Origin of the sequence: Shewanella sp. MBTL60-112-B2 (assembly GCF_019655055.1) — a bacterium.
Classification (GTDB): Bacteria; Pseudomonadota; Gammaproteobacteria; order Enterobacterales; family Shewanellaceae; genus Shewanella.
In genome coordinates, this window is record NZ_BPFA01000033.1 from 1 (window position 1) to 56,173 (window position 56,173).

57 protein-coding genes and 1 riboswitch (1 of these 58 cut by a window edge) are annotated in these 56,173 nt (G+C 43.8%); of the genes, 29 read left to right on the plus strand and 28 right to left on the minus strand.

What is annotated here, in order from left to right:
- Nucleotides 1-123: 123 nt before the first annotated feature.
- From K5Q73_RS17525 to K5Q73_RS17555, 7 genes are all read right to left on the minus strand, one after another.
- Nucleotides 124-1,110 carry a glycosyltransferase family A protein gene (locus K5Q73_RS17525; protein WP_220762628.1) on the minus strand — a complete coding sequence of 329 codons (987 nt, stop codon included), beginning with the start codon at nucleotides 1,108-1,110 and terminating at the stop codon, nucleotides 124-126.
- Nucleotides 1,111-1,371: 261 nt separating this feature from the next.
- Nucleotides 1,372-2,337 carry a polysaccharide pyruvyl transferase family protein gene (locus K5Q73_RS17530; RefSeq protein WP_220762636.1) on the minus strand — a complete coding sequence of 322 codons (966 nt, stop codon included), beginning with the start codon at nucleotides 2,335-2,337 and terminating at the stop codon, nucleotides 1,372-1,374.
- Between the two features lie 50 nt (nucleotides 2,338-2,387).
- Nucleotides 2,388-3,155 (minus strand): glycosyltransferase family 2 protein, encoded by a 768-nt coding sequence (locus K5Q73_RS17535; protein ID WP_220762638.1) that lies wholly within the window; start codon nucleotides 3,153-3,155, stop codon nucleotides 2,388-2,390.
- Nucleotides 3,156-3,789: 634 nt separating this feature from the next.
- Nucleotides 3,790-4,770: a WavE lipopolysaccharide synthesis family protein gene (locus tag K5Q73_RS17540; RefSeq protein WP_220762640.1), complete on the minus strand. Its 981-nt coding sequence runs from the start codon at nucleotides 4,768-4,770 to the stop codon at nucleotides 3,790-3,792.
- A 70-nt stretch (nucleotides 4,771-4,840) separates the two neighbouring features.
- Nucleotides 4,841-5,560: a glycosyltransferase family 2 protein gene (locus K5Q73_RS17545; protein WP_220762642.1), complete on the minus strand. Its 720-nt coding sequence runs from the start codon at nucleotides 5,558-5,560 to the stop codon at nucleotides 4,841-4,843.
- The gene (locus tag K5Q73_RS17550) at nucleotides 5,560-7,140 is read right to left on the minus strand and encodes a capsular biosynthesis protein (protein WP_220762644.1); all 1,581 of its coding nucleotides are present in this window, start codon (nucleotides 7,138-7,140) and stop codon (nucleotides 5,560-5,562) included. The genes K5Q73_RS17545 and K5Q73_RS17550 overlap by 1 nt, the downstream gene beginning before the upstream one ends.
- Nucleotides 7,131-7,511, minus strand: a complete 381-nt coding sequence (locus K5Q73_RS17555; RefSeq protein WP_220762646.1) for an HAD-IIIC family phosphatase — start codon at nucleotides 7,509-7,511, stop codon at nucleotides 7,131-7,133. Before K5Q73_RS17555 ends, K5Q73_RS17550 begins: the two co-directional genes overlap by 10 nt.
- 180 nt (nucleotides 7,512-7,691) lie before the next feature.
- Here K5Q73_RS17555 and K5Q73_RS17560 point away from each other — a divergent pair, with 180 nt between their 5' ends.
- Together K5Q73_RS17560 and gltS are read left to right on the plus strand one after the other, a co-directional pair.
- Nucleotides 7,692-7,853, plus strand: a complete 162-nt coding sequence (locus K5Q73_RS17560) for a DUF2986 domain-containing protein (RefSeq protein WP_220762648.1) — start codon at nucleotides 7,692-7,694, stop codon at nucleotides 7,851-7,853.
- A gap of 151 nt (nucleotides 7,854-8,004) precedes the next feature.
- A complete protein-coding gene (gene gltS, locus K5Q73_RS17565) occupies nucleotides 8,005-9,228 on the plus strand; it encodes a sodium/glutamate symporter (RefSeq protein ID WP_220762663.1) in 1,224 nt (407 codons plus the stop codon).
- Nucleotides 9,229-9,299: 71 nt separating this feature from the next.
- Here gltS and folM read toward each other — a convergent pair whose 3' ends face one another.
- Genes folM through folX form a run of 3 tightly spaced genes read right to left on the minus strand, consistent with a single transcriptional unit; the run spans nucleotide 9,300 to nucleotide 11,059 of the window.
- The gene (folM, locus tag K5Q73_RS17570; protein WP_220762665.1) at nucleotides 9,300-10,007 is read right to left on the minus strand and encodes a dihydromonapterin reductase; all 708 of its coding nucleotides are present in this window, start codon (nucleotides 10,005-10,007) and stop codon (nucleotides 9,300-9,302) included.
- Nucleotides 10,008-10,021: 14 nt separating this feature from the next.
- Nucleotides 10,022-10,660, minus strand: coding sequence for a GTP cyclohydrolase I FolE (gene folE / locus K5Q73_RS17575; protein WP_220762774.1), 639 nt, complete (start codon nucleotides 10,658-10,660; stop codon nucleotides 10,022-10,024).
- A gap of 33 nt (nucleotides 10,661-10,693) precedes the next feature.
- Nucleotides 10,694-11,059 (minus strand): dihydroneopterin triphosphate 2'-epimerase, encoded by a 366-nt coding sequence (gene folX, locus K5Q73_RS17580; RefSeq protein ID WP_220762667.1) that lies wholly within the window; start codon nucleotides 11,057-11,059, stop codon nucleotides 10,694-10,696.
- A 153-nt stretch (nucleotides 11,060-11,212) separates the two neighbouring features.
- Between folX and K5Q73_RS17585 the strand changes: the two genes are divergently transcribed.
- From K5Q73_RS17585 to K5Q73_RS17615, 7 genes are all read left to right on the plus strand, one after another.
- Nucleotides 11,213-11,656: a DUF3429 domain-containing protein gene (locus tag K5Q73_RS17585; protein ID WP_220762669.1), complete on the plus strand. Its 444-nt coding sequence runs from the start codon at nucleotides 11,213-11,215 to the stop codon at nucleotides 11,654-11,656.
- 2 nt (nucleotides 11,657-11,658) lie between these two features.
- Complete coding sequence (locus tag K5Q73_RS17590) at nucleotides 11,659-12,045, plus strand: thiol-disulfide oxidoreductase DCC family protein (RefSeq protein ID WP_220762671.1); 387 nt, start codon at nucleotides 11,659-11,661, stop codon at nucleotides 12,043-12,045.
- Between the two features lie 102 nt (nucleotides 12,046-12,147).
- Nucleotides 12,148-12,432: a DUF2282 domain-containing protein gene (locus K5Q73_RS17595; protein WP_220762673.1), complete on the plus strand. Its 285-nt coding sequence runs from the start codon at nucleotides 12,148-12,150 to the stop codon at nucleotides 12,430-12,432.
- The gene (locus tag K5Q73_RS17600; protein WP_220762675.1) at nucleotides 12,432-13,340 is read left to right on the plus strand and encodes a DUF692 domain-containing protein; all 909 of its coding nucleotides are present in this window, start codon (nucleotides 12,432-12,434) and stop codon (nucleotides 13,338-13,340) included. Before K5Q73_RS17595 ends, K5Q73_RS17600 begins: the two co-directional genes overlap by 1 nt.
- Nucleotides 13,331-14,116: a DNA-binding domain-containing protein gene (locus tag K5Q73_RS17605; protein ID WP_220762677.1), complete on the plus strand. Its 786-nt coding sequence runs from the start codon at nucleotides 13,331-13,333 to the stop codon at nucleotides 14,114-14,116. The genes K5Q73_RS17600 and K5Q73_RS17605 overlap by 10 nt, the downstream gene beginning before the upstream one ends.
- A 19-nt stretch (nucleotides 14,117-14,135) precedes the next feature.
- A complete protein-coding gene (locus K5Q73_RS17610; RefSeq protein WP_259650779.1) occupies nucleotides 14,136-14,630 on the plus strand; it encodes an RNA polymerase sigma factor in 495 nt (164 codons plus the stop codon).
- A gap of 2 nt (nucleotides 14,631-14,632) precedes the next feature.
- Nucleotides 14,633-15,418, plus strand: a complete 786-nt coding sequence (locus K5Q73_RS17615; RefSeq protein WP_220762679.1) for a hypothetical protein — start codon at nucleotides 14,633-14,635, stop codon at nucleotides 15,416-15,418.
- Between the two features lie 31 nt (nucleotides 15,419-15,449).
- Here K5Q73_RS17615 and K5Q73_RS21880 read toward each other — a convergent pair whose 3' ends face one another.
- The 3 genes from K5Q73_RS21880 to glp form a co-directional block, all read right to left on the minus strand.
- Entirely contained in the window at nucleotides 15,450-15,911 is a 462-nt protein-coding gene (locus K5Q73_RS21880; protein WP_220762681.1) for a DUF333 domain-containing protein, read from the minus strand.
- Between the two features lie 267 nt (nucleotides 15,912-16,178).
- The gene (moeB, locus tag K5Q73_RS17625; protein ID WP_220766159.1) at nucleotides 16,179-16,949 is read right to left on the minus strand and encodes a molybdopterin-synthase adenylyltransferase MoeB; all 771 of its coding nucleotides are present in this window, start codon (nucleotides 16,947-16,949) and stop codon (nucleotides 16,179-16,181) included.
- Nucleotides 16,950-16,983: 34 nt separating this feature from the next.
- Nucleotides 16,984-18,228 (minus strand): gephyrin-like molybdotransferase Glp, encoded by a 1,245-nt coding sequence (gene glp / locus K5Q73_RS17630; protein WP_220762685.1) that lies wholly within the window; start codon nucleotides 18,226-18,228, stop codon nucleotides 16,984-16,986.
- 350 nt (nucleotides 18,229-18,578) lie between these two features.
- Here glp and ftnA point away from each other — a divergent pair, with 350 nt between their 5' ends.
- A complete protein-coding gene (gene ftnA / locus K5Q73_RS17635) occupies nucleotides 18,579-19,106 on the plus strand; it encodes a non-heme ferritin (protein ID WP_220762687.1) in 528 nt (175 codons plus the stop codon).
- A 206-nt stretch (nucleotides 19,107-19,312) separates the two neighbouring features.
- Here ftnA and K5Q73_RS17640 read toward each other — a convergent pair whose 3' ends face one another.
- Both K5Q73_RS17640 and ribB read right to left on the minus strand, forming a co-directional pair.
- The gene (locus K5Q73_RS17640) at nucleotides 19,313-22,513 is read right to left on the minus strand and encodes an EAL domain-containing protein (RefSeq protein ID WP_259650780.1); all 3,201 of its coding nucleotides are present in this window, start codon (nucleotides 22,511-22,513) and stop codon (nucleotides 19,313-19,315) included.
- Nucleotides 22,514-22,828: 315 nt separating this feature from the next.
- The gene (gene ribB, locus K5Q73_RS17645; RefSeq protein ID WP_220762691.1) at nucleotides 22,829-23,467 is read right to left on the minus strand and encodes a 3,4-dihydroxy-2-butanone-4-phosphate synthase; all 639 of its coding nucleotides are present in this window, start codon (nucleotides 23,465-23,467) and stop codon (nucleotides 22,829-22,831) included.
- A gap of 162 nt (nucleotides 23,468-23,629) precedes the next feature.
- A riboswitch (FMN riboswitch) is annotated at nucleotides 23,630-23,888 on the minus strand.
- 198 nt (nucleotides 23,889-24,086) lie between these two features.
- Here ribB and K5Q73_RS17650 point away from each other — a divergent pair.
- A complete protein-coding gene (locus K5Q73_RS17650) occupies nucleotides 24,087-26,237 on the plus strand; it encodes a S9 family peptidase (RefSeq protein WP_220762693.1) in 2,151 nt (716 codons plus the stop codon).
- Nucleotides 26,237-26,560 carry a GIY-YIG nuclease family protein gene (locus K5Q73_RS17655; protein WP_220762701.1) on the plus strand — a complete coding sequence of 108 codons (324 nt, stop codon included), beginning with the start codon at nucleotides 26,237-26,239 and terminating at the stop codon, nucleotides 26,558-26,560. Before K5Q73_RS17650 ends, K5Q73_RS17655 begins: the two co-directional genes overlap by 1 nt.
- A gap of 76 nt (nucleotides 26,561-26,636) precedes the next feature.
- Here the strand turns inward: K5Q73_RS17655 and lepB are convergent, their stop codons facing one another.
- Complete coding sequence (lepB, locus tag K5Q73_RS17660; RefSeq protein ID WP_220762703.1) at nucleotides 26,637-27,296, minus strand: signal peptidase I; 660 nt, start codon at nucleotides 27,294-27,296, stop codon at nucleotides 26,637-26,639.
- A 154-nt stretch (nucleotides 27,297-27,450) separates the two neighbouring features.
- Entirely contained in the window at nucleotides 27,451-28,206 is a 756-nt protein-coding gene (locus K5Q73_RS17665; protein WP_220762705.1) for a hypothetical protein, read from the minus strand.
- Nucleotides 28,207-28,662: 456 nt separating this feature from the next.
- On the opposite strand from K5Q73_RS17665, the gene K5Q73_RS17670 reads away from it, so the two are divergent.
- The gene (locus K5Q73_RS17670; RefSeq protein WP_220762707.1) at nucleotides 28,663-29,466 is read left to right on the plus strand and encodes a bifunctional 2-polyprenyl-6-hydroxyphenol methylase/3-demethylubiquinol 3-O-methyltransferase UbiG; all 804 of its coding nucleotides are present in this window, start codon (nucleotides 28,663-28,665) and stop codon (nucleotides 29,464-29,466) included.
- A 294-nt stretch (nucleotides 29,467-29,760) separates the two neighbouring features.
- On the opposite strand, the gene K5Q73_RS17675 is transcribed toward K5Q73_RS17670, so the two are convergent.
- The 7 genes from K5Q73_RS17675 to hslR form a co-directional block, all read right to left on the minus strand.
- Entirely contained in the window at nucleotides 29,761-31,596 is a 1,836-nt protein-coding gene (locus tag K5Q73_RS17675) for a M14 family metallopeptidase (RefSeq protein ID WP_220762709.1), read from the minus strand.
- A 215-nt stretch (nucleotides 31,597-31,811) separates the two neighbouring features.
- Nucleotides 31,812-32,534, minus strand: coding sequence for a helix-turn-helix domain-containing protein (locus K5Q73_RS17680; RefSeq protein WP_220762711.1), 723 nt, complete (start codon nucleotides 32,532-32,534; stop codon nucleotides 31,812-31,814).
- Nucleotides 32,535-32,812: 278 nt separating this feature from the next.
- Nucleotides 32,813-33,022, minus strand: coding sequence for a helix-turn-helix transcriptional regulator (locus K5Q73_RS17685; RefSeq protein ID WP_220762713.1), 210 nt, complete (start codon nucleotides 33,020-33,022; stop codon nucleotides 32,813-32,815).
- Nucleotides 33,019-33,441: a hypothetical protein gene (locus tag K5Q73_RS17690; RefSeq protein WP_220762716.1), complete on the minus strand. Its 423-nt coding sequence runs from the start codon at nucleotides 33,439-33,441 to the stop codon at nucleotides 33,019-33,021. The genes K5Q73_RS17685 and K5Q73_RS17690 overlap by 4 nt, the downstream gene beginning before the upstream one ends.
- Before the next feature lie 301 nt (nucleotides 33,442-33,742).
- On the minus strand, nucleotides 33,743-35,284 hold the full coding sequence (locus K5Q73_RS17695) for a phosphoenolpyruvate carboxykinase (RefSeq protein WP_220762717.1): 1,542 nt from the start codon (nucleotides 35,282-35,284) through the stop codon (nucleotides 33,743-33,745).
- A 248-nt stretch (nucleotides 35,285-35,532) separates the two neighbouring features.
- Nucleotides 35,533-36,393 carry an Hsp33 family molecular chaperone HslO gene (gene hslO, locus K5Q73_RS17700; protein ID WP_220762719.1) on the minus strand — a complete coding sequence of 287 codons (861 nt, stop codon included), beginning with the start codon at nucleotides 36,391-36,393 and terminating at the stop codon, nucleotides 35,533-35,535.
- Between the two features lie 18 nt (nucleotides 36,394-36,411).
- Nucleotides 36,412-36,810 carry a ribosome-associated heat shock protein Hsp15 gene (hslR, locus tag K5Q73_RS17705; protein WP_220762721.1) on the minus strand — a complete coding sequence of 133 codons (399 nt, stop codon included), beginning with the start codon at nucleotides 36,808-36,810 and terminating at the stop codon, nucleotides 36,412-36,414.
- Between the two features lie 270 nt (nucleotides 36,811-37,080).
- Between hslR and gspC the strand changes: the two genes are divergently transcribed.
- The 12 genes from gspC to K5Q73_RS17765 all read left to right on the plus strand — a co-directional run bounded on the left by gspC (nucleotide 37,081) and on the right by K5Q73_RS17765 (nucleotide 48,636).
- Nucleotides 37,081-37,998 carry a type II secretion system protein GspC gene (gspC, locus tag K5Q73_RS17710; RefSeq protein ID WP_220762723.1) on the plus strand — a complete coding sequence of 306 codons (918 nt, stop codon included), beginning with the start codon at nucleotides 37,081-37,083 and terminating at the stop codon, nucleotides 37,996-37,998.
- 82 nt (nucleotides 37,999-38,080) lie between these two features.
- Nucleotides 38,081-40,210 (plus strand): type II secretion system secretin GspD, encoded by a 2,130-nt coding sequence (gene gspD, locus K5Q73_RS17715; protein ID WP_220762725.1) that lies wholly within the window; start codon nucleotides 38,081-38,083, stop codon nucleotides 40,208-40,210.
- Complete coding sequence (gspE, locus tag K5Q73_RS17720; protein WP_220762727.1) at nucleotides 40,203-41,774, plus strand: type II secretion system ATPase GspE; 1,572 nt, start codon at nucleotides 40,203-40,205, stop codon at nucleotides 41,772-41,774. Before gspD ends, gspE begins: the two co-directional genes overlap by 8 nt.
- A 3-nt stretch (nucleotides 41,775-41,777) precedes the next feature.
- A complete protein-coding gene (gspF, locus tag K5Q73_RS17725; RefSeq protein WP_220762729.1) occupies nucleotides 41,778-43,001 on the plus strand; it encodes a type II secretion system inner membrane protein GspF in 1,224 nt (407 codons plus the stop codon).
- A gap of 64 nt (nucleotides 43,002-43,065) precedes the next feature.
- Nucleotides 43,066-43,500, plus strand: a complete 435-nt coding sequence (gene gspG / locus K5Q73_RS17730; RefSeq protein ID WP_220762734.1) for a type II secretion system major pseudopilin GspG — start codon at nucleotides 43,066-43,068, stop codon at nucleotides 43,498-43,500.
- A 1-nt stretch (nucleotide 43,501) separates the two neighbouring features.
- Nucleotides 43,502-44,095 (plus strand): type II secretion system minor pseudopilin GspH, encoded by a 594-nt coding sequence (gene gspH, locus K5Q73_RS17735; RefSeq protein ID WP_374706878.1) that lies wholly within the window; start codon nucleotides 43,502-43,504, stop codon nucleotides 44,093-44,095.
- Nucleotides 44,092-44,469 carry a type II secretion system minor pseudopilin GspI gene (gene gspI / locus K5Q73_RS17740; protein WP_220762736.1) on the plus strand — a complete coding sequence of 126 codons (378 nt, stop codon included), beginning with the start codon at nucleotides 44,092-44,094 and terminating at the stop codon, nucleotides 44,467-44,469. The genes gspH and gspI overlap by 4 nt, the downstream gene beginning before the upstream one ends.
- A complete protein-coding gene (gspJ, locus tag K5Q73_RS17745; protein ID WP_220762738.1) occupies nucleotides 44,450-45,169 on the plus strand; it encodes a type II secretion system minor pseudopilin GspJ in 720 nt (239 codons plus the stop codon). The genes gspI and gspJ overlap by 20 nt, the downstream gene beginning before the upstream one ends.
- A 2-nt stretch (nucleotides 45,170-45,171) precedes the next feature.
- Nucleotides 45,172-46,152, plus strand: a complete 981-nt coding sequence (gene gspK / locus K5Q73_RS17750) for a type II secretion system minor pseudopilin GspK (RefSeq protein ID WP_220762740.1) — start codon at nucleotides 45,172-45,174, stop codon at nucleotides 46,150-46,152.
- 44 nt (nucleotides 46,153-46,196) lie between these two features.
- Nucleotides 46,197-47,390 carry a type II secretion system protein GspL gene (gspL, locus tag K5Q73_RS17755; protein ID WP_220762742.1) on the plus strand — a complete coding sequence of 398 codons (1,194 nt, stop codon included), beginning with the start codon at nucleotides 46,197-46,199 and terminating at the stop codon, nucleotides 47,388-47,390.
- 1 nt (nucleotide 47,391) lies between these two features.
- A complete protein-coding gene (locus K5Q73_RS17760; RefSeq protein WP_220762744.1) occupies nucleotides 47,392-47,868 on the plus strand; it encodes a type II secretion system protein M in 477 nt (158 codons plus the stop codon).
- A gap of 9 nt (nucleotides 47,869-47,877) precedes the next feature.
- Nucleotides 47,878-48,636 carry a type II secretion system protein N gene (locus K5Q73_RS17765; RefSeq protein ID WP_220762746.1) on the plus strand — a complete coding sequence of 253 codons (759 nt, stop codon included), beginning with the start codon at nucleotides 47,878-47,880 and terminating at the stop codon, nucleotides 48,634-48,636.
- A 73-nt stretch (nucleotides 48,637-48,709) separates the two neighbouring features.
- Here K5Q73_RS17765 and yrfG read toward each other — a convergent pair whose 3' ends face one another.
- The gene (gene yrfG, locus K5Q73_RS17770; protein WP_220762747.1) at nucleotides 48,710-49,378 is read right to left on the minus strand and encodes a GMP/IMP nucleotidase; all 669 of its coding nucleotides are present in this window, start codon (nucleotides 49,376-49,378) and stop codon (nucleotides 48,710-48,712) included.
- An 87-nt stretch (nucleotides 49,379-49,465) separates the two neighbouring features.
- Here yrfG and nudE point away from each other — a divergent pair, with 87 nt between their 5' ends.
- The 4 genes from nudE to K5Q73_RS17790 are packed head-to-tail and all read left to right on the plus strand — an operon-like array spanning nucleotide 49,466 to nucleotide 52,994.
- Nucleotides 49,466-50,020, plus strand: a complete 555-nt coding sequence (gene nudE / locus K5Q73_RS17775) for an ADP compounds hydrolase NudE (protein ID WP_220762749.1) — start codon at nucleotides 49,466-49,468, stop codon at nucleotides 50,018-50,020.
- Between the two features lie 44 nt (nucleotides 50,021-50,064).
- On the plus strand, nucleotides 50,065-50,874 hold the full coding sequence (gene cysQ, locus K5Q73_RS17780) for a 3'(2'),5'-bisphosphate nucleotidase CysQ (RefSeq protein ID WP_220762750.1): 810 nt from the start codon (nucleotides 50,065-50,067) through the stop codon (nucleotides 50,872-50,874).
- Entirely contained in the window at nucleotides 50,867-51,328 is a 462-nt protein-coding gene (locus tag K5Q73_RS17785) for an N-acetyltransferase (RefSeq protein ID WP_220762752.1), read from the plus strand. Before cysQ ends, K5Q73_RS17785 begins: the two co-directional genes overlap by 8 nt.
- A gap of 4 nt (nucleotides 51,329-51,332) precedes the next feature.
- Nucleotides 51,333-52,994, plus strand: a complete 1,662-nt coding sequence (locus K5Q73_RS17790) for an MFS transporter (protein ID WP_220762754.1) — start codon at nucleotides 51,333-51,335, stop codon at nucleotides 52,992-52,994.
- A gap of 28 nt (nucleotides 52,995-53,022) precedes the next feature.
- On the opposite strand, the gene mnmH is transcribed toward K5Q73_RS17790, so the two are convergent.
- From mnmH to K5Q73_RS17805, 3 genes are all read right to left on the minus strand, one after another.
- Nucleotides 53,023-54,120: a tRNA 2-selenouridine(34) synthase MnmH gene (mnmH, locus tag K5Q73_RS17795; protein ID WP_220762756.1), complete on the minus strand. Its 1,098-nt coding sequence runs from the start codon at nucleotides 54,118-54,120 to the stop codon at nucleotides 53,023-53,025.
- A complete protein-coding gene (selD, locus tag K5Q73_RS17800) occupies nucleotides 54,120-55,160 on the minus strand; it encodes a selenide, water dikinase SelD (RefSeq protein WP_220762758.1) in 1,041 nt (346 codons plus the stop codon). Before selD ends, mnmH begins: the two co-directional genes overlap by 1 nt.
- A gap of 186 nt (nucleotides 55,161-55,346) precedes the next feature.
- A protein-coding gene (locus K5Q73_RS17805; RefSeq protein WP_220762760.1) for a fatty acid desaturase crosses the window boundary here: on the minus strand, nucleotides 55,347-56,173 show its 3' portion. Its footprint extends 280 nt past the window's final position; 827 of the gene's 1,107 nt are visible here — the last part of the coding sequence; its start codon lies off the right edge, out of view; it ends in the stop codon at nucleotides 55,347-55,349.

Consider the following 56,173-nt stretch of genomic DNA (forward strand, 5'->3'; position numbering starts at 1 on the left):
GTTGTGCACAATCCAGTAATTGAGAGCGACTTTTACATCTTTGTGCAGTCGCTCTCAGCTTGAGAATACCTTGATTAAGTTGTGAATGGCAGTTTTTAACACACTTGAGGGCGAGGTAAAATATCAGAAACGCTTGTACTTCAATAAAATTAAATAGCAAACCAACATGCGTCTAATCTCTTGCCATTTTTCTTTAAATAAATCACTGAGATTGAGGTTTATTTGTTCTGTTGCCTCGTTGAGTGTTTTGTTCCATCTCTTTTTATCATTTGGAGATAAAAGGTTTTTCCAACTACTATATTTTTTATAAACAGTTCTAAATGTTCTTAATAAATTTTTAGTAGACTGGTAGTTCAGGTTTTTACAATTGAAGTTATGTGATATGTAGTTATTTAGATATAATGCCACGCGAAGTTTGTCACATAGTTTTACATCAAAACTTCTTGTTAATGAGTTTGGGTTGTCATGATAATAATAAATTCCATCACACATGCAAACATTTTTAGATTTTAGATATATAAATCTTGACACCAACTCATCTGCATAGTTAACTCTTTCACCTTTCAAGTATTTATCAACTTCATTATAAGCTGATAGATAGGTATTTTTTTTGACTAATCCATTGGCAGACCAACCCCAGCCATATATGCAATGTGAGAAAGCGTCGAGACCAGTACTGTTCAATATATAGTTTGAGGCTCTGTCTACTTTTTTAAGTTGCCTATTACCTTTTTTATCATTGTAAACTAAAGAACTTCTAAACGATATAAAGTCAACGTCATTATTAACTTTGCCTAACGCCTCAGCTAAAGCATTACTAGATAAACTATCATCTGCATCCAATCTTATCACATAATCATAACTAGCTAGTTTTAACGCATTTTTTCTAGATAAATAAATTCCGCTATTATCTTGAGAGGTCAGCTTAATAGTAAATTCGTTAGAATGATATCTAATAATATCATTTACAATATCAATGCTTTTGTCTGATGAACCATCATCAACAATAATCCATTCAAAGTTTTTATACGTTTGTTTAATTAAAGAGTTATAGCACTTTTTTATATTTATCTCTTCATTGTACATTGGGGTTATTATTGATATTGACATATCCAAATCTCATATAAAAATTTAAATTTATTTGCATTTTATGCATTTTATGCATTTTATGCATTTTATGCATTCTATGCATTCTATAAAACGTTACATATATTTCAATAGGAATATAAAGCTATAAGCTAATGATCATAAGTTGATAGCTTTAGAATTGTAACTGTTCTTCTTTTACGTATGTATCTAGACCAAAACGTATCATCATTTTCTATCATAAATAACTTTATAAATTCTCAGTGTTAAAAATAGGCAGTTAGATTACTTTGTTGGTTCTCGCTGTTCATTACTCATACTTATAAGCGGGTTGTTTGATAGCCATTGGTTATAGTAGGCGGCATTTTTTCCGTAGGAGTTATCTGCCATCACAACTTGCCTTCCTAGTAATACCGATAAAATAAGACCGTGGAGTCTATCCGTGTGTACGAGTTCATGCGCTAGAAAGTAATTTGAAGATGTAAATAGTAATGCATCCGATTGAACCTTCCACTCCTTTGCTAATTTATACTTTAGAACAGGAATTTTTTGCATTTTTTTGAAATACTTAAGTAGCATATGGTCTGGTAGGGTTAGCATGTTTACCCAATCGAACTCTTTTTTAACAAACTCTGTGCTGCTGCCACTACTTTCGATATCCTTACGCTTTAAATTAAGCACTCTTCTGACTGGAGTATCTTCGCTGACCACCTCTCTAGCATCAATAAGAGGGTGAAGACTGTGTGCCATGTCAGGCATAAAAGACACTTTATCGCTAAATGATTTGGCGATCTCATAGGATCTTTTATCTCTTACCAGCATAGTGACGTCTGAGTGGCTTCTAAAAATATCCGCTGACTTTTCTTGTGCAGCTTTTGACTTGAAGTAAATAGTTTGTGGGAGTAATACTATTTTTTTATCTGAATAACGTTTTACTATCGATTCTCTTAGCTTCTGGTGTTTCAGATATAGGTCACCAAAATTACCACCACCGTGCAGCATGATTACGTCAGCTTGTTTTAACTTACGGTGATTTATATTTTTTTGAAAAGATCGGTGTATGACGTTAATTTGATGATCATCAATAAACTGCTCTGTGCCTAAATATATTAATGTATCGCCCACATTATAATGTAGAGGGATATCGATATAGGCAACTTTTTTGCCTATGAGTAACTTTGCAATTTCAGCATGTTGTTGCTTTAGTTCGTCTAAGTTTTTTTTCCATGATTGCGCATTTGAATCAATCATATTTTACTACCTTAACTTATTAATTATGTTTGGTTTTTGCAGGCTGTCAATTAGCTTCTATCTTGCTCTATCAACCAGAGCCCAACATACTTGTTAAAATTAACCTGTGCATATGTCATTGCCACAATGAAGCCTACACTGCCATCTAAGAAGCCTCTGCGGATAAAGTAGATATGGAAAAAAGTCCACAGTCCACGTAGCAAAGCAAGTGCTAGTCCTTTTGATTTTTTACCTTTACGGGCATATTTTTGCGAGCCAAGCCATGCATATTGTGCTGCCTTATTGAGTCCATGGCCATAGTCTCTGTGAGTGTAATGAAGTAATAGCCCGCCAAGTTTTCCAGTGTCTCCTGCTGCAGGTATCACTGTCTCGTGCACCTCATCAAGGGTATAGCGTGCCCCTTCTCTCTGAAATAGGCGAAGTACGGCACGTGCGCTACGGCCGTGTTTTAGGGTGGTGCCGTATAGTGTGACCCCCCAAGGAAGGCGGAATGAGGTCTCTTTAATTTCATCCTGTGAAAGCAGTTCGATGAGCGCTAATTTCATTTTTTCATCTAATGCTTCATCGGCATCAATAGACAGTACCCAATCACAAGTAGCCTTATCTAAGGCTCGCTGTTTTTGCTTACCAAATCCTGGCCAATCTGTGATGCTAATATTACTGGTGTACTTTTGGCAGATATTGACAGTATCATCTGTTGAGCCACTGTCGAGTACGATAATCTCATCAGCTAAATCCACGACCGATTTTAAACAAGCCTCAACACGATCTGCTTCATTCTTAGTAATTAAAATAACGGATAAACTGTGCTTTTTCATAGAGGCATATAAAACTTAGTAATAGGATAAAAACTTGAAATCTCTTTATGGGTAAAGAGTTCGTATATGGAGAGCCGTTTAAGGAGCGCTATTATAATTAAAAGCTAAATAAAATATAGTTCAAATTGTGTGCAATATGCCGTTTTCGTCTTAGGTAAGTGGTTAACTGGTATTTATCAATTTCTTGCTTGTTTTAACTATGGGTTAACTTGTTTCTTTGGCGGGAGCGACGAACATGTGCTTAATTGATTTTTAAGAAGCGAAAGTCATCCAGTTTACCTAAATCAATCTAATTGGTTAGTGCTGAAAACGTTGCTTTAGTTGGCGTTTTGTTTGCTAATGAATACGGGTTGTGATGCCTGCTTACTTTGTGGTTACATAATTTTAGTCATATTTTTAATAAATAGGCTGTAACTGCTGAGGCTTTGATTGCTTCAAAGTCAGTATTGTCACCGCTATGTTATGTCTAGATTGGTTGCTTTTTCACTATCAGATACACTTGCCGATCTGATAGTCAGTTCCGCAGCTGTTAATACCCACTCAACAGCCTTGATGGCTTTGCCTCATTATCGATTAAAGTCGGTTATCTAATGCCCCCGTTATCTGGCTTAACAGCTAGCGGGGGATAGAGAACTTATGAATGCTTTATTTTGCTTACCAACTGATATTTAAGGTAGCTAAAAGGCAGTTTGAACATTCTTCTCCAACCTATAGTTTTAAATACATCAAGTTGCGAGATAGGGGCATTTTTATCACAGTACTTCTTATAGAGCAGCAACCAGTCTTGGTGGCATATCTCATTTGGGCGCTTACTTTTGGGAATAAAACGCGGTATCAGCCCTAGGCCAATTTGCTCTGGTTCTAACACCACCAAATTAGAGGCCATAAACTGCTCCCAGTAGGCTTGTAGCTCTGGTGTGTTCTGGTGGCGATGCTGAAGGTAGGGCACAGTACTATCAAGGTTTCTTAGCCAAGCATCGCAATAAATCTGTTCTGCGTGAGGCCTAGTTTTAGGGGCTCCGCGATATTGCGGGTAACCGGCTTTGCTTGGATCGAATTCTCTATCGGGAAAAAGCGGAATATCCCATATTTTGAGTAGATCTTCGGTTAAGCCAAAATGAAAGAAGTCGCTGGGAAGCATGACGACTTTTTGTCCATCGGCATAAAGGCGAAAATAACTAGTGTTAGTAACAACTCTCTCTTTAAATAAGCAGTTAGCATCACTGCGCGCTGGGTAAGCCTGTTGCGCCGCGACAAAGTCATTGCTGGTAAGAAAGTTATCAGCACGTATTTTGACTGCGTAAGGCGTATTTACTTGCTTAAGCCCTTCGGCGCTGGAAACGATTTGACGATTAAAGTTTAGTTTTCCTGGTTCGCCTTTTGCGTTATAAGAGAAAATTGTTGGCCCAGGGTCTTTATTTAGTAGTAATAGATCAGGATTTAGGTCGTGGCAGTCCTGCCCCTCCCAGGTCGATAGTATAATCGTCGCACCGGGTAGGTATGTCCTAATGCTTGCTATGCACTTATGTGTAATACCAGGCTCTTGTGAACGTCCTTGGTAGGCTTGAACTGGTCCCTGAATAACTACGCTAATATCTTTAAAATCTATACTCATATGCTTGGCTTAATGATAATGGACTAGGCGACCCAAGCCATTTAATGGCCTGAGTTTCTAAGTGGTTTAACTATGCGTTAATGAAGTCTAAGTATTCTTGAGGAACTCCGCAAAAAATCACTTCATCACGGTCAATTAGATGATAGCGAATATCTTTACCTTCATTAATTAGGTAGTTATATAGTGGAGCGATGTAAAGCTCTTGTTTTTGCCATTCAGATGCCGGTCTAGATGCTTCTAACTTAAATATTCGTTTGAAATCCCCTGCGTGGTTAAAGTGGTAGAGCCCACTACTACATAGATCTGAAATAGGGTTTTTCTCAGCCGTTTCTACAACTCGGTTGCAGCTAGTAGATTTAGGCTTAGCATATGACCAATTATTTCCTTCACCTTTAAAGACTTCAAGATAACCATCACACTCATGAATGACTTCGGGAAAAATAAAGTCAGGTCTGAATGTGTCAATGTTAAAGATAGTTATAGGCTGCTGATCTTCGCAATCTTGAATGCCAAGGTACACAGTTTCTGCTTGGCCGCGGGTTTCGGCGTCTAATGTTACGATGCGGTAGCTTTTTATCCCAAGAGCCTGGCAGCGAGACTCTACAAATTTCGGCGTGTCGTAATCACTACGCACAATGAAAAGGAAATCAGTTGTATCAAAGTATGCTTTAAAGCTCAGAACTGCATGATCAAAAAGGGGGATACCATGGGCTGGAAGCATATATTTTGGCTCTTTATAGCCCGCTTTAAAAAAGCGTGAGCTTAAACCTGCCATTGGGATCACTATCATTAGATACTTCCTGTGTTTAATTGGAGTTTGTCATATAAACGATAAGCGTTGCCGATAAAGCCAAGTTGGCGATCGGGTTTATCACTATGCAGCGGCAACATGGATATAAACAGTTGGATTTGCATGGCATAAAGCTCGTTTTCGGTGATTGCAAACTCTTCATTTATTAGTGTTATAAAGTCTGCAATGATCTGCTCTTGTTGCGGCTCACAAGCAATACTAAAGCTTAATTCTTGAGCCGCTAACTCGCTGTCAAAATAACCGGCAATAATTGAGTCATAAAGGCCAATGACAGAGTGTGCTAGTTTGGCGATGTCATATACCGTGTTGCCATAGATTTCGATATTCTCTTCTGCATCGATCCCTCTTGGATCAATAACCTTGATATTGCAGGTTCTAAAGTCATATAAAATATTGCTAAAGCAAAAGTCGCCATGTAATACGTTCATTTTTCCTGTATCAGTTGGCAAGAAGTTAAGGCTTAACTCGGCTAACTGATTCAGGCTAGGTTGTAATTTACCATTAACGGTTAGCGGACGATCGATATCTAGTTGGGCATTGGCAGCATAGGCTAACAGGCGCTGCTTAGTTTTGTCAGCAAAGAGTGAATCTAGAGTTGGCTTGTCTTGAACGCAATACTCGCTTGCGTGTTGTAGAAATTGGCAACAGCTTTTTAAAATTTTACGCCAGGAAAAAGCTGGTAATTGGCTGAAAACGTATAGCTCATTTAGCGCAGTTAGATGTAAATATTCAATGCTGTAACTAAAACTATCTGCAGTCTCTTTAGTGGATAACAGTTGAGGTGTATAACAGCGCAGCAGACCTGGAATTGATTGATACCAATTTGCCTCTGCTGAGAGTTTATTTTTTTTGTAACTGGTCTTGGTGACGACCTGCCCAGCAATGTGCATCTCATTAAATACCCGCTGGGTCGTCATGCGAGATTTTGATTGGTAGTAAGTGTGACTATGTCCGAAATCATACCAATTTTGATAGATATTTGGCGACATCCCTTTGTCTTGAATGTAGCCATTAATCCCTTCAATAAAGTCCCAGTTTTGCTTAACGATATGGCGAATAAGAGCTTTGGGGGCTGAGAAGCTAAAGAAGCCATTTGAGACTAGCTCACCACTCGGTGATTGTTCTGCTGAAAATGAATTCAACTTGGCTGTGTAGGGATTATATTCAGCCCAATCATAATTATCTTCAACCTGACTTAGGCCTAATTGATCCATTTCAGGCGATAGCCGATCAAAAAGCGTGTCACCGTGGAGGATAAACAGCGGCTCATTATGCGAGAATTCAAGTAAATTTAAGCTGTAGACGATCGACTCTCCAAGGCTAAGATGAGTCGGTAAATATAACAGCTCAACGCCCCGATTAGTTAAAGTATTGAGGTCGTATTGGCTCGGTTCAAACCCTTCGGGTAAGGTCAGTACGACCTTTTCATTGCTAGGAATAAGAGCGAGTTGATGCTGGAACAAGCGTTTATTCCCCACAGGCAAAAAACTGGGAGGGAGTGAGCCAAACTCAGATTGTAATTCAGTAGTGATAAAAGCCGCAGAAGTAATTAAATACATGCTTTGTCTTCAGTTATGAGTTGTTCAATTTCTTCTTGGCTAAGTCTTGCAAACTCTGACGGTCTTATTGCTCTATCATCGATATAAAACCCTTCATGGCCACACCAAGGTTTACCCACTAAAATCTCATCGTAGGGAACATGGTGTTTATCTAACCATGCGGTAATAATAGGCAAGGTGTGGATATTTATTTTGCCAACATTCCCCTCAAAGGTACGCATATTACGTGCCGTTGATATTACGATTTCAAAGCCTTTAGCTTGGTACTCTTTGAGCCTAGCTATCACTTCTTGACGAGGAGATACCTCCTCATAATTACTGGTATCGGCTTGAGTCAGTGTGCCGTCAAGGTCTACGATGAGTCTTTTCATAAAAGTGAATGGCTGATATGTTTTTGATTAGATTACCTTACACTTTTTCCTGGATGAAGTCATATCGATTAGCCTGTGGTGCATTAGCATGTTGGAATCTTGAAACTCTATTTTATGTGCTCAATATTGGTCAAACTGAGTTATAATTTTAAAAATATTGTTTGGCTTAAATAGACGATTATGAATCGCACTAAAAAAATCACCTTAAAACACATGAGCAAGCTTAAAAAAGCCAATGCTAAACTGCAAAATAGCAACAAGCCGAAGTACGTTTCTAAGGCCGAAAGAGCGAGGCTAGAGGCTTTAGATGCTGAGAACTCTGAGCAAATAGACAGCGAGTAGGTTGTTTATTGCGCAAAAAGCCACATTTCATGATCCAGATGCCATAATTCCGACACGGCTAATATTATTTACCCTAATGAATATGACAGAATAGCCGGCTAATTTTGGTTTTGTAGGTTTTTCACTACAAAACCTAACGGATAGGAGTTTCATGAATACTGTTTATTCAATCGGAGAACTAGAATCATTTTTGGTCGCCATCTTGGTACTGTTTATCGGCCACTCAGTTAATCGTCACGTTCCTTTTTTCAAAAAGTATAATATCCCAGAGCCCATTATCGGCGGCCTGGTTGTCGCAGCAGTCATTACTGTTCTTCATTTTCAAAACATTACGCTAGCCTTTTCTTTGCCAATGCAAAATACGCTAATGCTGATGTTTTTCAGCACTGTGGGTCTTGCTGCCAGTTATAAACTGCTCGCCCGGGGTGGAAAAAAAGTCTTTATTTTTCTTGGTATCGCCTCGATTTACATCATTTTGCAAAATGCTGTCGGCGTGAGCTTAGCATCGGCTCTAGGCTTAGAACCATTGATGGGCTTAGTCGCTGGTTCTATCACGCTATCTGGTGGACACGGTACTGGTGCGGCATGGTCGCAGACGTTTGCCGAGCAGTACAATATGAACACCCTTGAATTCGCCATGGCTGCAGCAACATTCGGCCTAGTTATGGGCGGTATCATTGGTGGGCCTGTGGCACAAAGGCTGATTGATAAACACAAGCTTGAATCTTCTTACGGTATCGGTGGTAACCATCATAAGGACCACCCAGATCTAGTTACCTATGATCAGCTAGAAGAGGATAATGTCACTGCTAAGAGCGTATTAGAAACCTTGTTTGTGATTATGCTATGTGTCGCTGGAGCCAAGTGGTTAGGGCATTTAGTCGCAAGTTTTGACATCAGTTGGTTGAAGATGCCGGACTTTGTCTATGCATTATTTCTAGGGGTGGTGATCACTAACTTCACCGAGATGACCCGCGGCTTTAAGATGAATAATGAGTGCGTCGACATCTTAGGAACAGTCGCCTTATCCCTGTTTCTTGCCATGGCGTTAATGAGCCTGAAGCTGTGGGAGATCTTTGACTTAGCGATTCCATTATTGATTATCTTGATGGTACAAACCGTCGTTTTAGCCTGCTTTGCATACTTTGTTACTTTTAAAGTGATGGGTTCTAATTATGATGCGGCAGTGATGGCGGGCGGACACTGTGGGTTTGGTATGGGAGCGACTCCTACAGCAGTGATGAATATGGGAGCTCTGGTTTCACGTAATGGCCCATCACCACAAGCTTTTATGGTGGTACCTATTGTTGGAGCTTTCTTTATCGATATCGTTAACTTAGTTGTACTACAAGGCTATATCAGTTTTATCTTGTAGAGCTCAGACTATCTAGCCCTAAAACTGGTTAACTCATAAGGCACGCACTAGCGTGCCTTTTTTGTCGGGGATTAAACGAGGTGGCGTCCACCATCAACTTTTATAACTTGGCCTGTGACATAATGGCTTTCGAATAAATATTTCACTGCCCTTAGCACTTCTACTTCGCCGCCTTCTTGTTTGATTAATGCTTTTTTTAAAGCCTTCAACTTATAACTCTCATCGTCATCCGAGTTAAACATTAGCATAGCTGGCGCAATACTATTGACCTTGATCTTGGGAGCGAATTTGGCCGCAAAAGAAAGGGTTAAATTGTGTAGTGCAGCTTTACTTGCAGCATATGCAGCATGTTTTTTACTACCTTTATCAACGACATAATCTGTTATGTGAATAATGTCGCTGTGGAGCGCGGCATTATTTTGTAATAACGGCGCTAACGCTAAGTTGATCGCATAAGGCGCAGTGGCATGGATCCGCATCATTTTTTCAATTGTGCTAATGGCATTGCTGTCATCATCAGGCAGCCAGTCTGATGCATTATGAATAATGGCATTAAGACTGGAGTAGGACGTTTTTATATTTGCGACTAGTGCATCGATTTGGTCATTGTCATAGAAATCACAGGGATACAAAACCACACCTTGGGCTTCAAGTTTCTGCAACTCAGGCCTCTGTGTGCGGTAAGTTCCTATCACTTGGTAACCCATTTGTGTGAGGTGATTGGCGAGATATAAGCCTACCCGCTTTCCCACACCTGTTATTAACACTATTGCGGTCATTTAACTCCCGTTTATTACCTCAGAAACTCAATGCGTGTGGCTGGATTTGATTTAAAGCAACCACCAAGAGCTGTTGTTTGTGTTTGTGATTGCGTATCCATAACGCCGCGAGATTTAACACAGTAATGGGTCGCTTCAATGCTTACTGCGACATCTTCAGTTGCCAGTAGTGTCTGTAGCGCCACAAGTACCTGTTTGGTTAGGCGTTCCTGTACTTGGGGCCGTTGGGCAAAAAAGCGAACAAGTCGATTAATCTTAGATAAACCTATGATGGTGTACTTGGGTATGTAGGCGACTTTTGCTAAGCCATCAATAGTGACGAAGTGATGTTCGCATGTACTGACAACACTAATATCACGGACCCTAATCATTTCCTCGGCCCCCATCTTATTCTCTATTTGGATGATTTTAGGAAAGTTACTGTAGTCTAGACCGGAAAAAACTTCATTTACATACATTTTGGCGATGCGGTGTGGTGTTTCACAAAGGCTGTCGTCGCTTAAGTCTAAACCTAAGGCTGAGACTACCTCAGTCATTAAACCCTTAATACGCTCATATTTTTGTTGGTTATTCATATCGGTGGGGATCAGTGGTGTTTCTAGTCCTTGAGCAATTAGGGCTTGTTTTACTTGTTCTGCTTGGGGTTGCTCCATCATTGGTTCCTCCATGGCGCCTATACCTAAATATTATTCGCGGTGATATTCGAGTGTGAGAGATACTGAGTCGGCAAATCGAAGTGCGTGGGGTTTGTCGACACTGACACGGGCAAATTGTACCCATGAGTGCTGACAACTTATTTCAAGTACGTCAGAAACTAGCTTTTCGAGCAATAAGAAGCGGCCCTGTTCGACATGGAGAATGACCGCTTTGGTTATTTTTTTGTAATTAAGGGCTGCCTCAACATCGTCTTCTAAAATGGCATTTTGAGCGGGATATCGGATCTCGATGTTGATAACTACATCCTGCATTTTCTCTCGTTCTTCTAAATTAAAGCCAATAAAGGTCCGTAAGCGTAAATTTGTAATTTTGATGGTGGCCAAACTCTTCGTCATTCCTCGTCCCCTTCCTTCAAATTCTAGAGTTAAATACGCAATATTCGCTTCTATAGATCATTTGCTTGAGCGGGTGTTTTTGAGGAGATCTAAACTCGCTGTTACTGCGTATTGGGCAGTGAGGATTGATTGAACAATTAAGGGAGAGTTGTAATGATAATTAACCAACAAGTTTGGCGCTCACTTGGCTACGCGGGGCTCTTGCCTTTCATTATTGCAGCCATTATGAGCTTGGCTGGTTGGAGTTTGCCTTGGTTCAATCCAGAATTCGCTTTTGTAAGTTATAGCGCCATCATTCTTAGCTTTCTTGCTGGGACTTTGTGGGGGCGAGCGTTATTTTTATACGCAGCCAATCTAGCTAACTTACTTATTTTAAGTAACTTATATGCGCTTTTGGCTTGGTTGGCATTGATGTTACAACAAACTATGGTTGCACTGGTCATTCTCGCTTTTGGGTATTTTAGCTTGCTAGGTGTTGAAAAAAACTTCCAAAACTTGCCTGTGAATGATGAATATCAACAGATGCGTACCGTACTCACTTCAATAGCGTTGTTGACACACTTCTTGATGTTTATAGCGTTAGTGATAGGAGGTTAGCGATGAAATTAAGAATATTTTACGATTCATATTGTCCTTTGTGTGATGCTGAAATGCAGCAAATAAAGCAGCTTGATACTGATAATAATATTGAATTACAAGATTTGAATCAGGTCAATTTTGCAAGTCTATTTCCTCATATTGATGCTGAGTTAGCTAATCGGATTTTACATGCAGAATTGGCAGATGGCACGATAATCAAAGGGTTGGATGTGACTTATCGAGCATGGGAAGCGGTTGGTAAAGGGCGTTGGTTGGCTTTTTTGAGAGCGCCACTTATCAAACCCGTAGCCGACTTAGGTTATCTCTTCTTTGCAAAGCATAGATATCGAATTTCATATTTATTAACGGGTAAGCAGCGCTGTGATAGTAGGACTTGCTCCCGATAGCTCTCTGAGCGACTAGAATTAATTTTGACCTTGATGCAATCAATAACGATTGAGATTCGTTATAGCTATTGAACATCTTATCAATCAAAAGGACATTCAGATATGAAATCGACTAAAACAGCCGTAGGTGCAACCGTCGCGGGTATTCTTGCTGCTAGCCTTTCATTAGGGGCGCAAGCGGTGCCCGATCAACCCAAAGAGTGGGAGAAATGTGCTGGCGTAGCAAAAGCTGGAGCAAATGATTGCGGCGCCTTAGATGGCAGTCATGGCTGTGCAGGCCAAGCTAAAGAAGACAACATGGCTACCGAATGGATTTATGTGCCAGCAGGAACTTGCGACAAGATTGCTGGTGGTGAAGTTAAAGCGGTTAAACCAGCTAAAAGCTAGTGGCTTCATCAGCTATTAGGGGCGCAGGCATAGGTCTGCGTATCCCCCATGTTCAGCAACTACTGGCGGATGATTCCTTCGAACTCCCTTGGCTCGAAGTGCTAGTCGATAATTGGCTGGTTGATGGTGGTTTAAATCAGCATCTGCTCAAGGCTGTCAGTGAGCGCTTTGCATTAGTTTTCCATAGTGTGGGGTTATCACTTGGTGGCCCTAATCCTCTTGATTTGGAATACCTTCGAAGAATAAAAGCGTTAAAAAAGCAATGTGGCGCGCATTGGTATTCTGAGCATGCCAGTTTTTCAGGTAATGACGACTTTAAAGTCGCCGACCTATTGCCGTTGCCGTACACCCAAGAGGCGGTGATGCATATTAGCCAGCGCATTAAGCAGACACAGGACTTTTTGGGTGAAAGGATTTTGCTAGAAAACGTGTCTACCTATATGAGCTGTCGGCATAACGAATTGAGCGAGGGGGAGTTTATTGCAGCCATAGCCAAAGAAGCTGATTGTTACCTGTTACTCGATATCAATAATGCGTTCGTCACTAGCGTTAACCTCAATCAATCTATGCAGTCATTTATGGATTCTATTCCGGTTGAACGAGTTAAGCAGATCCATCTTGCGGGTTTTCACGATAAGGGCGATTACTTGCTTGATGCCCACAATCATCCTGTTGCACCTAGCGTGTGGGAGGCATTTAGAACATACACCCAACAGCATGGTGCGATCCCTAGCATGATTGAATGGGATAGCGAGATACCGACGTTGGAGCGCTTACTACAAGAGCGACAAATAGCAGCCGATATATTAGATGCGGCGCCGACTATAACTGCTCACGATGTTGAATCGAGCAATACGACAATTACTGATGAGCACGCTAATGGAAAGGAAAATGAACGATGCGCTTAGCAGATTGGCAATCGGCCTTTATCTATGCGCTTAAGCCGCAAGGTTGTGCAGATAGTCTTATCCAGCTAGTCAATGAGCGTGAGCAGGATAGGTTAGAGGTGTACCGTAATAATGCTTTTCAAGCGATATTGAGTGCACTGCAATTAGTGTTTCCAGTCTGCCAAACGGTAGTGGGCGAAACCTGTTTTACACAATTGGTAAAAGGCTATGCTCGGCAATGCCCATTAAATGACAGTAACTTGAATCGATATGGACAGAACTTTGCTCACTGGCTAGCGGTAGAGGTTCGTCAGCATCAAGGCTTTAAAGAGCTGCAGTACTTACCTGAACTTGCTCAATTGGAATGGCTATTAAACCAGAGCTATTACGCGATGGATGTAGAAGCGATGATGCAGCCACCCAATAGCAGACTAGAGCAATTAGCCGAGCTAAACGAGGAGGAGCAACAACAGGCGATGTTATTGCTACGACCGGATCTCGCTCTGCTTATCTGTCATTATCCGGTGCAGGAAATTTGGCATCGACATAATCCGAGTTCGCAAAGCAATATTAGTGAGCATATTGATAGTGCAGCCTACTACCTAGTTACCCATAGAATCGGTTTTAAGGCGCAGTGTAGTCTAGTTAAGCAGCCTATGATGCAGTTGCTGCAAGCATTAACGACTGGGCAAACACTTGCGCAAATAACCGGCTCGGCTCTAGATCTTAGTCTATTGACGGAACTAATTGAGCGACAGTGGATCTGTGGCTTTAGGTTCGTTGCCGAAGCTGGCTAGATCTTATGGGTTGGGACTGATGAGTAGGAAGCTGATGGATAGAGAGCTGTTACAGAGTTTGTATAGATACTGTATTTGTCTTACTGGCAATAGCGCTCTAGCCGAGGATTTATTGCAAACGGCCGTAGAAAGTTGGTTAAAGAGCAGTAGTCGACCCGTTCAGTTAAAAGCTTACCTTAGAAAAGTGATCCGTAATCAGTTTATCGATGATTGCCGCAGGCTCAAGCTGGTGGACTTTGAGCCGCTCGATGACAATGCGCCGGTGTTACTCGACGAAACATGTCTAGAAGAGATTGAAATTCAACATAACCTTATTGAGTATCTATTTGAGCAGCTTAATCCTGCTGAAAGAGAGGTGCTATACCTGTGGGCTATTGAAGGTTATAGCGCAGCTGAAATAGCAGCAGATCTGCATCAACCCCGCGGCACTATTTTGTCACGTTTACACCGTATTAAACTGAAAACAGCGGATCTCGCACTCGATGATTCTGCACAAACTATCGGAGGGCAATAAAAATGACTAAGAAAACAGATGCCGCCGATCTGAGCTTTAAAGCCCTGGTTAAACAGCATATTGAATCGCAGACAATGAGCGACGAAGGGCTAGCGAGAATAGAGAGCTTATTGGTTGGGGTTGAGCAGACTGAAGATAAGTCTCTTAAAAAGGCGGAGCAAGATGAGGCTCATCAAGTTAAAGCTGCTCAAGCTAAAAATGCTGGGGCTGAGTCATCAGCTGCGCAGCTGAGTAGTAATGATTTCGCGGCTGGAGAGGAGCGGAACCATAATCGCCCAACGCGATTTAAGAGCATGTTGGCGTTGGTTGCTAGTGTTTTGCTGCTAGTGTTTAGTTTGCATTGGTCGCCAGAGCTCTCTTGGCAAGGAGGAGTGAGTATTAATCAGCAGTCAGGCGTGAGTGATATGAGCATCAAGATTGCTGCGGAAGTGGCTAAAAACCATATAAAGATGAAACCACTCGAAGTGCAAACTGCTGAGCTTTCAACACTAAGGGATTACTTCACCGCGCTTGATTTTACACCGGCGAGCTCTAGTCGTATTGGTGGGGGGAAGCAGATGATAGGCGGCCGATATTGCTCTATTCAAGGGCTGACGGCTGCGCAGATAAGGTTTGCTGATAAGCAGCCTCTGACCTTATACCAAGTTCAATACGATAAGGCATTATATGGTGAGCTTCCCAGTGTAGATTTAGGTCAACAGCCTATAGAGCTGGTGGACAGAGGCGTAGCGGTATCTATATGGGTGGAAAAAGGGTTATTAATGGCGACGGCTCGCTCAATTGAATAACCCAAAATATGATTGGAACAATGGTGGCTGGCTACTCAGTGGCCTTATTATCACGACGATACAATTGCCATTGCTCTATTTGCTCACCACTAGCTAAGGTGCAGATACTAGTGGATAGATCGACACTTCCCCCTTGGGCTATACAATTTTGTGTTGCTGGGTTGGGTTTACCTACCTGAGGTTTAATTAACTCAGATTTTGTATTTGAGTCTGTGTCAGTGCTTGTGTCAGTCGATGGGTGATCGCGACGATATAAGCTCCACTCCTCAATACGTTCTCCGCCGGGTAAAGAGCAATAACCCACTTCTCCGTCGGCTTGCTTTTCAATATCCACGGTACCGCCTAGCGATACGCAATAGGTCGAAGCTGGGTTGGCTAATTGAGTGGCTGGTGGGGTTTTATCTGCAGCTGGGTTACAGGCTGACATTAATAGTACGCTTGTGCAGATTGCGATGAGCTTAAGAGAGGTGATTGGCTTTTTGCGGTTATTCATTAGCGACTCCATTGCAGTCTTTAATAGCGTTGATTAAGTTAATACACGTTATTAACGTCATGGCGGCTAAAAAGGGTTATCCGTAATATAGATTGATTTGTAAGCAATGTATATTTAACACAATATTAGTTGTTTAGGCTTATGAAATTGTCGATACAGGGTAATAATGTATAGCGAGATTAAAAATGAGAGCAATATCTGGGAAATACAGAAAATAAAAGTGGCCACAAGGGCCACTCAGTATATCGGATATATAAGGAGGTAAAGTTAGCCACACACCTTGCACTGCGCCATTTTCGGTAGCTTCATCTCTCTAAACTCCATGGTCATGGCGTCAATCATCAAAATGCGCCCAGCCAATGTTTGTCCCATATTGGCAATTACCTTAATCGCTTCCACAGCCTGTAAGCAGCCAATCATGCCGACTACAGGAGCTAAAATACCCGATTCGACACAGCTAAGCTGTTGCTCACCGAATAGCTTACTAAAGCAATGATAACAAGGGGGGCTTTCTTGGTAATCAAACACTGTCACCATGCCTTCCATACGAATGGCTGCAGCAGAGATAAGCGGTTTCTTGTGCTTGAAACAACTCTGGTTGAGCTGCTCGCGCACGGCAACATTGTCGGTGCAATCCATCACGATAGAGTGTTGCTCAACTAGGGCATCAATTTCATGGTCATCGAGTACCGCATTGATGGTTTCTATCTGAATGTGTGGATTCAGCGCGGTAAGGCTCTGCTTGGCAGAGTCGACTTTAGCTTGGCCTACATTGGCATCTTGGTGTAAGACTTGTCTTTGTAAGTTTGAGATCTCGACGGTATCGAAATCCACTAAGGTCATTGATCCCGCACCAGCCACTGCAAGGTATTGGCTGGCAGCGCAGCCTAAACCTCCTGCACCAATGATCAATACCTTAGCTTGCTTAAGCTTTTCTTGGCCTTCAAAGTCCATCGATTTGATCGATATTTGGCGACTATAACGCAATATTTCTGCATCAGATAAAATTTCATCTGTTGCTGTTTGTTCGGTAGACATCAAATTGATCTCATCAGTTTACGCTGTGCTCTTGTTAGCAAAGCACGCTATTAAAAGGCTCTACAGTCACTTGAGTGCCATTGCTTAAGCCATCGCAATCTTGCGCTAAGATAATAAAGCAATTTGCTAGAGTCATTGAGGTCAGCATGCCAGAACCTTGGCCGCCAGTGACTTCAACTTCGGCTTCACCTTCAGCGTTATAGCTTAAGATGGCGCGCTGGTATTCGACTCGACCCGGGAACTTACGAATTTCCCCTTTTAGCGTCGCCTTTAGGGTGACAGGCTTAACTTGAGGTAAGCCTTGCATCTTATTGAGCAGTGGCCATACAAGCTTGTAGAAAGTCACCATAGATGAAACAGGGTTGCCAGGTAGTCCACAGAAAATGGCATCGCCTAGATGGCCAAAGGCAAAAGGCTTACCCGGTTTAATGGCAAGTTTCCAGAACGTGATTTGACCTTCTTCATCTAAGATCTGCTTAGTGTAATCGGCATCACCTACAGAGACGCCGCCTGAGGTCAGTACCATATCGGCGCATTCCGATGCGGTTTTGAATGCTTGGCGAATCGCTTCTTTATCATCTTCGATGACGCCAAGATCGATCCATTCGATGTTTGCGCGGCTCAACAAACCTTGGATGCTATAACGGTTAGAGTCGTAGATCTGGCCTGGGCCTAATTCACTACCTACTGGACGCAGTTCGTCACCAGTAGAAAAGAATGCCACCTTTACAATGCGCTTAACACGTAGTTGACTCACGCCGATTGTAGCCAGTACGCCCATTTCTGCCGCACCGATTAAGGTACCTGTAGTTAATACTTTGGTACCGCTTGTGAGTTCTTCCCCACGATAGCGAACGTTAGCTCCTAGCTCTTTAGGCGCCTCAATGGTGATCTGCTCACCATCGGCAGTGACCTTTTCTTGCATTTGTACCGTGTCATAACCGTTAGGCACTGGGGCTCCGGTCATGATGCGAATGCAAGCACCCTTGAGGCATTTACCTGTAAATGGATGACCCGCAAAAGATTGGCCGATTAATTTCAGCGGCGTGCCAGCACTTAAGTCGGCAAAGTTGAAGGCATAGCCGTCCATTGCCGAATTATCAAAGGGCGGGAGGTCGACATGAGAGGCGAGATCTTCAGCAAGTACTCGACCTAATGCTTGTGGCAGTGTCACGACTTCAGAGTCTGTGATTGGCTTAACTTGTTCTAGTAATTTAACGATAGCCTGATCGGGATGCATTAGGCTAGGTTGAGAACATGGATCTGCATGAGTCTGCATCTATCTATCCTTGAGAGGTAAATCGGAACGTTAAGTAAAAACGAATATAGTGCATTATGCCACGGTGAGTGTAGATGGCTATGATCTGCGCGGCAGTTTTTAAACAGAGTTAAAATTGAATCGTAATTTATGCCAACAATTTAGCTTGTATCACTTTGGCGCCGAAAAAGGGCCTTAACTCTGATTTTATTCGTTATTTTGTTAAATGTAATCGCAGTCAAGGTAACGTAGATCACTGTAAATGAAAACCATTATTATTTAATTAACAATCACTTAAGTAAATTTTATTGCAATTAATAGCTAGCTTGATAACAATGACCGCCATAAACCGATAGTCCTAAGGAATAGATATGCTAGCCCAGAAGATGATTGACCAGTTAAATGACCAGATCAACATGGAGTTCTTCTCCTCAAACCTGTACCTGCAAATGAGTGCATGGTGTGAGGATAAAGGCTTTGAAGGAGCGGCTCAGTTTATGCGCGCTCATGCAGACGAAGAGATGGGCCACATGCAGCGTTTATTCACTTATGTGAGTGAAACGGGTGGCATGCCATTACTAGGGACTATCGAAGCACCACAGGCTGAGTTTCCTTCATTGTTAGCTCTATTCGAATATACCTATGAGCACGAGCAATTGATCACTAAAAAGATTAATGAGTTGGCTCATGCTGCATTCACTAATCAAGACTACTCAACTTTCAACTTCCTGCAGTGGTATGTGTCTGAGCAGCATGAAGAAGAGAAGCTATTCAAGTCCATCGTCGATAAAATTCGCCTAGTAGGTGAAGATGGTAAAGCTCTATTCTTTGTTGATAAAGATTTAGCGCAGATGGCAGTAGAAGAGTCTGCAAGTGTGATGACTAGCGCTGCAGTATAAGCCCTAGTTTAACTCTGGATTGTCGATAAAATTCGCCTAGTAGGTGAAGATGGTAAAGCTCTATTCTTTGTTGATAAAGATTTAGCGCAGATGGCAGTAGAAGAGTCTGCAAGTGTGATGACTAGCGCTGCGGTATAAGCCTTAGTCTAACTCTGGTGTAAAAGATAAAAGAGCAGCCTCGCTGCTCTTTTTTATGTCTGCTATGTCTATAATGATTCAACGGCGCTGAGTTCAACGGCTCGGTTGAGATATTGAAATGGCTGAGTTTGACGTAAAAATTCAACTAACTGCGCCTTAGGTAAAGGTTTAGACATCAAGAAGCCTTGGGCGTAATCACAGCCTAAGCCGCGTAATAAGTGCCATTGCTCTACAGTTTCAATCCCTTCTGCAACCAGTGGCATCTCTAAACTTTGTGCCATCATCACAATCGCCTTAATTAATTTAGCATCAGATGGATTGTCTAATACATTATCGATAAAGCTCTTATCGATCTTGATGACAGAGATAGGGCATTGAGTTAAATAGCTAAGTGCCGAGTAGCCTGTTCCAAAGTCATCGAGATAGATATCGACGCCTAGTTGCTTAATCGATTCTAAAGTTTGTAAGCATTGCGGCTTATCTTCTATCAACATGCTTTCGGTGATTTCGATATGTAGATTTTCGGCGGCAATGTTGTGCTTAGCCAATGTCTGTTTGAGTATGTCGAAAAAGCTAATGTCTCTGGAGTGAATACACTGGCGTGCCGAAACGTTAATGGCCATCTTGAGGGTTATCCCTTGAGCGTGCCACTCGGCAAGATCAGCTAGTGCCTGATGTAAGATCCATTCGCCTAAAGGTTCAATCAATCCCGTCTCTTCGGCGATAGGGATGAAAGCTTGTGGCGAGATAACACCGTAATCAGGGTCTTGCCAGCGAACAAGCGCCTCAACACTGGTTACCTCGCCGCTCCGCATATCGATAACGGGCTGATACTCAAGGTAGAACTCAGACTGTTTGACCGCTTTGCGTAGCCTCTGTTCAAGGTGCATGCGCTCAAGCATTTCAACGTTCATCTCTGGTGAGAAATATTGATAATGCGCTCGACCATCGCGCTTGGCCTGATACATGGCCGTTTCAGAGTTATGCAGTAAGGTTTCAATATCTTGACCATCTTCTGGATAGAAAGCGATACCGAAGCTAGAGGAAATAATGGTTTCTTTATTGTCGAACAAGTATGGCTTAGCCAGCGCATCACTGAGTTTCTGCGCCAGTTGTTCTGTACCAATATTGCCGGTTTGTGGTGCGATTACGGCAAATTCATCACCGCCTATACGCGCGATAGAATCGTCAGGACCAAGTACGGCTTCGAGTCGTGTCGCCGATTGCTTGAGGATCTTATTACCCGCAGCGTGGCCGTGGAGCTCGTTAATAAACTTAAACCTGTCTAAATCGATGAAGAAAATGGCGACTTGACTATCAGTTTTCTGTGCACAACCAATAGCTTGCTGCAGCCTTGAGGAAAACAGATGGCGATTAGGCAGTTTAGTTAAGGAGTCAAAGTTGGTCTTATACCAGATATCTTGCTCATACTGCTTGTTGTTGCTGATATCTAAGAATAAGCCAATATGCTGAACGGTTTCATTTTTACTGTTCTTTACTGCAGTGATCTTTAGGTATTCAGGGTAGATCTTGCCATCTTTGCGTTTATTCCAAATCTCTCCCTCCCAGCTATTGTTGCTTGATAGAGATTGCCATAGCTGTTGGTAAAAATCCTCTTGGTGATGGCCTGAGCTTAATATGCTGGGGCTCTTACCTTTGACATCTTCGAGGGTATAACCAGTGATTTTAGTAAAGGCTGGGTTAATCAGTTCGATACGATTGTTGGCATCGGTGACGATCACCCCTTCGGCTGAATGCCTGAATACTGTTGAGGCTTGGTGTAACGCGCGTCTTGATTTCATGCGCTCCGAAACCATTTGGTTTACGGCCAGTGCTATCTGTGCCAGCTCATCTTTACCTTTAACTTCTAAATCGAGCACAAGACTTGGGTCTTTTGCCAGTTTTTCCACATCATTAACTATGCCTCTCACCGAGTCGATAAGGTCGTTGGCGATATTTCTACCGACGAGATAGACGATATAGAAGAAGAGTAAGCCTGCAAATAGACTGATATAGAGGTAAGAGAGGATCTGCTGTTTTTCAATCTCGTTTTGGTGGGCTATTTTAGCTGTTAGCTGAGTATTTATCTGGTGAAGGGCGTCAATGCCTGCAGTTGCAGCTTGCCACCATGACTCGCTATCAATTATTGGTGGCTGCTTTTGTAGTTGATAAAGGTTGTCATGTAAGGCGATATCTTGTGCGAGTCGTTTTAATCTTGCCCCTGCAGTAGGTAACTGGGTTAACTCTGCTTGGGCAACATGCTCTTGATAGCTTTCAGCAGTTTGTTTAATGGCCTGAACTAAGTTTTGTTGCTCTGGGCTGAGTGTATGGTTATCAGTTAAATTTGTAAGCGTCGCTTTTAAGGCAAAGTAGTGTTCTTGAAATTTAGTTAGATAAGCTGGGTTTAGTGTACTCAGGTAACCATTAAAATTATAGCTAAGCCCACGGTAACCAATTAGATCATTAATGATTTCTGCCTGCTCTATCAGGCTAACTTGCTGTTCTACCTGTGTACGGTAACGAGAAACAAGTTGCTGCGTCTGGCTATTCATCAACAGGCTAAAGCTAGCTCGATTATCCTGTGTCATGACTGAAATAGCATTGGTGATCGCATTATCGAGTTGAGTTCTAATCTGCGCAATCTGTTTAAAAGAGTCTGGCTCTAATACAGGTGCAGAAAGTAGCTTATTGACTAAGCCACGCTCTTGACCGGATAGCTCCTGGATCTTGAGCATGTTGACTAAGTCGGCCTGCACTAAAACCTGATATGAGTTATCACTCTTAAAGCGTAGATGTGAGACGAAGTTTATGAGCTTTTGAGTGAGTCTGGAGTAAAAACTGAAGTATTCGGGGGTATTTAATTCGATGATTTTTTGGCGGGCGATACTGAGCTGTTGTCGCGCCAAGCTAGCTTTACTGAGTTGTTCTTGCAGGGTATTAAAAAGTTCGGTGTCACTCTTGACGGTTTTGATGGTTTCATCGAGAGCTGAATTGAATACTAACTCTTGAAACATCTTGTCGGTCGTTTGCCATTGCTGCTGTAGTTCTTGTTTAAATAAGCGACCGTCACTACTTAGGTAGCCTGCCGAAAGGCCGCGCTCTTTCTGTAGCTCATAGATGACATTTTCTATGCCTAAAGCGACTTTGGTGGTGAGCACATTTGCTGAGGCGTGTTGGTACTGCTTAATGAGCGTTGATGCACTAAGCACTGCCAGTAATACCAATATAAATATAGGTAAAGATGCAGATAGGAATAATTTTTGTTTCAAGCTCAATCGGCTTAACACGGGTTGCATTCGGCGATGACCCTCCGCAGGAGATAATTTTGTCTTAGTAATGCAATGCAGCAATACGAAGTAAAAAATACCGCTAAATAATAACCATATAAATAAATATGCGCCTTAGCATGTCCGTTAAAGTTCAGTCTAGGTCACGAATTTAGCAAAATACCTCAAACATCTGCTAAATCAAAGATTTTGCTAATCAGTTTTTATATTCAATGGATATAACTAAGCAATAGTACAACCTGAAAATGGCATAAAATAAACAGCCGCATCGACTGCGGCTGTATAGGTTAAGCTTGATTACTGAGTATTACGATAAGCAACAATGTCTTCAATGGTAAGTACCGGCATATCATGCTGCTGACCAAATTCAACAATTTCTGCTAAGCGAGCCATAGTGCCGTCTGGCTGTGTCACTTCGCATAGCACGCCAAAAGGCTTAAGGCCTGCTAGCTTCATTAGGTCAACGGTGCCTTCTGTATGGCCGCGGCGTTCTAATACTCCACCTGGGCGGGCGCGAAGTGGATAAACATGGCCTGGACGAGCTAAATCATCAGGCTTAGCATCATCGGCGATAGCAGCTTTGATAGTCGTCACGCGATCGGCAGCAGAAACACCTGTAGTTACACCTTGTTTCGCTTCAATGCTAACGGTAAAGGCGGTGCCGTATTGGCTGTTGTTGTCACTAACCATTGGGGGAAGTTGTAATTGCTCGATACGTTCATCGGTAAGGCAAAGACAAACAATACCACTGCATTCACGAATGAGGAGGGCCATCTGTTGATTAGTAAGTGTCTCAGCTGCATAGATCAGATCGCCTTCATTTTCACGATCTTCATCATCGACCACTAACACACCTTTGCCTTGGCGTAGCGCAGTTAGTGCAGCATTAACACGTTCAATTGGATTGCCGTAAGGGGCAAGTAAAGACTGATTCATGGATAACATCCTTAAAATACAACATTGGGTTGACCAGAATCAGGGCGTACAGAAAATGGCACATGGCGTCAGCCAAAAACTTTGGCTAATAGTCATATGCATAATAAGAACAACGCAGAGCACCACAAAGCTAACCCTAGCCTGAGGTTTTCTGGTTTATTCTTATATTCTCTTTCATCCGGACTCAGTGTACTGACTAACGTCAGTACCCATTACCGTCGGCTCTGGAGTAGGTGCAACCTTATTTATAACGGGCGTTATTGATAAGGTCTGTTTACCAGATCTGCTGACCCTAGTGAATATTGGCAGCTATTGATATTGAATAGCGTAAACTAGGCGCTCGCGGGCTTTTATACTGTGATTGATATATGCAGCATAATTTACCGCCGGTGGGGAGTTTCACCCCGCCCTGAGAATTATTCTTGGCTGATTATTAATGAATTGATTAACAAACTAGCCAAGTGGCGTTATGTTGCCCCTATTTAAATAAAATGACAAGCTGGGCAGTTAAAATGGCGCGATAGTGCAAAACTGTCTATACCGTCTGTCGATACTGTGATTCGTGATCGCCCCAGTCAATATACGGAACATTTTGACTGAGATAATAAAGGGATGTTAGATGAAACTGTTTGCTCCGCTCATACTCAGCACTGTATTGCTATTTGGATGTAATAATATGACCACCACCCAAGCTGTAAAACCACCTCAAGCCGATAAAATCCCATATAGCATGACGCTGCATGATGTAACTCGTGTCGATGATTATTACTGGATGCGAGATGACGAGCGCAAAGATGACAAAGTGATTGCGCATTTAAACGCAGAGAATGCTTATGCTAAAGCTGAGTTCAAGCCTTTTGATGGTCTAAAACAGCGATTGTTCGATGAGCTAGTAGGGCGTTTAGATAAAGATGAATCAAGCGTACCTTACTTTTGGCACAAGCATTGGTATTACCGTTATTACAAACAAGGTTTTGAGTACCCTGTTGTAGCCCGTAAAACAGAACTCGATAACGATGCAGAGCAAGTCTTATTAGATGTAAACCTAAGAGCCGAGGGAAAGGACTTTTACGGCTTAGGTCAAGTGTCGGTCAGCCCAGATGAAACCAAACTGGTGTTTGGGGAAGATCTTCTGAGTCGCCGGATTTACACCTTGTACTTTAAAGATCTCACAAGCGGTGAGCTAATGAGTGACAAGCTTGAAGGTACAGATGGTAGCGTCGTGTGGTCTAACGATAATCTGCATCTGTTCTATATCGCCAAAGACCCGCAGACATTGCTCGGTTATCAAGTATTTCGCCACAAGCTAGGTACGGCGCAATCAGAAGATGTGCTGGTATATGAAGAACAAGATGACGCCTTCTACATCAGCTTAGGCAAATCCTTGGATGAGTCGGTTATCGTCTTGCATGCAGAAAGTACGGTAACCAGCGAAGTTAGCATGTTGGATGCCAATACATCTTTGGGTAAGTTTGAGCCTGTGTTAGCAAGAGAAGAAGGGCATGAGTACTCGGTGTCTAAGCTAGGCGACACTTATTACATATTGACTAACTGGCAAGCGAGTAACTTCCGCTTAATGAAAGTGGCGATTAGTCAGGCGGCAGATAAGAGTGCTTGGCAAGATGTTATCGGCCATGATCTGAACTCACGCATAGAAGATGTGTTGCTGCTGAGTGACTATATGGTGGTGCAAACTCGTGAGCGAGGCATCAGCCGTATTCGCGTGTATCCGTTTAATGACCAAGCCGAGTTTGAGCTGGCCTTTAATGATCCCGCCTATGTTGTTGGTTTCGATATTAACCCAAGCCAGCAAAGCGACAAGCTCCGCATTTACTACTCAAGCCCTACTACGCCAGAGTCTGTGTATGAATATGCACTGGCGAAGCCAAATGAGCGTGAACTGCTTAAACAAGAGCAAGTGCTGGGCGAGTTCAATAGCGAACATTACCAAGCAGAGCGTTTGTTTATTAAGGCGCGTGATGGCAAAGAGGTGCCGGTAACCTTGGTTTATCGTAAAGATAAGTTCAATAGAGACGGTACTAACCCACTGTATCAGTATGGCTACGGCTCCTATGGCTATACCGTCGAGCCTGACTTTAGTTCTTCAGTGTTAAGCTTACTAGATCGTGGTGTGGTGTATGCCATCGCTCATGTACGAGGTTCAGAAATGCTAGGTCGTGGATGGTATGACGACGGGAGGATGCTGAATAAGCAAAACAGCTTTAACGATTTTGTCGATGTGACTAAAGCACTGACTGAGCAAGGTTACGCTGCAAAAGATAAAGTCGTTGCTGCTGGTGGTAGCGCTGGTGGCCTACTAATGGGCGGGGTGATTAATCAGGCGCCAGAGCGTTACTTTGCCGTGGCAGCGCATGTGCCGTTTGTCGATGTGGTCACCACCATGCTAGATGAGTCGATCCCTCTTACCACCAACGAGTATGACGAGTGGGGCAATCCTAATGAGAAGGTCTATTTTGACTATATGCTAAGCTACGCCCCCTATGACAACGTCAGTGCTCAAGATTACCCACATCTGCTAGTGACTACGGGCTTGCATGACTCGCAAGTGCAGTACTTTGAGCCTGCCAAGTGGGTTGCTAAGCTGCGTGATGTAAAGACGGACACTAATATGCTGTTGTTCGATACTGATATGGAAGCGGGCCACGGTGGCAAGAGTGGTCGCTATCGCCAATATGACGATACTGCTAAAGAGTATGCTTTCTTCTTAGGTTTGCTAGGGTTAGATACTGCTAAGAATACGAGTCGCTAATGCGCAAGTCTGCAGAGGCAGTTATAGAGCCGCTAAAGTCTACCAAGTTACAAGGTCAAGCAAGCGAAACATTGTGGTATCTGTATATGGTGCGCTGTGCAAACGGCCACCTCTATACCGGGATAACAACAGATGTGGCTCGTCGCTTTAATGAGCATCAAAGTGGCAGTGCTAAATCGGCTAAGTTTCTTCGGGGAAAGGGACCATTAACTTTGGCATATTCTGAAACTGTGGGGAGTCACTCTGATGCGCTTAAGCGAGAGATAGCATTAAAGAAGTATTCTAGAGCCAAGAAGCTGGCCTTGATTGCCACGCGAGATTAAGTATTGATGGCGTAACGGTATAACGGCGTAACCATTGACAGAGGTTACGCCATTTACTGACTAGAGTTAACTATGTTTATTCGGCATAAAGGCTAGTGAAAAACCGATCTTGGCGGGGTATGTAGTTGTTTTCATAATCGAGGGAGAATGCGACTCGGGTGGCTTTACCTTTGACTTCGCCCCGAGGAACAAAGCCATACACCCTTGAGTCGGCGCTGTTGCGGCGATTATCGCCCATCACCATATAATGGCCTTCGGGTACGGTTACCATGTCGAAGCTGCTTAACTGATCGCTGGCATTCTTTTCAATACGGATGCTATGGGATAAGCCATTAAGATCTTCCTTAGCAATCAGCTCTTGAGCACTGCTAGATACCACCGAGTAAGCCAATGCCTTGCCATTAATGAATAGAACTTCATTGTTGAGGCTAACCTTGTCGCCAGGCAAGCCAATAACTCGCTTGATTAAGCGTTTATTAGCAGCTTTTGATTCAAAGACTACGATTTCGCCTCGCTCTGGCTCACCTGTTATGGCTAAGGACATTTGCGTGAAGGGTACGCGTAAGTCGTAGGCCATTTTATCTACCACAATACGGTCGCCCTCTTTAATCGTAGGCTGCATTGAGCCTGTAGGTACTGTATACCAGTCGCCGATAGCACTTCTACAAACAGACATTAAAACAATGAATAGCACTAGTTGACGATTATCTTTCCAAAGCTGTTTTACTTTACTCATAAGGCACTCTACTCAATTAGTCGTTATTCAATTAGTTGGGCAAGGCATTACTGCCGATAGCGATCTTTTAGTCAGCACCTGACTGTTAGGAACAATATCGACCGCAAGCCCTGCGCCGGGAAGCCATATACTCAGATAGCCACAGTCAAATCAGTTAGTGCATACTGACTGAACCGTTGATGTTATCTACGCTTAAGTCACCAGAGCCTGATTCGATAATGCTTAAGCCTAAGGTGTTATCGACATTGATATCGCCAGAGCCATCGTCAATCACGACATGACCATTGACGTTTTCCACGCTTAAATCACCTGAGCCATCGTCGATATGAGTATCACCGCCAATGCTTGATAGGCTAATAGATCCTGAACCATCTTCTAAGTTGAGTTTGCCTGTGGTGTTGCTGATTTCTACCGAGCCTGAGCCGTCTTGGATGTTGAGGTCGTTACCGCCTTTGATCCACACATCACCAGAACCATCATCAAGTGTAATGTTTGCCGAGAGACCTTTGATCTCGATATCACCCGAGCCATCGTCGATATCTAGCACCATACTGCTAGGGACTTGAATGGTGAGGTCTATATAAGGGGAGCGCTGAAAATTAATGCTGCTGTCGAACTCTGCAACTAATGTTGCTTTGGAGCCGCTTTGCTTGAGGCTGAGATTACTTTCGATATCACCATAGGTATAAATATCCGCAGTAACCATGATTTGAGAAAGCCCTTCAACGCCTAAGATCTTGAGGTCACCTGCGCCTGTTTCGGCTACCAAGGTATCGATATCGTTGGCATCCATCTGAAGTTGTTTCTTTTGGTGGTTAAGTGGCCCAGTGCTGGCGCCATTAACATTAATGATGCAGCCAGAAAGTGAAATAGTGATAAGGCTGGCGAGCAAGATAGAGTTTGATTTCATCAAGTAACGTCCTTTTATTATTTTTGGTTGGCAGCATTTACAAGCTGCTGTCATTTTAATACCTATCAATAAGCAGAAATTGTGCCAATAGGTTATCTATTTGTTTTAACTATGTTATCTTTGGTTTGCAGCTGGTGGTAATGGCTAATTCACTCAATAACTATCATTAAAGTTTAATTATTAGTGAATTTACTCAAAGACTTGGCTAAAAATACTGAAGAACCTAGAACCTAGAACCTAGAACCTAGAACCTAGAACCTAGAACCTAGAACCTAGAACCTAGAACCTAGAACCTAGAACCTAGAACCTAGAACCTAGAACCTAGAACCAGCTGGTACTCGAGCCTAGAATCTAGAACCAGTTAGTACTCGAGCCTAGAACTTAGAACCAGCTAGTACTCCAGCCTAGTGTCTGCTAGTAGCCGACTCGGTTTTAAAATTATGTAGGGAAACAGAAATGGATTATTTATCGGTTAACCAACAAGGGTGGGATAGGCGGGTACAGACCCATGTCACATCAGAGTTTTATGATGTTGCAGGCTTTCTAAAGGGCAAGAGTTCGCTACAAGAAATTGAGCTAGCAGCGCTAAATGTAATGGGTAAAAGCTTACTTCATCTGCAGTGTCACTTTGGACTCGATACCTTGTCTTGGGCGCGTATGGGAGCCGATGTCACGGGTATCGATCTCTCCCTTGAAGCCATTACTCAGGCAAGGTCTCTCACTGAGCAGGCTGGCTTACAAGCAGACTTTATCTGTAGCGATGTTTATAGTGTACCTGAAACAGTCACGGCTGAATTCGATCTGGTTTTCACTTCTTATGGCGCTATTGTTTGGTTGCCGGATCTCGATAAGTGGGCACAGATCATTGCGAGTAAGCTGGTGGCTGGTGGTCAGTTTTACATGGTGGAGTTTCACCCTGCCCAAGCGGTGTTTGAGGGGTACAGCTATTTTCATCAAGATGCGGCAGATGTTGAAGATGAGGTGACTTATACCGAGAATGCTAATGACGACACCAATACCTTTATGAGCTGGTCGCATTCATTGTCAGATGTGATTAATGCGCTGATAAAAGCCGGATTAGAGATCAACTTTTTTGATGAGTTTCCGTATAGTCCTTACAACTGCTTCGAGGGCTTATCTGAAGAAACTGTAGCGGTTGAGTTACCCCAAGGTGTAGAGCAACGTCAGCGCTATTTTGTCGAGCAGCAGGGCCAACGTTTACCTCTGACCTATGCGATATCAGCGACTAAAAAAGCCTAAAAGGTACAGAGCTAATTGACCAATAACATAAAGTTAAGCCAAACCTGATTTATTGGCAAAACACTAAGACCCCCAACATAAGCTGGGGTCTTAGTTTCAAAGCTATAAACCACGAAGCACTCACTTCGCTCGCTACACAAAGGGCACGAAGAAAATAAAAGCCCTGACTGGTTCTTCTTAGCGCTCTTCGTGGCCTATCTTTCGAACTTATCTCACGCTGTGAGTAATTTCCTTAAGTTAGGGCATCAGTGCCAATTGGCGCTATTTTTGTGATTGAACCTTAGGACCCTTGAATTAGTTGCTTCTTAATACTGGATACTTAAGGTATTGGTTGTCGTAGTAGGGGCTACGCTTGTAAAACCAACGTAGGCGCGCTTTAGGGTCTGCGGCAAATTCTGCATCGCTAAGGGCTTTATTGAATTCGGCCTGTAGTTCAGGGTCTTCCTTGAGCATTTTGGCTGCTAGTGGCTCAACCGCATAATTTTCAATGTATTCGGTACGAGTAAAGATAGGATTGAAAAATCCCCATTGAAACAGTGAGTCTGCTGATTGCGGCTCCAATAGCAACATGGCGAGATCACCTAATGGTTGCTTGGTATCAATTCGCACTGTACCTGCTGGTAATGTCATCTCAACAGGCTGACTTTGCACCGTGGCTTTGACTCGCTGACGCCCTTCGTAATCTTTGGCGGCAAATTGTGGCTCACTGAACTGATACTGCTGCAGCTTAAGTTCTGCTGGCTTAGTCAGTGTCGTCATACGGATACCATGCACACGTAATCGTTCAATCACCTCTTGCCATTGTGATGGTATGTAATAAGCCGCAGGGCGATTCACTGTTACATCAGCTTTGGTTCCACCAATAACCGGTAGGTTAGGGTATAGCTTAGGCTCGCCATTCCAACGAACGATGTCATTACCGCTAATCGCACTTTGCTCTAGTGTGTAACCTATGCCTTTAAAGTCCCAGCCTTGCGCTTGCTGCTCCTGCTGCCAGGAGAGAGTTACTCTAGGCGAGTAACGATACTTATCTTGCTGAATAGCTGACTGTAATTTAGTGCTATCGTTGGCGATGGCCTTAAGACTGGATTCGAGCATCACATAGGTGCCAAGAACTCTTTGTTTAAAGGGCTTTAGACTGTGGTTTTCAATCAAGATAGTCGGTAGATGACGCGCGTCGCCATAGCCATTAGAAAAGCGTGGGCTAGCATTCCAAAGTGACATGCCTTTGGTGATGTCGGTGTTATCAATTGCGAATACTAAAGGCCCGGGTATGTGCCCCTGTTCAGATAATGCTGACTCGATAGTGGGGCGATAGCTGTTCTCCAGCCAATTGTAGATAGAAGGGCTTTGGCCTTGGGCTAAGTTATAGCCAAAAGTTACATCGTATTGATAGTCGATACCGTCTGTAACGTGAACATCGATATAAAGATCCGGCTGCCAAATGTTGATTGCTTGCAACATATGCTGCATCTCAGGCGTGTCAGCCTTGGCATAATCGCGATTGAGATTTAGATTTTGCGCTGTGGTACGCCAGCCCATATTCACAGGACCACGCTGGTTGACGCGGTTATATTCAGTTGAGCGCTCATGGCCATCGACACTGAAAATCGGTACGAATAGCAAGTTGGCGTTATCGAGTAACTCTGCCTTACCGTTAAATACCATGTCACGCAGCAACATCATGCCAGCATCTTTGCCGTCAATTTCTCCCGAGTGGATCCCTGCTTGGACTAACAAAGTTGGCTTACCATTATCAGATAGCGTGGTAGCGTCTTCAGCGCCCTCCTTGGAGGCGACAATCATCCAAATATCACGACCCTGAGGACTCTTGCCTATGCTGACTTTCTTTAGCAAGTCGCTCTGGGAAATTAACTTATCTAACCAGGCAAAAGTTTTATCATAGCTAGGGCTAGTCTTAAGGCCGTTTTGCTCAAAAGGCGTCGCCCACTCTGCATCAGGGGCTACAACAAGAGATTTACTGCCTCCGTGCCAAGCCATGATGGGCGGTAAGATAGCGTCATTAATATAGGTGTTTGCTATTTGAGGTGTTGTCGTATCCGTTGGGGCTGCAGCGAGATTGCTGCTAGCAAGGAGTAAGGTAATAGCCGGTAGGGAAGATAAGCGCATGGTTAGGTACCCATTTTTTGAACTGTTTGAATTATTTTTAGGCGATTATCTTTCCTTAAATAGTCGCTAAGTGCAACAGGGATACTGTGTCTAAATATGCATGACTTATTATGGCATTAGCTGTTTAGCACAATTAGAAGAGGAGGCGTATAGGCTTAATTTAGGCGGGTAAAACCCAGCTGATGAGGCTCACTACAGCTAGGTTTAGTCTAGATTTACTGCAGTTTATATAACCGTCTTTCAAGGGCGAAACCGACAACACCAGTAGTAAAGAAAAGTATCCCAAAGAGTTGCAGCCATGCGTTAACCTGTCTTGATACGGCAATCTCTTTATCTAAAAAGTACAGCCGTTTGCCGCCTTCAACATCGACACTGAAGTTTTGGGATTTATTGTCTGTAGTGAGTAAAAATAAGCTGTCGCTGCGCATCGTCATTTCGATATTTTTCTTTTCTCTGATGGAACGACTATTAGGCGCACTAGAGTCTATGGTACGCCTCCAGGAGGAAAAGATATCTAATGGTTCGCCAGGTAATACCACTCCTAAAGATTGATATTGATACTGTTTCTCTGAGAACAGTTGCTTACTAAAACCGCTATAAAAAGTGGTAATACCTAGGATGATTAATGCCGAGGCTATGTAGAGAAAGCGTCGTAATGACTTTAGATTTAAATGGGCTTGCTGAGATAGAAAGGCTTCTAGATCTGGGATTTGATTCAGTTGTTGTCGGTGTTTGTCGCTATCAATCGCTTCGAGGAATTGGCTGATACTGATAGACAAGGCATTCAGTAGGCTTCTAAATACTTCGTTCGACGGAATGGATTTATCGTTTTCCAACTTAGAGAGGTAAGACTGTTCGATTCCGACCATTTCTGCAAGTTCAGGTTGGCTGAAACCACGTGCCGTTCGGCATTGCTTTATCTGTTGTCCTAATGTCATATATCAATCCTTTGTTATCCTTGCTGATAAAATTAACTATCTAAACAGTGACTACTCTTGGGTATTCACGGATAAATATGAAGATGAATATTAAAGCATAACAAGGAATATTGGGTAGGAGTGCTGAATGGAGCATGAAGAGGGCGGTAGTAGATTTGTTCACACTATAGTTAGACGTTGAATGCGCATTTACTGATTTATTAAGCAAAAGCCGCTAAAAGAGAGCGGCTTGTTGATGAAGAGAATTGATAGCGCTACATGATTCGTAAAAGCTGACTTCAAAAAATTTCCAATTCTGGCTCATCTTCAAAGATGGCTTCAATTGGCATCTCAAATAAACGGGCGACTTTAAAAGCTAGGGGCAGGCTTGGATCGTATTTGCCCTTTTCTATCGCGTTAATGGTTTGCCGTGAAACTTCGAGTTTTTCAGCCAAGTCAGCCTGGGTCCAGTCGCGCTCTGCTCTGAGCACTTTTAGACGGTTTTTCATCGGTAACTGATCCTTCCTTTAATAATGCCAACCATATAGGTTAAAGCGATTAACGCTATGAGGTATGCAGCATTGAGAGGGGGAACAATAGCGCTATTTTGTAAGATTGAATAGCTGGAAAAGCTAATAATGGCCACTCCTACAGACAAAGCTAGTGCGTCGAGTTGAACCTTGCGTTCCATTTCATCGAGTTGTACCAGAAAGTGTCGATAGCTCATCAACATGGCAATACCAATAAACGTGTGAATGCAGAATGCCAAGGTAAGCAATAATCCGCTGCCAAGCAGTTCATTTTCGCTTAGGTAGGTGCTTATCAATAATGTGAGTGCCCATAAAAGTGCAAACAGATTAACTCGATTGGCATTTTTGAGATCGCGCTTAGGCAGACCTTTGGCGCATATGGCTTCGATGATCTTCATGATTACGGTTCCTTGTGTATTTTAGCTATTCTCACTCTAGCGATGTAAAGTGTGCTTGACTTATAACTTAGAGGTCTAAAGATAATAAGTCAAGTAAGCTTTACTTTAAGTTTGTAAGGCTTTACATATGGCAAGGATGAATGCGGGCCTCACTCAGTTTTTGACTCTAGGATTAGGATCGATTGGTATAGGTCTGATTTTCTACGTATTTGGTCATAAAAAATCCCAGCATATAGCTGGGATTTTAATTGGTTCGCAGTATTAACTGATGCGCCCTAAAAAGGTGCTAGAGCAGTCAATATTAAGCGTTGGGACCGGCATCTTTGATTGAATCTGGTACCTGATATTTCTCGAAGTTAGCCTTAAAGCTATCAGCAAGATGTTGAGCAAACTCTGCATATTTAGCTTTATCTTCCCAAGTGTTGATTGGGTTAAGTAACTTGCTGTCTACACCTGGGATAGCTAAAGGTACATGTAGATTTAGCTTTTCTAGGTATTCAGTCTCAACATCTTTAAGCTCACCCGATACGATAGCATCGACAATGGCGCGAGTGGTTGGGATGTCGAAACGCTTACCAATACCGTGAGGACCACCAGTCCAGCCTGTGTTAACTAGGTAAACTTGACTACCGAAAGACTCGATACGTTTCATTAGTAACTCAGCGTACACCCCCGCTGGGCGCGGGAAGAATGGAGCACCGAAGCAAGTTGAGAATGTTGACTGAATCGCGGCAGTAGAGCCCATCTCCGTTGAGCCTACTTTAGCGGTATAACCAGACAGGAAGTGATAAGCCGCTTGCTCTTTGGTTAGCTTAGAAACAGGTGGTAGCACACCAGAAACGTCACAGGTTAAGAACACAACCGCGTGTGGTTCTGCGCCGCAGTTATCTAACTTACGCTGAGCGATATGCTCGAGTGGATATGCTGCACGAGTGTTTTCAGTCAAGCTTGAGTTGGTGTAATCAGGTACACGGTTTTCATCAGTCACAACGTTCTCAAGCACAGTACCGAAGCGAATTGCATCCCAGATCACTGGCTCATTCTTCTGGCTTAGGTCGATACACTTTGCGTAGCAACCGCCTTCGATGTTGAATACGCCGCCCGGTGCCCAACCGTGCTCATCATCACCGATAAGGAAACGCTTAGGATCGGCTGAAAGCGTGGTTTTACCCGTGCCGGATAGACCGAAAAATAGTGTGGTGTCGCCATCAGCGCCTACGTTTGCCGAGCAGTGCATTGGCAGCACGCCTTTAGCAGGTAGTAAGAAGTTTTGGACTGAGAACATCGACTTCTTCATTTCGCCCGCGTATTTAAGGCCTGCAAGTAGCACCTTACGTTCTGCGAAGTTAATAATTACAGTGGCATCAGAATGTGTGCCATCACGCTCAGGAACACACTCAAAACCGGGGGCATTCATGATCTGCCATACAGGCTTGTCACTGGCATTAAATTCTTCAGGCACGATGAATAGGTTGCGAGCAAATAGTTGGTGCCAAGCGTACTGAGTAGTGACTCGAACTGGCTGATAATGCTCTTGGCTTGCACCGACTTCGAGTTCAGATACAAAAGTGTCTTTGTCAGCTAGGTAAGCTTCAACTCGCTCCCACAGAGCGTTAAAAGCATTGGCTTCGAAAGGCTTGTTGACCGGGCCCCATTCGATATCAGCTTCAGAGCCAGGCTCTTTAACGATGAAACGGTCGTTAGGAGAACGGCCTGAGCGTTCACCAGTCTTTGCAACTAAAGCACCATTGGCGGTCAATTCGCCTTCTCCACGTGCAAGCGCAAGCTCGACTAATTGGCCTGTTGAAAGGTTAAGGTACTCGCGGTTTGATCCATCCGCCATAGGTAAGGTCTCCATCTGTGAGGTCATCAATAAGGTGCTGATCTATTGCGCCAGCTTATATTTAGAGCGATTGTAACTTATGCGGATATGAATATGTGTACTAGATCAAAAAAAACAGTGAAAAGAGATGTGGAAACACTTTTTTTGACATTTTCCTCTGTTAATAAGATGCATTTTAATCATAAAAAAGGCGCCACAAGGGCGCCTTTAATCGGTTTAGCCAATTTGTTTGGCTAACTCAATATGACTTATTGAGTTACATCGCTGGTTGGTGCGTTTGCAAAGATAGCTTCAACATCAATAGCGTCGAAGATGTATTTGCTGTTGCAATACTCGCAGCCCATCTCTACTTTGCCTAGCTCGGCTAGGATAGAGTCGATTTCTTCTCTCGACACAGTACGGATAGCCTGTGCACTGCGCTCTTTAGAGCAGGTACACTTAAAGCTAATCGACACAGGGTCAAATAAGCGAACTTCTTCTTCGTGATATAGGCGATGTAGCACTTCTTCAGCGGGTAGCGTGAATAGCTCTTCCTGCTTAACGGTTGAAGTTAATACAGATAGATGCTCAAACTCTTGGTTGTGATTACCATCGGTAGGCAACACTTGTAAGAACATGCCTGCAGCTTGCTTGGTATCAGCAAATAACTTGATCTTAGTCGGTAGCTGCTCAGATTGTGCGAAGTAATCTTCTAGACATTCCGCCAGAGTGTCTTTATCTAGCGCAACCACACCTTGATAACGTTCGCCGTCATCTGGTGTTAGGGTGATCACCATGTAGCCTTTGCCAAACATCTGCGTAAGACTCGCATCGTCGCTAATATCGCCTTCCCAACGTGATACGCCGCGAAGTTGCTGCAGGTTATTACCGTTAATCACTGCTAGTGATACAGGGCCATTACCTTGCAGCTGAATACTGATATCACCGCTGAACTTCAAGGTTGCAGTTAATAAGGCTGTAGAAGCCATTAGCTCACCCAATAGATGTTGAATAGCTAATGGGTATTCATGTGCAGATAGCACCTCTTGGTAGCTATTTTCTAGCTGTACCAGCTCGCCACGTACACTCGCGTTTTCGAATAAATAGCGATATAAATTGTCTTTAGTCATCTCTTTGTTCCAATCTCTCTAGCTTTCTTTAAAGCGCATTATTTGTCGACGTTGTTTCTTATCCGGCTTCTGATCGGGAGCGGGATTATTAAGAATATTTAAACGTCTTTGCTCTGCATAAGTCTCTCGTTTTGCTATGCTTTGCGGTGTTTCTTCATAAAGGGTTTGTGCTATTGACCCTTTTTGTCGATGTTCTGACAATTCTTTGATGACGATCTCTTTTTCATCATAGCCTTGTCTTAATCTTATCGTGGCACCAATTTCGGCATATTTGCTCGATTTTGTACGCTGGCCGTTATAGTGTATTTTACCACCATTAATCATCTCTTTTGAGATGGCACGGGTTTTATAAAAACGTGCAGCCCAGAGCCATTTATCAAGCCTGACTTTAATTGCTTGTTGCTCGTCACTGTTCATGAGCGACTCCAGTGATAGATTAACCTTATATAAAGTAGGGGGAAGTTCACAAGCTCAGCAGGAATATACAAATCTTTACTTTCCCGCTGGTAAAATAGTGGCAGGCTTCACACCCTTTTTAGGCGCGTAAAGTTAGCATATTTGGTTAATTATGGCCAACATTGCTACAGCAATGGGCTTGTTGGCAAAAGTAGTGTAGGTTAGCATGGATCACAATTTGCTAAATTATCATAATCAGAACAGAGACCTGCATTGAGGGTCCACATAAATATGGATTTATTAGATAAGTTTTTAACTAAAGCGGCTGGAGTGCCTCAAAAGCCAGTAAGTACAGCGATATTTAGCATTGGGCTATTAATAGCTCTTTACTTGTTAGCGCAAATTACTTGGAAATTAGTACCTGAAGACTCGGAGACTGCGCGCTGGGTACCTACGCCTGTCGCTAGTAATGCGGCTGGTCAAGTCAACATCCTCAATCTGCAACAACTCTCTCTCTTTGGTAAGCCTGATGCGGCAGGTAATAAACCTAAAGTAGCTCCTGTAGAAGAAATCATTACCGACGCCCCTAAAACCTCGCTATCTATTCAGCTTACAGGGGTGGTGGCATCAACCACAGAACAGAAAGGTTTAGCGGTTATTGCTTCAAGCGGTAGTCAAGACACTTACAGCTTAGGCGATAAGATTAAAGGCACATCGGCTTCGTTAAAAGAGGTCTATGCCGACAGAATTATTATTACTAACAGCGGTCGTTACGAGACCTTAATGCTCGATGGTCTAGAATACAATACTAATGGCGCGGCTAATCAGCAGTTACAAAAAGCTAAGAGTGTTTCTAAGGGTAAGACGATTGATAATCGTAAAAATAGTGCTGTAGCGGCTGAATTAAGCCAGTCTCGCGATGAGATTTTGGCTGACCCGAGTAAAATTACCGATTATTTGTCAATTTCACCGGTTAAGAGCGGTGGAGAGCTTGCTGGTTACCGTCTTAACCCAGGTAAAGACCGTGAACTATTTAAACAGGCTGGTTTCAGGGCTAATGATTTAGCTAAATCAATTAATGGCTATGACCTAACTGATATGGGGCAGGCGTTAGAGGTAATGGCGCAGCTGCCTGAGATGACTGAAGTCGCCTTGATGGTAGAGCGAGAAGGTCAACTAATTGAAATAATGTTTAGTCTGCCGCAATAAATACGTAGCAGAAATAACAATAGAATTTGCAGTAAGACACATTGAGTTTGCCGCAACGAAAGGGTTTAGGGGAAGTATAACAATGAATAATAAGCGGATTAGACGCAGATTAATCGCCGGTATGGTGATGGGGGCTTCACTACTCGCTCCACAACTTGCATGGTCTGAACAATATGCGGCTAACTTTAAAGGCACCGATATCCAAGAGTTTATCAACATTGTTGGTAAAAACTTGAATCGAACTATTATTGTCGACCCAACCGTTCGCGGAAAAATCAATGTTCGTAGTTACGATCTACTTAACGACGAACAGTACTATCAGTTCTTCCTCAACGTATTACAAGTCTATGGCTATGCCGTTGTCGAGATGGACAACAACATCATTAAGGTGATCAAAGATAAAGATGCTAAAACCGCATCAATCCGCGTTGCCGATGATAATGCGCCAGGCCTAGGTGACGAGATGGTTACTCGTATCGTTGCTCTTTATAACACCGAAGCCAAGCAGCTTGCCCCGCTATTACGTCAGTTAAACGATAACGCCGGTGGCGGTAACGTGGTTAACTACGATCCGTCCAATGTATTGATGATTTCTGGCCGTGCCGCAGTGGTTAATAAGCTGGTTGAAATTGTGCGCCGTGTAGATAAGCAAGGTGATACCGCTGTTGAAGTGGTTAAGCTTGAATATGCTTCAGCCGGTGAAATCGTACGTATTATCGATACCCTTTACCGTTCAACTGCAAACCAAGCTCAAATGCCTGGCCAAGCACCAAAAGTTGTTGCCGATGAGCGTACTAACGCCGTGGTGGTAAGTGGTGATGAGAAAAGCCGTGAGCGTGTGGTACAACTGATTAAAAACCTAGATGCAGAGCAAGCAACTACAGGTAACACTAAGGTTCGCTATCTGCGTTATGCCAAGGCTGAAGATCTGGTTGAGGTGTTAACCGGTTTTGCTGAACAACTTGTTGATGATAAAGGCACGCCACAAGGTGGCGGCAGCAAGCGTCGTAACGAAATTAATATTATGGCTCATACCGATACCAATGCTTTGGTGATCAGTGCCGAGCCTGATCAGATGCGCACCATTGAAAGCGTGATTAATCAGTTGGATATTCGCCGTGCACAGGTACTGGTTGAAGCGATTATCGTAGAAGTTGGTGAAGGTGATGATGTAGGTTTTGGTGTGCAGTGGGCAACCGAAGCTGGCGGTGGTACTCAGTTTAATAACCTAGGCCCAACCATTGGTGAAATAGGTGCGGGTGTTTGGCAGGCTCAAGGTGAAGAAGGCTCTACAGTCTGTAACGACGGTACCTGTACCGAAAACCCTGACACTCGTGGTGATATCACCTTACTTGCGCAAGCATTGGGTAAGGTAAATGGTATGGCTTGGGGCGTGGCAATGGGCGATTTCGCCGCCTTGATTCAAGCCGTGTCGAGTGATACCAAATCAAACGTACTTGCTACACCGTCTATTACTACGCTAGATAACCAAGAAGCCTCATTTATCGTCGGTGATGAAGTGCCTATTTTAACGGGTAGCCAAAATTCGAGTAACGGTAATAGCAACCCATTCCAAACGGTTGAGCGTAAAGAAGTGGGCGTAAAGCTTAAAGTGGTGCCTCAAATTAACGAAGGCAGCTCAGTTAAGCTGACAATCGAGCAGGAAGTATCAGGTATTAACGGCAAGACTGGTGTCGATGTAACCTTTGCCACTCGTCGCTTAACCACGACTGTTATGGCGGACTCTGGTCAGATCGTAGTGCTAGGTGGTTTGATTAAAGAAGAAGTACAAGAGTCGGTGCAGAAAGTACCATTCTTAGGTGATATCCCGATTATTGGCCACCTATTTAAGTCTTCTTCTAGCGGTAAGAAAAAAACCAACTTGATGGTATTTATTAAGCCTACGATTATTCGTGATGGTATCACCATGGAAGGCATAGCAGGTCGCAAGTATAACTACTTCCGTGCACTGCAGCTTGAGCAGCAGGAGCGTGGTGTTAACCTTATGCCAAATACTCAAGTTCCTATCTTAGAAGAGTGGAATCAAGCTGACTACCTGCCTCCAGAAGTCAATGAAGTATTGAACCGTTACAAAGAAGGCAAAGGCTTAGACACTAAGATGCGTGAAACGGATCCTGCTCTAAAGTCTATCTCCAATAGCAAAGATGCCGATAAGCAAGGCACTGATACCGTGACAGATGCTGATGAGTGAGAATTCAATTCAAGTCGATGAAGAGCTAGCGCAGGTCTCGAATGAGCTTGGGCTAGTGTCTGAGGGTGAAGCGGACCAGCTTTTTCATTCAAACAGTAAAGAGCGTTTGCCCTTTGCTTTTGCGCATAGATTCAAGGTGGCGCTAGCCACTGACGAAAATAATCAGCTGTCGCTTTATTATACCCAAGGAACACCTTTAGCTTCCTTGCTTGAGGTGCGTCGTTATTGTGGCAAAGAGCTACCTTTAATTAAGCTTGAAGAGACAGCCTTCGAGGCGCGTTTGACCCAAGCTTATCAGGCAAACTCTTCTGAAGCGCAGCAGATGATGGAAGATATCGGTAATGAGATGGACTTGTTCACGCTTGCCGAAGAGCTGCCGCAAACTGAAGATCTGTTAGAGGGCGACGATGATGCGCCGATTATTAAGTTAATCAACGCGCTCTTGTCTGAGGCGATTAAAGAAGAAGCGTCAGATATCCATATTGAAACCTACGAAAAACAGTTAATTGTGCGTTTCCGTGTCGATGGCATTCTTAAAGAAGTCCTCAAGCCGAACCGTAAACTGTCATCTTTGTTGGTGTCGCGTATTAAGGTTATGGCGCGTCTCGATATCGCTGAAAAACGTGTACCACAAGATGGTCGTATTTCACTGCGTATTGCGGGACGAGCGGTTGATGTGCGTGTATCGACGATGCCGTCAAGCCATGGCGAGCGTGTGGTACTGCGTCTACTGGATAAAAACGCCGGTAATTTAGATTTAGAGCAGCTTGGTATGACCGAAGCGGTTCGTCATCAATTTGATGAGCTGATCCGCAGGCCCCACGGTATTATTTTGGTAACAGGCCCTACAGGTTCGGGTAAGAGTACCACCCTCTATGCTGGCCTTACCGAAATTAACTCGAAAGATACTAACATTCTTACCGTAGAAGATCCGATCGAATACGAGTTAGAAGGTATTGGTCAAACTCAAGTTAACACTAAAGTTGATATGACTTTCGCCCGTGGCTTACGTGCAATTCTACGTCAAGATCCCGATGTGGTGATGATTGGTGAAATTCGAGATCTTGAGACCGCTCAAATTGCGGTGCAGGCATCGCTTACTGGTCATATGGTTATCTCAACTCTGCACACCAATACAGCATCAGGGGCAATTACACGTTTGCAAGATATGGGAGTTGAACCTTTCCTCGTGTCTTCGAGTTTGCTTGGTGTACTTGCTCAGCGTCTTATCCGTACCTTGTGCCCAAGCTGTAAAGAAGCACATACTCCGGATAATCGTGAAAGAGAGCTTCTCGGTATTAGTAGCGATGATCCGCGGGTAATTTTCCGAGCTAAGGGTTGTCAGGCTTGTGGTCATAATGGCTATCGTGGCCGAACAGGTATTCATGAGTTACTTATTGTCGATGATCATGTGCGTGAACTTATTCACACCGGGCGCGGCGAGTTAGCGATTGAAAAACATATTCGTCAATCAGTGCCGAGCATTCGACATGACGGAATGAGTAAGGTGCTTGCGGGTAAAACTACCCTAGAAGAAGTGCTGCGTGTCACTCGAGAGGAGTAAACCATGCCGGCATTTGAATACAAAGCATTAGACAAAACGGGTAAGCAAAAAAAAGGTGTTGTCGAAGCGGATACCGCACGGCACGCACGTACTCAGCTAAGAGAGCAGCGCTTAATGCCGCTGGAGATCACTCCAGTGGTAGAAAAAGAGAGCAAAGCGAAAGCCGCAGGTTTTAGCTTTTTAAAGCGTGGTATTTCAACTGCAGAGCTTGCGCTGATTACTCGCCAAATTGCGACCCTTGTAGCAGCTGGATTACCAGTTGAAGAGGCATTAAAGGCTGTTGGTCAACAATGCGAGAAGGACCGTTTAGCCAGTATGGTAATGGCGGTGCGTTCACGTGTGGTAGAAGGTTACAGCCTTGCCGACTCAATGGCTGAGTTCCCACATATTTTCGATGAACTGTATCGCGCTATGGTGGCTTCAGGTGAAAAATCTGGTCACTTAGAAGTGGTGCTGAATCGTCTCGCCGATTACACCGAGCGTCGCCAGCAACTCAAGAGCAAGATGACTCAGGCAATGATATATCCTATCGTGCTGACAGTCGTCGCTATAGGTGTGATTGCTATTCTACTTGCTGCCGTTGTGCCACAAGTGGTGGGGCAATTTGAACATATGGGGCAAGAGTTGCCTTGGACCACTGAGCTGTTGATCGCTTCCTCAGACTTTATCCGTGATTATGGCCTAATTGTTTTGGCTGTCATTATCGGCTTATTCTTTATCGCCAAACGTTTACTGCTATCACCTAAAAATCGCATGAAATACGACAGCATGTTGCTGCGCCTGCCAGTGATCAGCAAGGTGAGTAAAAGCCTTAACACGGCGCGTTTTGCGCGTACATTAAGTATTTTAACGGCCAGTTCTGTACCGCTACTCGATGCAATGCGTATCGCCAGTGATGTACTTATTAACGTTAAAGTAAAAGCTGCAGTCGAAGATGCGACATTAAGGGTGCGTGAGGGCACAAGTTTGGGAACAGCGCTGGCCAACACTAAACTTTTCCCTCCTATGATGCTCTATATGATTACCTCTGGTGAAAAAAGTGGCCAACTTGAGCAGATGCTTGAGCGCGCCGCCGATAACCAAGACCGAGATTTTGAGTCTAATGTGACGATTGCCTTAGGGGTGTTTGAGCCTATGCTAGTTGTTAGCATGGCTGCTGTAGTTCTATTTATTGTTTTAGCGATTCTTCAGCCAATTCTAGCGCTGAATAATATGATTAGTGGTTAATACTCACTGTCAGCTACAAAGATTTTGTAGCTAGCGTGGGTGAATTAGTTTAAGGAAGTTGTTGATGCAAGCACGTAATAAACAGAAAGGTTTTACCCTACTAGAAGTCATGGTAGTGATTGTTATTTTAGGTATTTTAGCCTCTATGGTGGTACCTAACTTAATGGGTAATAAAGATAAAGCCGACCAGCAAAAAGCGGTTTCAGATATCGTAGCATTAGAAAATGCCTTAGACATGTATAAGCTAGATAACAGCGTTTATCCAACGACTGAACAGGGCCTTGAAGCTTTAGTGCAAAAGCCTACTATTTCACCAGAGCCACGTAACTACCGTGCGGACGGTTATGTGAAGCGTTTACCACAAGATCCATGGCGCAATGACTACTTACTTTTGAGCCCAGGTGAGAACGGTAAACTTGATATCTTCAGTACAGGCCCAGATGGCCAAGCTGGTACTGAAGATGATATTGGTAACTGGAACCTACAGAACTTCCAATAATATGAGTTTGCTGCGATTAAACTTAGCGCGCCAAACGGGCTTCACCTTAATGGAGGTGTTGCTCGTTGTTTTGCTTATGGGATTGGCTGCAACTGCCGTCACCCTTGGCATGGGCGGAGCGAGTAAAGAAAAGGCGCTTGAACGTACTGCGCAGCAGTTCATGATGTCTACCGAAATGGTGCTCGATGAAACGGTCTTAAGCGGCCATTTCGTAGGCATAGTCATTGAAGATACTAGCTATAAATACGTTTATTACGAAGAAGGTAAGTGGAAGCCTTTAGAGCAAGATAGATTGCTTGCTGAGCGAGAAATGGAACCCGGTGTCGAAATGGTGCTGGTACTCGATGGCTTACCATTAGTTCAAGATGACGAAGAACAAGATTCTTGGTTTGATGAGCCACTTATTGAAAAGTCCGCCGACGAAAAGAAGAAGTTTCCTGAACCGCAGATCATGTTATTTCCGAGCGGTGAGATGAGTGCTTTTGAACTGTCTTTCGTTAGCGAAGATGAAATGAAGCAAGATATTGAAGTCGTGGTATTCGGTGATGCCTTAGGTCGTCTACGGATGGGTTTCGAAGATGAAGAAGTCTTATGAGCAGGCGATCTAAACAAATAGGCATGACCTTGCTGGAAGTGATTGTTGCCTTAGCGGTATTTTCTATCGCTGCCGTCTCTATCACTAAGAGTTTAGGCGAGCAGATGGCCAACATGCCTATTTTAGAAGAGCGCACTATGGCGCAATGGGTCGCCCATAACCAGATGGTTGATGCGCGTTTAGAGCCTAAGTTTCCAGAAATTGGTCGTAAAGATGGTCAAACGGAGCTCGCCAATCAAGATTGGTATTGGCGTAAAGAGGTTATCAAAACCACCGATGATAATTTTAGAATGATCCGCATAAGTGTCAGTGATGATGAACGCTTTGCTCGGGTCATTGCTGAGGTGAGCAGCTATGTGCTTAAAGCTGACTAAATCTCAGCGTGGCTTCACGCTGCTAGAGATGCTGATCGCTATCGCTATTTTTGCCATGCTAGGTTTAGCGGCAAATACAGTGCTCAGCACGGTAATGAAAAACGATACCGCTACTCGCGACTTTGCCGCTAAGTTAAAAGCGATGCAGCAAGGCTTTGGTGTGATTGAGCGTGACTTAAACCAAATGGTCGCACGTACACCTAGATTATTAGAGGGCGGTAGGGCCACTACGGTTTTTCAGACGGGTAGCAATATGCTCGATTCTGAGTCGGAGTCTTTAGTCTTTTTTCGCCTAGGCTGGTTAAACCCTGACGGACTCTTGCCGAGAGGCAGTTTGCAGTCGGTGGCCTACGTAGTAATGGAAGGCCAGCTTCAGCGTTGGTATTACCCGTATCCTGAACCCGAAATTGGTGCGGAGCCAATTAAAACGGTGATTATGGAAAAGGTACTTTCTGTGGAGTACGCCTTTTTTGCCGATGATAAGTGGGAACGCCAAACGGATGCAACCAAGTTGCCCAAGGCGATTGCGATAGAAATTGAATTTGAAGATATCGGCAAGGTACAGCGTAAGTTTTTAGTACCAAAGGGCGCTCTTGCTGGTGCCAATGACGATAGTAACGATAGCGGTGATGAGCCACCGATCTCTGATGGTAACCGGGATAATGGTAAAGAGCAGGATGGAACAAATCCGGGTGGATAAGCATGGCCAATAAACAACGCGGTGTCGCCTTAATCGTTGTGCTCTTGATTGTGGCTATGGTGGCTATTATAGCGACCAATATTACTTCACGTAATCAGTTGTCAGTTAGACGTACCTTGAATATGGCGCAATACGACCAAGCGTTTTGGTACGCGATTTCGGGAGAAGAAATCGCTAAGAAGGTGCTCAAACAAGATCTAGAAGATTCAGATACCGTACATTTGCAGCAGTATTGGGCGCTTGCCGATGTAATCTTCCCCGCAGAAAAAGGGGAAATCGCTGGTAAAATTAGCGATATGCGAGCCTGTTTTAATGTGAATTCGTTATCAGCACCTGATGAAAAAGTTGAAAATGGGCAGCCTAAACTGCCATTACCTGCGGTGCAATTTAAGGGATTGTTAGTCGCATTGGGAATGGATGAGTTCGCTGCTGAGCGCTTGGCGCAGACAGCTAAAGATTATATCGACGAAGATCAAACGGCAGGTCCCTACGGTGCCGAAGATGCGGAATATGAGTCGCGTAATGTACCGTATCGAGCGGCTAATACATTGATGAGCCATAAGAGTGAGCTGCGGGCTGTGATGGGCTTTACTCAAGATATTTATTTGAAGTTAGCGCCTTATGTGTGTGCGATTCCGGGGAATACAACCCAAGTCTTGAATGTGAATACCGTACGTGTAGAGCAAGCAGCAATTATTGCGGGTATGTTCGACAACAAGATTTCTGTTGGTGAAGCCGAAAGCATCATCAATCAAAGACCGCTAGATGGTTATGATGACATCAATGAATTTTGGGAAAACTCATCAGTGGCATCGCTTGCTGGTGACGCCAAGCTGAAATCGAGTTTTGGAGTATCGAGTAAGTACTTCCTACTCGAGGCCGGAGCTAAGGTCGATACAGCGGTATTTAGATTAGAAAGCGTACTGTACGGCGACAGTAACAAATTAGAAGTGTTATCTCGTCAGTTTGGCGGGCAAAAATAACAACAGTCCTTTAATGAGTTGAAGAGACTTGTGGAGATAAATCAGTGAGTGAAAGACTATTCATCCGCTTAGGTCAGACAGCCGAGCAAGCGTGCTCTTGGCTGGTTTGGTCTGAGCAGGAACAAGAAATTATAGGTTCTGGTGAGCTTAGCGATGCCAGTGCACTATCGACTCTTACTGAAAGAGCGGGTAATCGCGCAGTTGACGTTTTAGTGCCTGCATCAAGTATTACTTTAACTCATGTCGAGCTACCTGAAAAAAGCCAGCGCCAAGCTGTAAAAGCTTTGCCTTTTATGCTGGAAGAGAACCTCGCTCAAAACGTGGATGAATTGCACTTTGTTACTGGTCCCCGCAATGGGGAAAGCCTAAGCATAGCTGTGGTTGCTCATGAGCAGATGCAGGCTTGGATCGAATGGCTTAGCGATGCAGGTTTGAAGGCTAAGTGCATCGTACCTGATTGTTTAGCACTGCCATTGGCAGAGTGTGACTGGGCAGCAATGAATTTTGGTAAAGAGATTTTGCTGCGAACAGGCCAAGGCAGTGGTGTGAGTCTGACGCAGAGCTGGATGGATGTGGTTTTGCCACAACTGTTAGCAACTGCAGACAATAGCAACACTAGCGTTGCGGCATATACCGATCTGCAAATGGCTGGGGCAGAGCTGAAGTCTCAGCCGCTTGATCTGCCAATGCTAGTGCTTGCCAAAGGCATGCTCAATGCGCCAATGAACTTGCTATCAGGTGTTTATAAGCCGAAGAAAGAGTACGGTAAGCATCTTGTTTTATGGCGTAATACGGCTATCGCATTAGGGGTCGTTATCCTGTTAGCCCTTGTGAATAAAGGGCTGAATATTCACCAGATGAACAGCGATGCGGATAGATTACAGGCGCAAAGCGAGCAAATCTATAAGCAGGTTGTGCCTGGGAGTTCACGAGTCGTAAACTTGCGTTCTCAGATGGAAAGCTATGTGCGTACCCTTCAAGGTGGCGGTAGTGGCAGTGAGTTTTTTGTCATGCTTAGTGGCATGCAAGAAGCCTTCGCGCAAGTACCAGCACTTAAGCCAACTACCTTACGTTTTGATAGTAATCGTAGCGAAATCCGTATGCAGGTTACTGCTAAGAATTATGAACAGATTGAAAAGTTTAAAGAGATCATTGCGCGTTCTTACAAGCTCGATGGCGGTGCTATGAATAGTGGTGAGTCTCAAGTTACCAGCACCTTAACCATAAGGAGCAAATAAGATGGAAAACTTTAAAGCTTGGTGGAGCGGATTAGTTCTGCGTGAGCAGCAGATGGTTGCTGCTTGTGGCGTGGTATTAGTGATAGGTATTTTGTATTGGGGTGTTTGGACGCCAATAGCTAATGCGGAAGATGAGGCTCAGCGTAGACTCGATGGGCAACAAAGTACCTTAACCTACGTTAAGCAAACCGCGAATCGTATTGCTGGATTGAAGCAAAGTGGTGGTAGTAACGCTTTTAGAGGTAGTTTGAGTGCAGCCGTTAACCAAACAGCGGGTGCATTTGGGCTAACTATTACGCGTATGCAGCCGCAAGGTAACAAGATCCAGGTGTGGATGGATGAAGTCCCTTTCGATACGTTATTGAGTTATTTAAACGAATTGGTGCAGAACAAAGGCTTGTCATTAGAAAGCTTAGACTTAGCTGAGTCTGATACTCCAGGCTATGTTAATGTTCGTCGTATTCAGTTGTCCAAGTAAGGTGTTGTAGTGAAATTAGCAAAGATGATTGCGTTAGGCTTTTTAGTCTATTTGGTATTTTTAGTGGTGCTATTTCCGGCCAATATCGCAGTTAAGTTGGCGCCTTTGCCAAACAATGTCGCAATTAGTGGTGTGTCTGGCACTATTTGGACTGGCAAGATTGATATGCTTAGCGTACAAAAGCGCCAAGTGGAAATGATAACTTGGGATTTGAATGTTTGGTCTTTATTGACTGGCACAGTTAAGGCTGATGTGGTTATAGGCAACAGAGCCAGTGCGGTAAATGGTAAAGGAACACTCGCTTATTCACTGAGTGGATTAGATGTTTCAGGATTAAGGTTTGAAGCGCCTAGCAGCTTTTTGTTAGGACGCACTAACTTACCTTTTAGAACCAAAGTTAATGGCGATCTCAGTGTGTTAGTTGATAACTTTGAGCAAGGTTTACCTTGGTGTGAGAAGCTATCGGGAAAGTTATTCTTGAACCAAGTGAACGTTACTAACCAGTTTGGTAAGTACCCATTGGGCGATATCGCATTGGGCTTGGCATGTCTTGATGGCAAAGTTGAGCTCACTACAGATGAGAAGCTAAATGGACTTGGTCTCGATGGCACTATTGTTCTAGCCGATAACAAGATGGTACAGGTGAACGCCAAGATCCGTGAAGTGAACACTCAGCCTGATGACTTGAAGAAAGCGTTATCTTTCTTAGGTAAGAAGGATAGCCAAGGTTACTACCCCATTACTTATCAAGGTCGATTGCCAATCTAGTTGTGACTCGCTAGTTTGATAGGTTTAAATAATATAAAGGCGCTAATGTAGCGCCTTTTTTTGTGTCTGTTTTTTACTGTGCTTGAATGAGATCATCTAGGAGATAGTGATAATCTTCAATGGCTGGGAAATCATTGAATATCTTATTGGGTTTTTGGCTATCAGGGTTGGAAATACCTAATTGATACCCTACGCCCGCCAGTCTTGCCGCCTGTAAAATCGCTTCGTTATCATCAATAAATAGGCAACGGCTAGGCTGAAGATTAAAACGTTCAAATAATTGAACCCAAAACTCTGGATGCTCTTTGGGATAACCCGTTTCGTGACTCGAGATCATTTCATCTAGGCCTAAGCCTAAGTCGGTGTGTTCCAGCTTCAACATTAAATTTTTAGGATGAGCGTTGGTGACTAAGATGCGCGACTTGCCAGCATTCTGCAGGGCTTCAAGGAAGGGCATGCTATCTTGACGTAGCTGGATCCGATCCACTAGAGTGCGATGCAGCGACATAATATCCAGTCCCATCTGCTGTTCCCAATAATCGAGACAATACCAATTTAAGGTACCTTCGACATGGGTATAGCACTGCTCAACCCATTCTCCAGCCTCTTTAACCGATATGCCACGTTGTTGACTCAGCTCCTTTGGGATAAGTTGCATCCAAAAGTGATTGTCAAAATGCAGATCCAATAAGGTGCCGTCCATATCGAGTAAAACACTGTCTATTTCATTCCATGGGAACATAGTTGGGCGATCCTAAAAAATTCAGGTTGTAGATTGGAGCGAGAATAGTAAGATTATACTTGAATTGGTAGTTGCACTGGGATGTGTATGACTAAAAAGAATGAGAAACCAGAGATTTTGCACGCTGAAATAGTGGCAACGAGTCGGCTGTTTCAGATTGAACAGGTGCACTTGAGGTTTTCGAATCAAGTTGAGCGTCAGTATGAGCGCATGAAAGGTAATAACCGTGGTGCAGTCATGGTTGTGCCTGTGCTCAATGGCACAGAGCTTCTATTGGGGAGAGAGTATGCCGCTGGTACTCACAGCTATGAGTTAGGCTTCCCTAAAGGCTTGATAGATCCCGGTGAAGAAGCCCATGAGGCGGCTAACCGAGAGTTACAAGAAGAAATAGGTTTTGGTGCCAGAAAGCTAACCCATTTGATGGAGTTGAGCTTAGCACCGGGTTATTTCGCCAGTAAGATGCAAATATATTTAGCCGAAGATCTATACGAGAGTCGGCTAGAAGGCGATGAACCTGAGCCCATCGATATGGTTACCTGGCCGTTGGCAACGTGGCAAGAGTTACTATCAGAGGAAGACTTTTCTGAGTCGCGTAGCGTAAGTGCTTTATTTTTAGCGCAAAAACATCTAAAGCTTAAATAGTTAAAGTTGACACAAGTTATTGGTATTAGGCGGTTGGAGTAGTTATGAAGCCAGAGAATTATGTAGATCAAGTCATTGAAATCGCTACGCTCGCGGGTAAAAAAATTCGTGAAATTTATCAGAAGGGCGATTTTGAGCGTGAGATAAAGTCTGATAATACACCAGTGACTTCTGCCGATCTCGCAGCTCATGAAATCATTACCGAAGCTTTGAAGGCGTTAACGCCAGATATTCCTGTCCTATCTGAAGAAGATGCCGATATCCCATTTGCTGAACGTTGTGATTGGCAGCGGTATTGGTTGGTCGATCCGCTAGACGGAACCGGTGAGTTTATTGCTGGTAGTGGTGATTTTTCAGTGATCATTGCTCTAGTTGAGCATAACCGCCCTATTCTTGGGGTAGTTTATGTACCAATGACCGACGTTTGTTACTACGGAATCGCTGGCCTAGGTTCTTATAAGCGTAAAGATAGCGCGGAAGTGCGTATTAGCAGTAAGCAACTTGCTAAGGATTCTGATTCACTTCGTTTAGCGGTAAGTCGTCGCCAAGATCCGCAATCTGTGATTAAGCTATTTAACCAAAAGAAACACTGTGAATTAGTGGTGCTAGGTGGTGCGGCGCTGAAAAGTTGCCTGATAGCGGAAGGACGCGCCGACTGTTATGTACGTATTGGTCCAACTGGAGAGTGGGATACCGGCGCTGCGCAGATTATTGTTGAAGAAGCAGGAGGCCAGATAATGGATCTTAACTTGCAGCCATTAACCTATAACGAGCGAGAAAGTCTAGAGAACCCCAATTTTATCGTGGTGGGCGCACCTGCGCTGGAGTGGGATCAAATTTTAATTAATGAATGATTTAATTCAGATTTCTCTGGCCGATAGGCAAGCTCTAAACGCGATCGATACATTAGAGCGGAATTGTTTTCCCGGCCACTGCTATCCAGACTTTTTCTTCAGACAGGCATTAGATTGCTGGCCAAATGGTTTTCTGGTGGCTAAAGATGAGGAAAATAATATCTTAGGGTATTTATTGGCCTCGAGTAGTGATGATCCAAGTGTAGTCTGGATCCTATCTATCGCGGTGGCTGATAGCGCCCGCGGCAAAGGGGTAGGAACTAAGCTTATCTCCCAATTTTTAACCACTTTACCGCAGGGAGTTAATCAAGTTAATTTAACCGTAGCACCAGATAACCCGGCTAAAGCTCTGTATTCGCGCATTGGCTTTGTCGAAATCGGTTTTGAGTCTGATTATTTTGGCGATAACGAACCTAGATTATTAATGTCTTACCACAAGTCGAGCGATAGCTAAGCGGATGTTATTTAGCAGACGTTTTTTCCCTTACTTTGTGACCCAATGCCTAGGGGCCTTGAACGACAACGTATTTAAAAACGTTCTGCTGCTGTTGGTGACCTATTCACAAGTTGAGCAGTTGCCGATCGATATTAATCTGTTTGTTAACCTAGCCGCAGGTCTGTTTATTCTGCCTTTCTTGCTGTTTTCAGCTCACGCGGGTCAGTTAGCGGACAGTGTTGATAAAGCACTGCTAATTCGTAGACTAAAGCTGCTCGAACTCATCATCATGTCGGTCGCTATCTTCGCCATTATGAGTAATAGCTATCTGGTTATGTTGCTATTGCTGTTTCTTACTGGGGTACAGTCAGCTTATTTTGGTCCGGTCAAATACTCACTACTACCTAGAGTGTTACACGAAAGCGAGCTCGTTTCGGGTAATGCCTGGGTTGAGATGGGCACCTTCTTAGCCATTCTGATTGGAACAATTTCGGCAGGAATGATCGTTGCCAGTAACATGGCGACATACTGGGCTGCAGCCACGGTATTTATCCTAGCTTTAATTGGTATGGCTGCGAGTTGGTTTATCCCGAGTATTCCAGCCCACAGCGATGTTAAACCTCGATTTTCTATTATCTTAGCCACCATGGATAACCTTAATAAGGCGCGTAACAACAAAGCCATTTGGACTGCTATTTTAGCTATCAGTTGGTTTTGGTTTGTGGGGGCGACTTATCTTACTCAGTTTCCTAATTTTGCTCGAATAACCTTAAATGCTGACCCTACGGTGGTATCACTACTCCTATTACTGTTTTCGGTGGGCATAGGTGCAGGCTCATTTGTTTGTGAGCGGCTGTCTTGTCGGCGAGTAGAGCTTGGGATCATGCCTTTAGGTTTACTGTTACTCGCTTGCTTCGGAATCGATCTCTATTTTGCTCTACCCAATAAATCGATATTGGTAGAACTGTATCAATTACATAGCTTTATTGCAGAGACAGGGCATTATCGTCTGATGTTTGATCTGTTTATGATTGGTGTCGGAGGTGGCTTATTTATTGTGCCGCTTTATACCTATATTCAGGTGCGAGCCAAAGAGGGCGAGTGCGCACAGGCGATTGCGAGTAACAATATCATCAATGCGTTATTTATGGTGAGTTCGGCTATATTTGCTATGCTGGCCTTGAATGTATTGCAATGGCCGATAGAGTTGCTCTTTTTGGTCTTAGCTGTGGTAAATGCCCTGGTGCTAGTGTATTTACTTTGGCGCTGGCCAGAACTCTTACTCAGCTGCGTGAGTTATTTTGTTCGCAGGGTTACGCATAGAACTCAGGTGCTAGATCGGGATTCTTTACATAAGTCGTCTAAATTATTGCTGGTTACCGAGCAAGCATCTTGGCAAGAGCTCGTAGTGATACTTGGCAGCTTTAACCACCCGGTATTATTTGCCGACCTAACTCAGCAGAGCTGGCCTAATCGTTTTATTGGCTGGGCATTCTCTCGGTTGAGTTGGCAGGCACAGCAGCATGAAGTGGATAGCATTATTTGCGTGGATAAAAGCTCGCTCAGCGAGTATAAAACCCGCGCTGAATTTGCAGACTTTAAAGTGGTGTTAGTTAAGTTGGACGCTACTGAGGGAAGAGTGCTGAAGTTAGCAATAGCCCCATTAGCTGCGGATAACAGCTAATGGGGTTAACTTAAATTAAAGTCGCTATTTAATGGTTATCTAGCCACTGATGCATAGCTTGATGGTCACCCCTGAAGAGGATGCGCTCCGACTTTTTGTCGATTTGGTATTGATACATAGGGTCGTAATACTTGACCAGCAACAACTCAATCCAACCTAAATGACCGCGGGTGTCATTTTGACTTGTTTGCATGCTTAAGGCGTCGATTATCATTGCCTGAAGCTCGTCATGCTGCTTTCCACCTAGACGCTTTTTAATGCCAGTGATGCTTTGGGCCAAATATTGTGCAAAAGCTTCGAAGCCAGCTTCTTCCCCTAATCTTTGAATATAGCCACTGTGCATCTTATGCACATATTCGTTAAGCAGGCGTGCCAGCCTTGCATCCATCGACTCTTCTAACACCAATACACTGGCTGTCTGCATGCCAGAATAGAAAGCCTGAGGTAGGGCCGAGCGCCCAATCAGGAAGCTTTCATCCTCGAGTAGCAAGTGCTTTGCATCGCTGTCTTGGTGTTTTAACAGTGCAACAGCGAGGCTATTTTCAAAGTTGATTTGACTCGGTTGCCCTTCGTGATAGCGACCGAAGCTGGAACCTCGGTGGTGCGCTATTCCTTCAAGATCAACCGCTTCTTTACGCTGTAAAAGGAAGTCAGTTTTACCACTGCCAGTAATTCCGCTTAGGATAAGCATCGGCTTTACATTGGGGGCGCTATCTATCGTTTCAATCAGAAACTGGCGCATGGCCTTATAACCGCCTTCAATAAAGGGGATATCTAAGCCCGCTTCTTTAAGCCATTGCTGAGTCAGCTGTGAGCGCAGACCACCGCGAAAACAATAAAGGTAGCCTTGAGGGTTTTCACTGAAGAATTTTAACCAAGCATCAACTCTCTGTTGCTTCACTTCACCATTAACCAGTGAGTGGCCTAGCTCTATGGCAGCAGCTTGGCCGCGCTCTTTATAGCAAGTACCCACTAGCTTGCGCTCTTCATCTTCCATCAATGGATGGTTTTGGCTGGCTGGAAAGGCGCCTTTTTCGAACTCTATGGGTGCACGCGCGTCCATTATCGGATGATCGCTGACGAGAATTCGGCGATATTCGCTTGCGGGCACTTTATTGAGTGGCATTAGATGAGCTCCACGGTCATTGCCGTACTTTTCTCGACTAACTGGCCAATACAGATAGGTTCAATACCATTGTCGGCGAGTAAAGTTTGCAGCGCTGCTTCACCTTCGGCGGCAACAGCAATTAACAGGCCACCACTAGTTTGCGGATCGCAAATAATGGCTTTTTGTTCTTCAGTTAATGTAGGCAAATGCTCACCATAGCTGTCAAAATTTCTATGGGTGCCACCAGGAATGCAACCTAGCTCCAAGTAGTGGCGGGCATTTGGTAGCAAAGGCAGTAAGCTAATATCCAGCTTAGCGCCTAGGTCTGCACCGTGGCACATCTCAAGCAGGTGTCCGGCTAAACCAAAGCCAGTTACATCTGTTAGTGCATTAACTTGCGGGATCTTGGCAATTTTAGGGCCTAGAACATTGAGTTGGCACATGGCTTCAGCTGCGGTGTTAAGATCGGCATCTACCAACTTTTTCTGCTTTTGCGCCGTCGTTAAAATACCAATACCGAGTGGCTTAGTCAGATAAAGCATATCACCCGCTTTAGCGGTATCGTTCTGCTTAAGTTCATCTAAAGGAATTTGGCCGGTGACGGCTAAACCAAATATAGGTTCTGGCGAGTCGATGCTATGACCACCTGCCAGCATAATACCTGCGTCGGCACAGGCTTTGCGGCCACCATCAACCACTTGCTGAGCGACTTCTGCTGGTAATTTATTTACAGGCCAGCCAAGAATCGCAATGGCCATCATAGGAGTGCCACCCATAGCGTAGATATCACTAATGGCGTTAGTGGCAGCGATACGTCCAAAGGTAAATGGATCATCTACAATCGGCATGAAGAAGTCAGTGGTGCTGATAATACCTGTGGTCTCGTTAAGCTTATAGACGGCAGCATCATCGCGAGTCTGGTTACCTACCAGTAGATTAGGGTCATCAAATACAGGCAGCTGAGAGGCAAGTATAGTGCCGAGAACTTTTGGAGAAATTTTGCAGCCGCAACCCGCGCCGTGACTGTACTCGGTAAGTTTGATTTCTGAATTTGACATGAGCTTAAAACGCCCTAATAAATAGTAAGTAGCCGATCATGATAGACCCATAACGAGGGGACTTCAATCGGCCTCGGGTACAAGTTGAGACTTGAGCCTGATTGCTTAGGGCTATTTGGGGCTGAATTGGTAAATCATGACCCGCCGAAACAAAAAAGCCGCTGTGATAGCGGCTTTGTTTTAATCCTAGCTAAAGCTTGCAGTTAAATTGTGCCAGCTTCTTTGTTGCTGTTTAAAGCGGATTTTTAGTTCCTTAACTTGGCTAAGTAGCTGTTTATCTGCAAGCTGTTTACGCTTAGCTTCAATAAGAGCTTTCTTTGCTGCGTAGTATTCAGCTAAGTGTGCTTTTAATGTCTCGTACTCTTCTTGTATTTTCTCAATGAGTTCTTCGCTATTAGGCAAGTGAGCTACCTTATTCTGAGTACGCTTTAATTGCATTTGCAAACGTGCGTGCTCAATTTTCTCCTGCGGTACCACGCGGCGACCATTGGCAAGCCCCATCCAGGCTAATGTATTGATAAGCCACTTGGTAGGATCGTATTGCCACCAGTGAATGCCATTACGATAGTCATTCTCAAAGATATGGTGATAGTTATGGTAGCCCTCACCATAGGTCAATATGGCTAGGAAGCCGTTATCTCGCGCTGTATTTTTATCTGTATAAGGCTGCGAACCCCAGATATGCGCAAGTGAGTTGATAAAGAAAGTACAGTGGTGAACCACAACAAGGCGCAGCAATCCAGCTAACAATAACATGCCCAATATGTCGCCATTCAACCAACCCAGTAGGATCGGCAAACCGAAGTTCATGATTAGCAGGAGCGGTAGGTAATGCTTGTGTTGCCACATAACGATTTTATCGTTTTGAAGATCACGTACATTCTTGTAGTCGTGATAACGCTGAGCCTGGTATTCACGTAGCATCCAGCCAATATGACTGTACCAAAACCCCATCTTTGCAGAGTAGGGGTCTTTGTCATTGTTATCGACATGCTTATGGTGCACTCGATGAT

What these genes read in the sequence shown, in the direction of transcription:
- glp (WP_220762685.1), bottom strand. Translation starts at nt 18,228, where the DNA reads ATGCAGACTCATGCAGATCCATGTTCTCAACCTAGCCTAATGCATCCC.
- K5Q73_RS17605 (WP_220762677.1), top strand. Translation starts at nt 13,331, where the DNA reads ATGCGCTTAGCAGATTGGCAATCGGCCTTTATCTATGCGCTTAAGCCG.
- gspF (WP_220762729.1), top strand. Translation starts at nt 41,778, where the DNA reads ATGCCGGCATTTGAATACAAAGCATTAGACAAAACGGGTAAGCAAAAA.
- K5Q73_RS17670 (WP_220762707.1), top strand. Translation starts at nt 28,663, where the DNA reads ATGGATTATTTATCGGTTAACCAACAAGGGTGGGATAGGCGGGTACAG.
- K5Q73_RS21880 (WP_220762681.1), bottom strand. Translation starts at nt 15,911, where the DNA reads ATGAATAACCGCAAAAAGCCAATCACCTCTCTTAAGCTCATCGCAATC.
- K5Q73_RS17530 (WP_220762636.1), bottom strand. Translation starts at nt 2,337, where the DNA reads ATGATTGATTCAAATGCGCAATCATGGAAAAAAAACTTAGACGAACTA.
- K5Q73_RS17615 (WP_220762679.1), top strand. Translation starts at nt 14,633, where the DNA reads ATGACTAAGAAAACAGATGCCGCCGATCTGAGCTTTAAAGCCCTGGTT.
- yrfG (WP_220762747.1), bottom strand. Translation starts at nt 49,378, where the DNA reads ATGTTCCCATGGAATGAAATAGACAGTGTTTTACTCGATATGGACGGC.
- nudE (WP_220762749.1), top strand. Translation starts at nt 49,466, where the DNA reads ATGACTAAAAAGAATGAGAAACCAGAGATTTTGCACGCTGAAATAGTG.
- K5Q73_RS17590 (WP_220762671.1), top strand. Translation starts at nt 11,659, where the DNA reads ATGAAATTAAGAATATTTTACGATTCATATTGTCCTTTGTGTGATGCT.
- K5Q73_RS17680 (WP_220762711.1), bottom strand. Translation starts at nt 32,534, where the DNA reads ATGACATTAGGACAACAGATAAAGCAATGCCGAACGGCACGTGGTTTC.
- K5Q73_RS17545 (WP_220762642.1), bottom strand. Translation starts at nt 5,560, where the DNA reads ATGATAGTGATCCCAATGGCAGGTTTAAGCTCACGCTTTTTTAAAGCG.
- gspI (WP_220762736.1), top strand. Translation starts at nt 44,092, where the DNA reads ATGAGCAGGCGATCTAAACAAATAGGCATGACCTTGCTGGAAGTGATT.
- gspH (WP_374706878.1), top strand. Translation starts at nt 43,502, where the DNA reads ATGAGTTTGCTGCGATTAAACTTAGCGCGCCAAACGGGCTTCACCTTA.
- K5Q73_RS17675 (WP_220762709.1), bottom strand. Translation starts at nt 31,596, where the DNA reads ATGCGCTTATCTTCCCTACCGGCTATTACCTTACTCCTTGCTAGCAGC.
- folE (WP_220762774.1), bottom strand. Translation starts at nt 10,660, where the DNA reads ATGGAGCAACCCCAAGCAGAACAAGTAAAACAAGCCCTAATTGCTCAA.
- K5Q73_RS17595 (WP_220762673.1), top strand. Translation starts at nt 12,148, where the DNA reads ATGAAATCGACTAAAACAGCCGTAGGTGCAACCGTCGCGGGTATTCTT.
- moeB (WP_220766159.1), bottom strand. Translation starts at nt 16,949, where the DNA reads ATGTCTACCGAACAAACAGCAACAGATGAAATTTTATCTGATGCAGAA.
- lepB (WP_220762703.1), bottom strand. Translation starts at nt 27,296, where the DNA reads ATGAGTAAAGTAAAACAGCTTTGGAAAGATAATCGTCAACTAGTGCTA.
- K5Q73_RS17650 (WP_220762693.1), top strand. Translation starts at nt 24,087, where the DNA reads ATGAAACTGTTTGCTCCGCTCATACTCAGCACTGTATTGCTATTTGGA.
- folX (WP_220762667.1), bottom strand. Translation starts at nt 11,059, where the DNA reads ATGACGAAGAGTTTGGCCACCATCAAAATTACAAATTTACGCTTACGG.
- K5Q73_RS17785 (WP_220762752.1), top strand. Translation starts at nt 50,867, where the DNA reads ATGAATGATTTAATTCAGATTTCTCTGGCCGATAGGCAAGCTCTAAAC.
- K5Q73_RS17690 (WP_220762716.1), bottom strand. Translation starts at nt 33,441, where the DNA reads ATGAAGATCATCGAAGCCATATGCGCCAAAGGTCTGCCTAAGCGCGAT.
- gspJ (WP_220762738.1), top strand. Translation starts at nt 44,450, where the DNA reads ATGTGCTTAAAGCTGACTAAATCTCAGCGTGGCTTCACGCTGCTAGAG.
- K5Q73_RS17655 (WP_220762701.1), top strand. Translation starts at nt 26,237, where the DNA reads ATGCGCAAGTCTGCAGAGGCAGTTATAGAGCCGCTAAAGTCTACCAAG.
- K5Q73_RS17665 (WP_220762705.1), bottom strand. Translation starts at nt 28,206, where the DNA reads ATGAAATCAAACTCTATCTTGCTCGCCAGCCTTATCACTATTTCACTT.
- K5Q73_RS17555 (WP_220762646.1), bottom strand. Translation starts at nt 7,511, where the DNA reads ATGAAAAGACTCATCGTAGACCTTGACGGCACACTGACTCAAGCCGAT.
- mnmH (WP_220762756.1), bottom strand. Translation starts at nt 54,120, where the DNA reads ATGCCACTCAATAAAGTGCCCGCAAGCGAATATCGCCGAATTCTCGTC.
- gspE (WP_220762727.1), top strand. Translation starts at nt 40,203, where the DNA reads ATGAGTGAGAATTCAATTCAAGTCGATGAAGAGCTAGCGCAGGTCTCG.
- hslR (WP_220762721.1), bottom strand. Translation starts at nt 36,810, where the DNA reads ATGAACAGTGACGAGCAACAAGCAATTAAAGTCAGGCTTGATAAATGG.
- K5Q73_RS17540 (WP_220762640.1), bottom strand. Translation starts at nt 4,770, where the DNA reads ATGAGTATAGATTTTAAAGATATTAGCGTAGTTATTCAGGGACCAGTT.
- gspG (WP_220762734.1), top strand. Translation starts at nt 43,066, where the DNA reads ATGCAAGCACGTAATAAACAGAAAGGTTTTACCCTACTAGAAGTCATG.
- gltS (WP_220762663.1), top strand. Translation starts at nt 8,005, where the DNA reads ATGAATACTGTTTATTCAATCGGAGAACTAGAATCATTTTTGGTCGCC.
- K5Q73_RS17790 (WP_220762754.1), top strand. Translation starts at nt 51,333, where the DNA reads ATGTTATTTAGCAGACGTTTTTTCCCTTACTTTGTGACCCAATGCCTA.
- K5Q73_RS17535 (WP_220762638.1), bottom strand. Translation starts at nt 3,155, where the DNA reads ATGAAAAAGCACAGTTTATCCGTTATTTTAATTACTAAGAATGAAGCA.
- K5Q73_RS17560 (WP_220762648.1), top strand. Translation starts at nt 7,692, where the DNA reads ATGAATCGCACTAAAAAAATCACCTTAAAACACATGAGCAAGCTTAAA.
- K5Q73_RS17525 (WP_220762628.1), bottom strand. Translation starts at nt 1,110, where the DNA reads ATGTCAATATCAATAATAACCCCAATGTACAATGAAGAGATAAATATA.
- K5Q73_RS17610 (WP_259650779.1), top strand. Translation starts at nt 14,136, where the DNA reads ATGAGTAGGAAGCTGATGGATAGAGAGCTGTTACAGAGTTTGTATAGA.
- gspK (WP_220762740.1), top strand. Translation starts at nt 45,172, where the DNA reads ATGGCCAATAAACAACGCGGTGTCGCCTTAATCGTTGTGCTCTTGATT.
- gspD (WP_220762725.1), top strand. Translation starts at nt 38,081, where the DNA reads ATGAATAATAAGCGGATTAGACGCAGATTAATCGCCGGTATGGTGATG.
- K5Q73_RS17685 (WP_220762713.1), bottom strand. Translation starts at nt 33,022, where the DNA reads ATGAAAAACCGTCTAAAAGTGCTCAGAGCAGAGCGCGACTGGACCCAG.
- selD (WP_220762758.1), bottom strand. Translation starts at nt 55,160, where the DNA reads ATGTCAAATTCAGAAATCAAACTTACCGAGTACAGTCACGGCGCGGGT.
- ribB (WP_220762691.1), bottom strand. Translation starts at nt 23,467, where the DNA reads ATGAATCAGTCTTTACTTGCCCCTTACGGCAATCCAATTGAACGTGTT.
- K5Q73_RS17695 (WP_220762717.1), bottom strand. Translation starts at nt 35,284, where the DNA reads ATGGCGGATGGATCAAACCGCGAGTACCTTAACCTTTCAACAGGCCAA.
- gspC (WP_220762723.1), top strand. Translation starts at nt 37,081, where the DNA reads ATGGATTTATTAGATAAGTTTTTAACTAAAGCGGCTGGAGTGCCTCAA.
- K5Q73_RS17760 (WP_220762744.1), top strand. Translation starts at nt 47,392, where the DNA reads ATGGAAAACTTTAAAGCTTGGTGGAGCGGATTAGTTCTGCGTGAGCAG.
- hslO (WP_220762719.1), bottom strand. Translation starts at nt 36,393, where the DNA reads ATGACTAAAGACAATTTATATCGCTATTTATTCGAAAACGCGAGTGTA.
- cysQ (WP_220762750.1), top strand. Translation starts at nt 50,065, where the DNA reads ATGAAGCCAGAGAATTATGTAGATCAAGTCATTGAAATCGCTACGCTC.
- folM (WP_220762665.1), bottom strand. Translation starts at nt 10,007, where the DNA reads ATGACCGCAATAGTGTTAATAACAGGTGTGGGAAAGCGGGTAGGCTTA.
- ftnA (WP_220762687.1), top strand. Translation starts at nt 18,579, where the DNA reads ATGCTAGCCCAGAAGATGATTGACCAGTTAAATGACCAGATCAACATG.
- K5Q73_RS17585 (WP_220762669.1), top strand. Translation starts at nt 11,213, where the DNA reads ATGATAATTAACCAACAAGTTTGGCGCTCACTTGGCTACGCGGGGCTC.
- K5Q73_RS17550 (WP_220762644.1), bottom strand. Translation starts at nt 7,140, where the DNA reads ATGTATTTAATTACTTCTGCGGCTTTTATCACTACTGAATTACAATCT.